Annotated in this window: 45 protein-coding genes and 1 pseudogene (2 of these 46 only partly in view); 29 read left to right on the top strand and 17 right to left on the bottom strand. The window is 60.8% G+C overall.

Annotation, left to right across the window (positions count from 1 at the left end):
• The 4 genes and pseudogenes from AC0QTX_RS10050 to AC0QTX_RS10035 all read left to right on the top strand — a co-directional run.
• Window positions 1-798 carry the 3' portion of an amino acid ABC transporter substrate-binding protein gene (locus AC0QTX_RS10050; RefSeq protein WP_474603689.1) on the top strand. It extends 237 nt beyond the left edge of the window, so only the last 798 of its 1,035 coding nucleotides appear in the window; its start codon lies beyond the left edge, outside the window; the stop codon is at window positions 796-798.
• Between the two features lie 15 nt (window positions 799-813).
• Entirely contained in the window at window positions 814-1,965 is a 1,152-nt protein-coding gene (locus AC0QTX_RS10045; protein WP_474603688.1) for an amino acid ABC transporter permease, read from the top strand.
• On the top strand, window positions 1,962-3,071 hold the full coding sequence (locus AC0QTX_RS10040) for an amino acid ABC transporter permease (protein ID WP_474603687.1): 1,110 nt from the start codon (window positions 1,962-1,964) through the stop codon (window positions 3,069-3,071). Before AC0QTX_RS10045 ends, AC0QTX_RS10040 begins: the two co-directional genes overlap by 4 nt.
• Window positions 3,072-3,164: 93 nt before the next feature.
• Window positions 3,165-3,872: pseudogene (locus AC0QTX_RS10035) on the top strand (amino acid ABC transporter ATP-binding protein); the annotation flags it as partial.
• A gap of 119 nt (window positions 3,873-3,991) precedes the next feature.
• Here the strand turns inward: AC0QTX_RS10035 and AC0QTX_RS10030 are convergent.
• Window positions 3,992-4,870, bottom strand: a complete 879-nt coding sequence (locus AC0QTX_RS10030; protein WP_474603686.1) for a GNAT family N-acetyltransferase — start codon at window positions 4,868-4,870, stop codon at window positions 3,992-3,994.
• Between the two features lie 271 nt (window positions 4,871-5,141).
• Between AC0QTX_RS10030 and argE the strand changes: the two genes are divergently transcribed.
• From argE to AC0QTX_RS10000, 6 genes are all read left to right on the top strand, one after another.
• Window positions 5,142-6,266: an acetylornithine deacetylase gene (gene argE, locus AC0QTX_RS10025; protein WP_474603685.1), complete on the top strand. Its 1,125-nt coding sequence runs from the start codon at window positions 5,142-5,144 to the stop codon at window positions 6,264-6,266.
• A gap of 23 nt (window positions 6,267-6,289) precedes the next feature.
• Window positions 6,290-7,213, top strand: coding sequence for a 2-hydroxyacid dehydrogenase (locus AC0QTX_RS10020; RefSeq protein ID WP_474603684.1), 924 nt, complete (start codon window positions 6,290-6,292; stop codon window positions 7,211-7,213).
• Window positions 7,214-7,229: 16 nt separating this feature from the next.
• On the top strand, window positions 7,230-7,586 hold the full coding sequence (locus AC0QTX_RS10015; protein WP_474603683.1) for a cupin domain-containing protein: 357 nt from the start codon (window positions 7,230-7,232) through the stop codon (window positions 7,584-7,586).
• 169 nt (window positions 7,587-7,755) lie between these two features.
• Window positions 7,756-9,225 (top strand): aldehyde dehydrogenase family protein, encoded by a 1,470-nt coding sequence (locus tag AC0QTX_RS10010; protein ID WP_474603682.1) that lies wholly within the window; start codon window positions 7,756-7,758, stop codon window positions 9,223-9,225.
• Window positions 9,226-9,236: 11 nt separating this feature from the next.
• Entirely contained in the window at window positions 9,237-10,280 is a 1,044-nt protein-coding gene (locus AC0QTX_RS10005; RefSeq protein ID WP_474603681.1) for a tartrate dehydrogenase, read from the top strand.
• Window positions 10,281-10,298: 18 nt separating this feature from the next.
• A complete protein-coding gene (locus tag AC0QTX_RS10000; protein WP_474603680.1) occupies window positions 10,299-11,753 on the top strand; it encodes an NAD-dependent succinate-semialdehyde dehydrogenase in 1,455 nt (484 codons plus the stop codon).
• Window positions 11,754-11,874: 121 nt separating this feature from the next.
• On the opposite strand, the gene AC0QTX_RS09995 is transcribed toward AC0QTX_RS10000, so the two are convergent.
• Both AC0QTX_RS09995 and AC0QTX_RS09990 read right to left on the bottom strand, forming a co-directional pair.
• A complete protein-coding gene (locus tag AC0QTX_RS09995; protein WP_474603679.1) occupies window positions 11,875-13,152 on the bottom strand; it encodes an NAD(P)/FAD-dependent oxidoreductase in 1,278 nt (425 codons plus the stop codon).
• Window positions 13,153-13,165: 13 nt separating this feature from the next.
• Window positions 13,166-13,834, bottom strand: coding sequence for a haloacid dehalogenase type II (locus AC0QTX_RS09990; protein ID WP_474603678.1), 669 nt, complete (start codon window positions 13,832-13,834; stop codon window positions 13,166-13,168).
• Between the two features lie 330 nt (window positions 13,835-14,164).
• Here AC0QTX_RS09990 and AC0QTX_RS09985 point away from each other — a divergent pair, with 330 nt between their 5' ends.
• The 7 genes from AC0QTX_RS09985 to AC0QTX_RS09955 all read left to right on the top strand — a co-directional run bounded on the left by AC0QTX_RS09985 (window position 14,165) and on the right by AC0QTX_RS09955 (window position 22,571).
• Entirely contained in the window at window positions 14,165-15,001 is an 837-nt protein-coding gene (locus AC0QTX_RS09985) for a GNAT family N-acetyltransferase (RefSeq protein WP_474603677.1), read from the top strand.
• 13 nt (window positions 15,002-15,014) lie between these two features.
• Window positions 15,015-16,391, top strand: a complete 1,377-nt coding sequence (locus AC0QTX_RS09980; RefSeq protein WP_474603676.1) for an aminotransferase class III-fold pyridoxal phosphate-dependent enzyme — start codon at window positions 15,015-15,017, stop codon at window positions 16,389-16,391.
• A 229-nt stretch (window positions 16,392-16,620) separates the two neighbouring features.
• The gene (locus AC0QTX_RS09975) at window positions 16,621-17,337 is read left to right on the top strand and encodes an HAD-IA family hydrolase (protein ID WP_474603675.1); all 717 of its coding nucleotides are present in this window, start codon (window positions 16,621-16,623) and stop codon (window positions 17,335-17,337) included.
• A gap of 65 nt (window positions 17,338-17,402) precedes the next feature.
• A complete protein-coding gene (locus AC0QTX_RS09970; RefSeq protein WP_474603674.1) occupies window positions 17,403-19,016 on the top strand; it encodes an ABC transporter substrate-binding protein in 1,614 nt (537 codons plus the stop codon).
• A gap of 83 nt (window positions 19,017-19,099) precedes the next feature.
• On the top strand, window positions 19,100-20,050 hold the full coding sequence (locus AC0QTX_RS09965; protein ID WP_474603673.1) for an ABC transporter permease: 951 nt from the start codon (window positions 19,100-19,102) through the stop codon (window positions 20,048-20,050).
• Window positions 20,047-20,913, top strand: coding sequence for an ABC transporter permease (locus AC0QTX_RS09960; protein ID WP_474603672.1), 867 nt, complete (start codon window positions 20,047-20,049; stop codon window positions 20,911-20,913). Before AC0QTX_RS09965 ends, AC0QTX_RS09960 begins: the two co-directional genes overlap by 4 nt.
• On the top strand, window positions 20,910-22,571 hold the full coding sequence (locus AC0QTX_RS09955; protein WP_474603671.1) for an ABC transporter ATP-binding protein: 1,662 nt from the start codon (window positions 20,910-20,912) through the stop codon (window positions 22,569-22,571). Before AC0QTX_RS09960 ends, AC0QTX_RS09955 begins: the two co-directional genes overlap by 4 nt.
• Before the next feature lie 24 nt (window positions 22,572-22,595).
• On the opposite strand, the gene AC0QTX_RS09950 is transcribed toward AC0QTX_RS09955, so the two are convergent.
• Window positions 22,596-23,072 (bottom strand): Lrp/AsnC family transcriptional regulator, encoded by a 477-nt coding sequence (locus AC0QTX_RS09950; RefSeq protein WP_474603670.1) that lies wholly within the window; start codon window positions 23,070-23,072, stop codon window positions 22,596-22,598.
• 312 nt (window positions 23,073-23,384) lie between these two features.
• Between AC0QTX_RS09950 and AC0QTX_RS09945 the strand changes: the two genes are divergently transcribed.
• The 7 genes from AC0QTX_RS09945 (at window position 23,385) to AC0QTX_RS09915 (ending at window position 31,118) form a co-directional block, all read left to right on the top strand.
• Window positions 23,385-24,710: an NAD(P)/FAD-dependent oxidoreductase gene (locus AC0QTX_RS09945; protein ID WP_474603669.1), complete on the top strand. Its 1,326-nt coding sequence runs from the start codon at window positions 23,385-23,387 to the stop codon at window positions 24,708-24,710.
• A complete protein-coding gene (locus tag AC0QTX_RS09940; RefSeq protein WP_474603668.1) occupies window positions 24,697-26,118 on the top strand; it encodes a D-amino acid dehydrogenase in 1,422 nt (473 codons plus the stop codon). The genes AC0QTX_RS09945 and AC0QTX_RS09940 overlap by 14 nt, the downstream gene beginning before the upstream one ends.
• A gap of 468 nt (window positions 26,119-26,586) precedes the next feature.
• Entirely contained in the window at window positions 26,587-27,336 is a 750-nt protein-coding gene (locus tag AC0QTX_RS09935) for an SGNH/GDSL hydrolase family protein (protein WP_474603667.1), read from the top strand.
• A 251-nt stretch (window positions 27,337-27,587) separates the two neighbouring features.
• Window positions 27,588-28,340, top strand: a complete 753-nt coding sequence (locus AC0QTX_RS09930) for an ABC transporter substrate-binding protein (protein ID WP_474603666.1) — start codon at window positions 27,588-27,590, stop codon at window positions 28,338-28,340.
• Between the two features lie 70 nt (window positions 28,341-28,410).
• Complete coding sequence (locus tag AC0QTX_RS09925; RefSeq protein ID WP_474603665.1) at window positions 28,411-29,064, top strand: amino acid ABC transporter permease; 654 nt, start codon at window positions 28,411-28,413, stop codon at window positions 29,062-29,064.
• A gap of 10 nt (window positions 29,065-29,074) precedes the next feature.
• Window positions 29,075-29,806 carry an amino acid ABC transporter ATP-binding protein gene (locus AC0QTX_RS09920; RefSeq protein WP_474603704.1) on the top strand — a complete coding sequence of 244 codons (732 nt, stop codon included), beginning with the start codon at window positions 29,075-29,077 and terminating at the stop codon, window positions 29,804-29,806.
• A gap of 13 nt (window positions 29,807-29,819) precedes the next feature.
• A complete protein-coding gene (locus AC0QTX_RS09915; protein ID WP_474603664.1) occupies window positions 29,820-31,118 on the top strand; it encodes an NAD(P)/FAD-dependent oxidoreductase in 1,299 nt (432 codons plus the stop codon).
• A gap of 430 nt (window positions 31,119-31,548) precedes the next feature.
• Here the strand turns inward: AC0QTX_RS09915 and AC0QTX_RS09910 are convergent, their stop codons facing one another.
• Both AC0QTX_RS09910 and repC read right to left on the bottom strand, forming a co-directional pair.
• Window positions 31,549-32,169, bottom strand: a complete 621-nt coding sequence (locus AC0QTX_RS09910; RefSeq protein ID WP_474603663.1) for an HNH endonuclease — start codon at window positions 32,167-32,169, stop codon at window positions 31,549-31,551.
• Between the two features lie 472 nt (window positions 32,170-32,641).
• Window positions 32,642-33,787, bottom strand: a complete 1,146-nt coding sequence (repC, locus tag AC0QTX_RS09905) for a plasmid replication protein RepC (protein WP_474603662.1) — start codon at window positions 33,785-33,787, stop codon at window positions 32,642-32,644.
• Between the two features lie 878 nt (window positions 33,788-34,665).
• Between repC and AC0QTX_RS09900 the strand changes: the two genes are divergently transcribed.
• Together AC0QTX_RS09900 and AC0QTX_RS09895 are read left to right on the top strand one after the other, a co-directional pair.
• A complete protein-coding gene (locus AC0QTX_RS09900) occupies window positions 34,666-39,618 on the top strand; it encodes an AAA domain-containing protein (RefSeq protein WP_474603661.1) in 4,953 nt (1,650 codons plus the stop codon).
• A gap of 60 nt (window positions 39,619-39,678) precedes the next feature.
• Complete coding sequence (locus AC0QTX_RS09895; RefSeq protein WP_474603660.1) at window positions 39,679-40,485, top strand: hypothetical protein; 807 nt, start codon at window positions 39,679-39,681, stop codon at window positions 40,483-40,485.
• A 454-nt stretch (window positions 40,486-40,939) separates the two neighbouring features.
• On the opposite strand, the gene AC0QTX_RS09890 is transcribed toward AC0QTX_RS09895, so the two are convergent.
• Both AC0QTX_RS09890 and AC0QTX_RS09885 read right to left on the bottom strand, forming a co-directional pair.
• Window positions 40,940-41,569: a hypothetical protein gene (locus AC0QTX_RS09890; RefSeq protein ID WP_474603659.1), complete on the bottom strand. Its 630-nt coding sequence runs from the start codon at window positions 41,567-41,569 to the stop codon at window positions 40,940-40,942.
• 146 nt (window positions 41,570-41,715) lie between these two features.
• Window positions 41,716-42,783, bottom strand: coding sequence for a ComEC/Rec2 family competence protein (locus AC0QTX_RS09885; protein ID WP_474603658.1), 1,068 nt, complete (start codon window positions 42,781-42,783; stop codon window positions 41,716-41,718).
• A gap of 265 nt (window positions 42,784-43,048) precedes the next feature.
• On the opposite strand from AC0QTX_RS09885, the gene AC0QTX_RS09880 reads away from it, so the two are divergent.
• On the top strand, window positions 43,049-43,267 hold the full coding sequence (locus AC0QTX_RS09880; protein ID WP_474603657.1) for a hypothetical protein: 219 nt from the start codon (window positions 43,049-43,051) through the stop codon (window positions 43,265-43,267).
• A 641-nt stretch (window positions 43,268-43,908) separates the two neighbouring features.
• Here AC0QTX_RS09880 and gyrB read toward each other — a convergent pair.
• From gyrB to mutM, 9 genes are all read right to left on the bottom strand, one after another.
• Window positions 43,909-46,335 carry a DNA topoisomerase (ATP-hydrolyzing) subunit B gene (gyrB, locus tag AC0QTX_RS09875; RefSeq protein ID WP_474603656.1) on the bottom strand — a complete coding sequence of 809 codons (2,427 nt, stop codon included), beginning with the start codon at window positions 46,333-46,335 and terminating at the stop codon, window positions 43,909-43,911.
• 189 nt (window positions 46,336-46,524) lie between these two features.
• Window positions 46,525-47,139: a LysE family translocator gene (locus AC0QTX_RS09870; RefSeq protein ID WP_474603655.1), complete on the bottom strand. Its 615-nt coding sequence runs from the start codon at window positions 47,137-47,139 to the stop codon at window positions 46,525-46,527.
• A gap of 65 nt (window positions 47,140-47,204) precedes the next feature.
• Window positions 47,205-48,386, bottom strand: coding sequence for a DNA replication/repair protein RecF (gene recF / locus AC0QTX_RS09865; protein ID WP_474603654.1), 1,182 nt, complete (start codon window positions 48,384-48,386; stop codon window positions 47,205-47,207).
• 227 nt (window positions 48,387-48,613) lie between these two features.
• Window positions 48,614-49,732 (bottom strand): DNA polymerase III subunit beta, encoded by a 1,119-nt coding sequence (dnaN, locus tag AC0QTX_RS09860; protein WP_474603653.1) that lies wholly within the window; start codon window positions 49,730-49,732, stop codon window positions 48,614-48,616.
• A 162-nt stretch (window positions 49,733-49,894) separates the two neighbouring features.
• Window positions 49,895-51,346, bottom strand: coding sequence for a chromosomal replication initiator protein DnaA (gene dnaA / locus AC0QTX_RS09855; protein WP_474603703.1), 1,452 nt, complete (start codon window positions 51,344-51,346; stop codon window positions 49,895-49,897).
• Window positions 51,347-52,176: 830 nt separating this feature from the next.
• Window positions 52,177-52,443, bottom strand: a complete 267-nt coding sequence (gene rpsT / locus AC0QTX_RS09850) for a 30S ribosomal protein S20 (protein WP_474603652.1) — start codon at window positions 52,441-52,443, stop codon at window positions 52,177-52,179.
• Window positions 52,444-52,617: 174 nt separating this feature from the next.
• Window positions 52,618-53,388, bottom strand: a complete 771-nt coding sequence (locus tag AC0QTX_RS09845; RefSeq protein WP_474603702.1) for a TSUP family transporter — start codon at window positions 53,386-53,388, stop codon at window positions 52,618-52,620.
• A gap of 23 nt (window positions 53,389-53,411) precedes the next feature.
• The gene (locus tag AC0QTX_RS09840) at window positions 53,412-54,185 is read right to left on the bottom strand and encodes an enoyl-CoA hydratase (RefSeq protein ID WP_474603651.1); all 774 of its coding nucleotides are present in this window, start codon (window positions 54,183-54,185) and stop codon (window positions 53,412-53,414) included.
• An 84-nt stretch (window positions 54,186-54,269) separates the two neighbouring features.
• The gene (gene mutM / locus AC0QTX_RS09835) at window positions 54,270-55,163 is read right to left on the bottom strand and encodes a bifunctional DNA-formamidopyrimidine glycosylase/DNA-(apurinic or apyrimidinic site) lyase (protein ID WP_474603650.1); all 894 of its coding nucleotides are present in this window, start codon (window positions 55,161-55,163) and stop codon (window positions 54,270-54,272) included.
• Window positions 55,164-55,374: 211 nt separating this feature from the next.
• Here mutM and ubiE point away from each other — a divergent pair, with 211 nt between their 5' ends.
• A complete protein-coding gene (ubiE, locus tag AC0QTX_RS09830) occupies window positions 55,375-56,124 on the top strand; it encodes a bifunctional demethylmenaquinone methyltransferase/2-methoxy-6-polyprenyl-1,4-benzoquinol methylase UbiE (protein ID WP_474603649.1) in 750 nt (249 codons plus the stop codon).
• 4 nt (window positions 56,125-56,128) lie between these two features.
• A protein-coding gene (gene ubiB, locus AC0QTX_RS09825; RefSeq protein ID WP_474603648.1) for a 2-polyprenylphenol 6-hydroxylase crosses the window boundary here: on the top strand, window positions 56,129-57,671 show its 5' portion. 32 nt of this gene lie beyond the right edge of the window; 1,543 of the gene's 1,575 nt are visible here — the first part of the coding sequence; it begins with the start codon at window positions 56,129-56,131; its stop codon lies off the right edge, out of view.

Below are 57,671 nucleotides of genomic sequence, written 5' to 3'. Positions count from 1 at the left end.
AAGGATAAAGCACGCTTCGTGCCGCTCACGGGCCAGCAGCGCCTGACGGCCCTTCAGACTGGGGAAGTGGACGTGCTGCCCCGCACGACAACCTGGACCCTCCAGCGGGACGCAAACGGGGTGAACTTCACAGTCCCGAACTACTACGAGTATCCCGGCGTGATGCTCCGCAAGGACCTCGGGGTGACGAGCGCCAAGGAGATGAAGGGTGCGACCGTCTGCGTGCAGACCGGCTCGACGACGGAGGTGACGGTCGCAGACATGTCCAAGACCCATTCGCTCGATCTCAAACCGGTGGTCTTCGACACGGTCTCGTCTACCCGCCAGGCCTTCTTCTCTGGGCGTTGCGATGCCCTGATCACAGATGCGTCAGCCCTCGCCTCGGTCCGTGCGACCCAATCCAAGAACCCTGACGAGTACGTGATCATTCCGGCCAATGACAAAATGGAGGCCCTCACGCCTGCGGTGCGCCACGGAGACGACCGCTGGTTCGACATCGTCAAGTGGTCGTTTCAGGCCCTGATCATGGCCGAGCAGCTCGGGATCACACAGGCGAACGTCGATGACAGGCTTGAGTCGGGGGACCCGACCGTGCGGCGCTTCCTGGGCGTCGAGGCCGGCAACGGCAAGGCACTGGGGCTCGACGAACGCTGGACCTACAACATCGTCAAGCAGCTTGGGAATTATGCTGAGATCTTCGACCGGAACGTCGGCAAGGACAGCCCGCTCAAGCTCGAGCGCGGTCCCAACCGCCTGTACCGGGACGGCGGGTTGATGTTCCCCCTGGTGTTCAACTGATCCAGGGCACCCGTCATGGTACGCCTCTGGTATGATCCCAGGCTCCGGGCCGCGACCATACAGTTCGCGGTCCTCGGGCTTGCCGGGCTGCTCGCCGTGTGGCTTGCAGCCAACACGGCGGAGAACCTTGCCCGGCGCGGTATCGCCGTCGGGTTCGACTTTCTCGGTCGCGTTGCCCGCTTCCCGATCTCGGAGAGCCTGATCGCCTACGCGCCGAGCGACACGTTCGCTCGCGCCTTCGCGGTTGGACTCGTGAACACGTTTTTTATTGCAAGCCTCATCATCGTCGGCTCGACGGTGCTAGGACTGTTCGTCGGCTTGGCCCGGCGCTCACAGCATCCCTTGGCCTTCGGCATCGCGACGGTCTTCGTCGAAACCATGAGGAACACGCCCCTCGTCGTGCAACTCCTGTTCTGGTACGCCCTCGTGACGGTGGGATTGCCCAACGTGCGCCAGGCCCTCAACCCGCTGCCCGGCACCTTTCTGTCCGTGCGCGGCCTGTTCGTGCCATCCCTCCAGGTGGGAGGGAGCACGGCGGTGCTGTGGGTCCTCCTCCTGGGTGGCATTGCCGCCATCGTCGTCGCGACCTTGGTCGGCCGCAGGCAACGGGTCCTGACGGGTCGCAGGTTCCGGTACGGATCGATCACGACGGCGGTCGTTGTCGCCGTCCTTGGAGGGACGTGGGGTGCCGGCATCTGGTCGGTGACCATCGACACGCCCCGGCTGCAAGGGTTCGGCTTCGTCGGCGGAACGACCCTAACGCCGGAATTCGCCAGCCTCGTCTTTGGCCTGATCCTCTACTCGGCGTGCTTCATCGGCGAGATCATCCGGGGTGGCATCGACGCTGTCGGCAAGGGTCAGTGGGAGGCTGGACGCTCGCTCGGTCTGAATGAGCGCCAATCCCTGCGCCTGGTGGTCATCCCGCAAGCGTTGCGGGTGATCATCCCTCCCATGACCAGCCAGTATTTCAACATCGTGAAGAACACGACGCTGGCCCTCGTGGTGGGCTATCCGGACATCTCCTATGTGGTGGCGACCACAATCAACCAGACGGGCCAGGCGATCGAGGGTGTCCTGATCCTCATGGCCGTGTTCCTTACGATCAGCGCCGCGATCTCCCTCTTCATGAATTGGTACAACCGCAAGGTTGCCTTGGTGCAGCGATGACCTCGATTGCCTCCTCGACCGATGCCTTCGTTCGCCTGGACGCCACGGCATCCCAACCGTCGCCACCCCGGAGACGGCGCTCACTCGTTCACGTCTTCCTCGGCGACATGCTCAGCGCCTGCGTGACGATCGCAACCGGGGCGATGCTGATTGCGCTCGTGCCGAAGCTCGTGTCCTGGGCTGTCGTCAACGGCGTGTGGCAGGGCGACGGTTCCGCATGCCAGGAGGCTGGGGCCTGCTGGGCGTTCCTTCGGGAGAAGTACCGCTTCATCCTGTTTGGGATCTACCCCCCGGGCGAGCAGTGGCGCCCCGCTGGCGTAATCCTGATCTTCTTCGGGCTGACGCTCTGGTCCATGCCGCCGGCCCATTGGACCCGAAAGACGCTGATTTTCTGGCTCCTTGGTGTGATGGTGGCCATCATCCTTATGGCCGGCGGCATCCTCGGCCTCTCTGAGGTTCCAACGTCCTCCTGGGGCGGCCTGCCCATCACGATCCTCCTGACGGTCATCTCGCTGGGCGCGGCCTTCCCGCTCGCCGTCGCCCTGGCTCTCGGTCGCCAATCCAGCCTGAAGGGCATTCACCTCATGAGCGTCGGCATCATCGAGGTGATCCGCGGGCTGCCGCTCCTGAGCCTTTTGTTTATCGCGTCCATCGTTCTGCCCATCATGCTTCCCGATGGGATGACGATCGACAAATTCGTACGAGCCCTCGTGGCACTGACAATCTTCTCGGCGGCCTACATTGCTGAGGTGCTCCGGGGCGGTCTCCAGGCCCTTCCTCCGGGTCAGCGCGAGGCGGCCCAGTCGCTTGGACTGGGTTGGCTTGCCACGACGCGCCTCATCGTGCTGCCCCAGGCCATCCGCAAGGTGATCCCACCGCTGACCAACACCGTCATTGTCATGGTCAAGAACACGAGCCTTGTGCTGGTCGTGGGCCTGTTCGACCTGCTGAGTTCGGGCCGGGCAGCGGCCACCGATCCAGCGTGGCCGGCTCCCTACAAAGAAACCTACCTGTTCGTCGCCGTAATCTACTTCCTGATCTGCTTTGCCATCTCGCGGTACTCGCGCTGGCTCGAACAGCGGGTGGCGATCGAGACCAGATCATAGCATCAAGGAGACGTGTCGATGACGGCGGTACAGAAGATCCAAATCGCAGCGACGGTCGATCCGCGAGCCGAATCCGCCGTCCAGATGATCGACGTGCACAAGTGGTACGGCGAGTTCCACGTGCTGAGGGACATCAACCTCAATGTGCGCCGCGGCGAGCGCATCGTGATCTGCGGCCCCTCGGGCTCCGGCAAATCCACGATGATCCGCTGCATCAATAGGCTGGAAGAACATCAGAAGGGCCGCATCATCGTCGACGGCATCGAATTGCTGGACGATCTCAAGCGCATCGACGAGGTGCGCCGCGATGTCGGCATGGTGTTCCAGCACTTCAACCTCTTCCCGCATCTCACCATCCTCGAGAACTGCACGCTGGCGCCGATCTGGGTGAAGAAGATGCCTCGGAAGGAGGCCGAAGAGATCGCGATGCACTACCTGACTCGGGTCAAGATCCCGGAGCAGGCCAACAAGTATCCGGGCCAGCTCTCCGGCGGCCAGCAGCAGCGCGTGGCGATCGCCCGCTCCCTGTGCATGAGCCCCAAGATCATGCTGTTCGATGAGCCGACCTCGGCGCTGGACCCCGAGATGGTGAAGGAAGTGCTCGACACCATGGTGGGGCTCGCGGACGAGGGCATGACCATGCTGTGCGTGACCCACGAAATGGGCTTCGCCCGTCAGGTGGCGGACCGGGTGATCTTCATGGATTACGGGCAGATCGTGGAGATGAACACGCCGGACGAGTTCTTCAAGAACCCGCAGCACGAGCGAACTAGGCTCTTCCTCTCCCAGATCCTGCACTGAGTTCCTTGAGCGCATTTGGGATGACAGGGGGAATCCACCCCATCAGTACAGGGTTGGGGCTGCCAAAAAGCAGATGGCAGCAATCTTCGCCATTATATCTTCGAGGTATCGCGACAGAACTAGCCTAGCGCCTGGGTCGCTAAACCGAAAACTGTCGGTTCGCCCGGCACTGCTTTTAGGAATGGCCGACCTCTCGACATCGTCGTTACCGTGTCGAAAATACGGAGTCCGCTTTCCTGAAGGAAGGTCATGAAAGCACCTCCCGATTGTCGGGTGTCCACCCGTGCAAATTGCCCCGGCAACTCCGTCAGATGCGCCGAGACGAGTGCGCTGGCGTCATCGTCGCTGGTAGCGACGATTGGACCAATGACCTGTCCCCGTCCGAACCTGCGGCGGAAGGCATAGGCCACTAGGGCTCCGTCACGCCAGATACCATAGGCGCTGGAGTTGCGAGCGAGAAGTCGGAGCAGCTTCGTCCGATCCGTGCCAAAGGCGCGCGCATCAAGCCCTGCGACGGCTTCGAAGTCGGCCTCCAGAATTTTCTTCAATTCACCGTTCATGAGGCTCACGCTGGGCAGTCTGGACGCAGCTGCTCCCTGACATTGATAAACGGTCGCCTCTGGCAGGAAACCCATGGAAACATAAAGATTGTAGGCTGCCCGTGTGGCATTGAGGCTCAAATTACGGGCTCCGCAACGCTCTAGAACCTGATCCATCAGCCAACGTCCATTGCCCTGCGCCTGCACGCGATGTGAGGTGATAACCATCCCGACCGTCGCGAAATCAGACCCATGGGCAAACCACATGGCCGAACCAAAAACGCGACCGATCCCATCGATCGCGGCAAACCCCTGTCCTACTTGGCGAAGCATCTCCCAGTCCTCGGGGCGATGTGGCCAACCGACACCGAGAGATAGGGCGTGCAGCATCTTTACATCAACAGAAGCAATATCAACTGAGACGAGTTCGAAGGAGTCGAGGTGTAACTGGTTTTGCATGGGTATTTCACTGCCTCCCGGACGCCCAGCCACACCGCCGATCCTCTGTATCGCCAACATCTTCGCGATCGAGACGCTTCCGGCACTGTGTCACCCGGCTATTGAGATTTTGTCACAGCATTGCACATGGGCAGCAGTAGTTTCGACTTGATGCGACCCGGCATTCGAAATCTTTATCTGCAACCGGCAACAATCCGGCAGGAAAAGTTCCGGCCCGAAAACTACCGTTGTTCAAACAGCGCAGTTCGTGCGCAAACCCATTTGGTGTCCAATGATGGTAGAAGAGCTTCTGGCAAGACTGGTTGCCTTTCCGTCAGTTGTGGGCACGTCCAATGGTGAAATTGTCACCTGGATTGCCGAGTATTGCCGGTCGCACGGCGCGACGGTCGCGATTCTGCCCGGCCCTGAAGGCGATCGATGCAACCTGCTCGCCACCGTAGGCCCTCGCGACAAGGCCGGATATATTCTGTCCGGCCACATGGACGTCGTGCCGGCGACGGAGTTGGATTGGAGCTCCGACCCATTCTCCCTGCGGGCAGACGGTGATAGGCGCTACGGCCGCGGTACGACGGACATGAAGGGCTTTCTCGCTTGTGCGCTTGCGGCCCTGCCCAAACTCGCAGCCAGCAACCTAAGCCAGCCTGTTCATTTCGCCTTTTCGTATGACGAAGAGGCCGGGTGCCGTGGTGCTCCGCATCTTATCTCGGCGCTTCCCCATCTGTGCAAGACGCCTATCGGCGCCATTATTGGGGAGCCAAGCCGGATGCAGCCCGTGCGGGCACACAAGGGCAAGGCCGCCGTGCGCCTCGAGGTGATCGGTCGATCCGGGCACTCGTCCCAACCCCATCTCGGCTTGAACGCCGTGCACGCCATGGCACGCGTCATCACCCAGGCTGCAGCCTATGGCGAGTCGCTTGCCAAAGGACCAATCGATCAGAACTTCGAGCCCCCGTACTCGTCGCTGCAAGTCGGTGTCATCACCGGTGGACAGGCGGTCAACATCATCCCGGATCGTTGCACCGCCGATATCGAGGTACGCGCCGTCTCCGGCACATCGCCAATATCGCTGCTGGAGCCCGTGAAGGCGCATCTCGAAGCACTGCAGGCCGAGAACTTCAGGACAACATGGCACGAGCTCTCGGCCTATCCAGCCCTTTCGCTTGCCGCCGACAACCCTCTTGCGGTGCTGATGACGGAGTTGACTGGCAAGGAGGCCTTGGCAGCAGTCAGCTACGGCACCGAAGCCGGCCTTTACCAGCAGGCGGGTATCGAGGCGATCATATGCGGTCCCGGCGACATCGGCCGCGCCCATCGCCCCAACGAGTACATCACAGTAGGTGAACTGCACGCTTGTCAGCAGATGATCGAAGCGTTGGGTGCGCAGCTCTCAGGATAAACTCCAAACAAAAGGCTGGCGAGATGGTGTTTCTTTTTAACTCAGATCCTGGGCGCGGCGCCGTTTTCCGCGAGGCTTTCGCACGCGAGTTGCCCGATATTGAGTTCATGCAGGGGGGCGATCATATCCCGCCGGAGCAGGTTCGGTATCTTCTGACCTGGACAGCGCCGGAGGATATAGACCGCTACCGCAATCTTGAGGTTCTGTTTTCCATCGGCGCGGGGGTCGATCAGTTCCGGCCTGGCAGCGTACCCGAGCATGTGAAGCTCGTACGGATGGTGGAAGAGGGCATTGTCCGCATGATGCAGGAGTATGTGGCGCTCAGTGTTCTCTCCCTGCATCGGGACATGCCCGCATACCGCGAACAGCAAAAGGCGCAGGAATGGCGCGCCCGCCCTACACTCCAGGCGCCCGAACGGCGGGTCGGCTTTCTCGGTCTCGGCATGCTCGCGCAAGCCGCGATCGAGCGCCTTGCGCCGTTCCAGTTTCCTCTGACTGGCTGGAGCCGGAGCGAGCGCGATCTAACTGGGGTTCGGTGCTTTAATGGCGCCGGGCAGTTACCGGAGTTCCTGGCACAGACGGACATTCTTGTTTGCCTGCTCCCTTTGACCGACGAGACACGTGGGATATTGGGTGCTCGCCTATTCGAGCAACTGCCGCAGGGTGCTGGACTTGTGCATGTCGGTCGTGGTCCGCAGCTCGACCAGCAGGCACTCCTCGCAGCGCTCGAGGCCGGAAAGCTCTCCGGGGCGGTTCTCGACGTGACCGATCCCGAACCTCTACCGCAAGGTCACCCGCTTTGGAGCCATCCAAAGGTGATGCTGACCCCACACATCGCCAGCGTGACCCAGCCTCACACGGCGGCCCGCTCGGTCATCGATAATGTCCGGCGCCATCGTGCCGGTCAGGAACTGATCGGCCTTGTCGATCGGACACGCGGCTACTGAAGCCAAGGAGAAAAATATGACCCTTCTCGTCACCATCGATACCAATCCGAACTTCGCGCCGAAGGAAGCGCTGCCGACGCCGGAGCGGCTGATATCCGGTAGTCCATCGTTCAAGACATGGGCGCAGGACGCCTCGCGTCAGGATAAGGTGCTGACCGGCGTCTGGGAGGCAACCCCCGGCGAAACGCACTCCATCAAGGGCACGACATACGAGTTTTGTCACCTGATCACGGGTCTTGTCGAGATCGAGGAAAAGGATGGCGAGACCAAGACTTACCGCGCCGGCGACAGTTTCGTGATGAAGCCCGGTTTTGTCGGTGTCTGGCGGACTATCGAGACGGTCCGCAAAATCTACGTCTGCGTCTACGATTGATCCCGTAGAACCGGTGGGCGAACCATGGCGATCGCCCACCGATCTTCCAAACAATGCGCCGCAAGACGGCCTTCCGGCACGATTCTGCGCCTCCCGGGATGCCGACGTCGACGGAATATGCGGCTCATCTGGCGCTAACCTCTCATCGAACAGCAGCGCGAGGTGCTTTATGACGTTGAGTTTCAATCCCGATACGCTCGCGTTTCCCTTTTATCATTTCATCGATGGCGAGCCAGTGGCGCCGGTTGGTGGCGGGGGACCGGAAATGCGGCGGCCGTCGGATGGCCGCGCCTATGGCGAATGCCCTGTTGCGGACGCTGAGCTTGTCGATCGCGCAGTGCAGAGTGCTAAGAGGGCACTAAAGACCAGTGGCTGGGGTGATGCGCGCCCGCGCGATCGCGTCACAGTAATGCAACGTTGGGCGGATCTGATGGAAGAGGAGGCTACGACGCTTGCCCGTCTCGAGGCCACATCTTCAACACGACCAATCGCCCAGTTGATCGAGGGCGACATCGCCGTCACAGCCGAGCAGATCCGCTTCTTTGCCGAATTCGCGGACAAGGAGGGGAGCGACGTTGTCCCGACCTCCAGTTCCACTTTCGGTATGACGCTGACTGAGCCCTACGGCGTCATTGGTGCGATTACGCCATGGAACTTCCCGATTTCGATGGCCGGTTGGAAACTCGGCCCTGCACTTGCTGCTGGCAACGCCGTGGTCTTGAAGCCTTCTGAGATCACACCCTTTTCGACACTTTACATGGCGGAACTGGCAATCAGAGCGGGCATTCCGAGGGGGCTCATCAACGTTGTCCTCGGTGATGGCCAAACCACAGGGAGCGCCATAACCGGTCACCCTGACATCTCGAAGGTTAGCTTCACCGGATCGACAGCCGCCGGCGCCGCCATCATGCAGAACATCGCCCGTACGGGCATCAAGCCGATGACGCTAGAGCTAGGTGGCAAGAGCCCCCAGGTCGTGTTTGGCGATGCAGACCTGGATCTTGCCGCATCTGCCATAGCGCGTGGTATCCTCGCCAACGCAGGGCAGGCGTGCGTTGCTGGATCCCGTCTGATCGCCTCGGAAGAGATTGCCGAAGCGCTCAGCGCGGCTATCGCCCGCCACATGGGTCATATCAAGCCCGGTGTGACGTGGGACGCGCAGACGCAGTACTCGCCGATTATCTCCCGGCGGCAGATCGATCGGATTGATGCAATCGTGCGCAAGAGCGTCACGCAAGGAGCCGAGTGCGTCGTCGGCGGACGGATTATGGAGCGGTCCGGTTACTTTTATGAGCCGACGCTGCTGGTCGGTGTCGACTCGTCTTCACCTGCAGTGACTGAGGAGATCTTTGGTCCAGTGCTGACAATGCAGACCTTCCGCAGCGAGGAGGAGGCGCTCGCGCTTGCCGATCACCCGACGTACGGGCTCGCCGCCGGCCTGTTCACACGCGATCTCTCCCGCGCTCTGCGCGTCACCAAGGCACTGCAAGCAGGAACCGTCTGGGTTAATCGCTACGGTCGTTCGCGCGACCACATCCTGCCGACCGGGGGATACAAGAGCTCCGGTATTGGCAAGGACCTTGGGCGGGAGGCCTACCACGCCAATCGTAAATCCAAGAGCGTGCTGATCGACCTCTGAGAAGGCAAACCATGAAAACTTATTCCATAGCGCTCATTCCAGGCGACGGCATTGGCACGGATGTGACCGAAGCTGCCTGGTCTGTACTGCAGCTTGCTGCAAGCAAACGCGAATTCAAACTCGACAGGACAACTTTTCCGTGGTCATGCGCATACTACAAGCAAACCGGCGGAATGATGCCTGCAGACGGGATTGAGACGCTGCGTGCGTTCGACGCGATTTACCTCGGCGCTGTGGGCTGGCCGGCCGAGGTGCCGGACTCGGTTTCGCTACATGGTCTTCTCCTGCCGATCCGCAAGGCATTCGTTCAATACGCTAACATTCGGCCGCACCGGCTTCTTCCAGGTGTCACCGGTCCCTTGCGCGCACAAAGTTTCGACATCCTGTGCATTCGCGAGAACACCGAAGGAGAATATTCCGGGGCTGGCGGGCGGGTGCACACGGGGACGACGAACGAGGTGGCAGTCGAAACGGCAATCTTCACCCGCAAGGGTGTGGAGCGCATCATCCGCTTTGGGTTTGAGCAGGCAAGGGTCCGGCGCGGCAAACTGGCTTCGGTGACGAAATCAAACGCGCAAAAATACTCGATGGTGTTCTGGGATGAGGTGACACGCGACGTTGCACGCGAGTATCCCGATGTCGAGGTTTCCCACTATCACATCGACGCCATGGCTGCCCGCATGGTGATGGCTCCCGATTCGCTCGACGTCGTGGTTGCATCCAACCTTTTCGGGGACATCCTGACGGATCTCGGCGCCGCGATCCAAGGCGGACTTGGCTTTGCCGCATCCGCCAACATCAACCCGGACCGCACTGCGCCTTCGATGTTTGAGCCCGTGCACGGCTCCGCCCCCGATATCGCGCATCTCAACATCGCTAACCCGATCGCTGCCATCTGGTCGGGAGCAATGATGCTGGAGCATCTGGGAGAAGCCGGAGCGGCAAAGGACGTGATGAATGCGGTCGAAGCATGCACCGCCAAGGGAACCGGCACCGTGCCAGGTGCGGACAGGACAGACGTGATCACAGAGGCTGTTCTGGCAGCACTGGCTTGAACGAAGAGGAAACCCGATATGCAGTTGAAGGATACGGATCTGTTTCGCCAGCGCGGCTTGGTGAACGGATCGTGGCAGGGCGCAAGGTCCGGCAAAACCGTCGATGTTATTAGCCCCGCAACACAGTTAGTGCTCGGGACGGTTCCTGACATGGGCGCGGCGGAAACGCGTGACGCAATCGAGGCTGCATCACGTGCGTTCAAGATCTGGAAAAAGAAGACGCACGCGGAACGGGCGATACTGCTTGAACACTGGTATAACCTCATGCTTGAGCACGAGGAGGATCTCGCCCACATCCTGACATTCGAGCAGGGTAAGCCGCTAGCCGAGGCACGCGGCGAGATCCGGTACGGCGCGAGCTTCGTCAAATGGTTCGCCGAGGAGGCGCGTCGTATCGGCGGGAGCACTATCCCATCACCGACGCCGGACCGGCGGATCCTGGTTCTGAAAGAGGCGGTTGGTGTCTGTGGCATCATCACACCCTGGAACTTTCCGAACGCGATGATCACGCGCAAGGTCGCGCCTGCTCTGGCGGCGGGATGCACGGTCGTCATTAAGCCCTCTGAATTCACGCCGTATTCGGCACTAGCTCTCGGCGTCCTGGCGGAGCGGGCCGGAATACCGCCAGGTGTCGTCAACATCGTTACGGGCCTGCCCACCGAGATCGGCAGTGAGCTGATTAGGAACGAAACTGTACGGAAGATCTCGTTCACCGGGTCAACACGCGTCGGAGCGCTTCTGATGCGTGGCGCGGCCGACGGCATCAAGCGGCTGAGCCTTGAGTTGGGTGGAAATGCACCCTTCATTGTGTTCGACGACGCTGATGTTAATCTGGCGGTCGAAGGTGCCATAGCGTCGAAATTCCGTAACGGCGGCCAGACCTGCGTGTGCTCCAACCGTATCCTCGTGCAGTCCGGCATCTACGATGCATTCGCGGACAAGCTGGCTGCGCGTGTGGCACAGATGAAGGTGGGTGCTGGCACCGAGGATGGGGTGGTGATCGGCCCAATGATCAACGCGGCCGCCATCGATAAGATCGAACGGCACGTCCAAGATGCTTTGTCCAAGGGGGCGCACATCCTCTCGCAGAGCAACTTTGTTCCAGACGGTCGCCAATATGCAAGGCCGATCTTGCTGGGTGGGGCAACCACCGAAATGCTGCTTGCCTCGGAAGAAACCTTTGGACCTGTGGCACCACTCTTTCGCTTTGAGTCCGAAGAAGAGGCAATCGGGATCGCCAACGGCACGCCATTCGGACTCGCTGCGTACTTCTACACGCAGAACCTCAGCCGTTCATGGCGCGTGGCCGAGGCGCTGGAGTTCGGAATGGTTGGCTTGAACACCGGGGCAATCTCGACAGAAGTGGCTCCGTTTGGGGGGGTCAAGCAGTCGGGCATCGGACGTGAGGGCTCCCAACTCGGCATCGACGAGTATCTGGAGGTAAAAACCCTGCATGTCGGAGGATTAAACTAGATCGCGGCAAGGTGCGCCTGCGATTGCGTCTTCGGGACAGCATGAATACTATCGCATTCGGAAGAGTGGGAGGAAGGCGGCATAGGCCGCCTTCCTCACCTTTTTCATCGCAAAAGCAGTCCTACTGGATTCTGTCGAGCATCTTATAGTAAAGGCCAACCATCGGCAGGAACCATGGTTTGCCTGAGTAACCGGCAATTGTGGGCCATTGGAGGCCCTCGATCGGGTTACGATCTCCTTTGCCCATGATGGCGTCCGCGAGCAGAATTCCCATTTGCGTGGACATCTGTGCGCCATGGCCCGAATACCCCATAGCGAACCACACCCCATCGGCGAAACCCGCGCGCGGGAACCGATCCTGTGTCATGTCGACAAGACCACCCCAGCAGTAATCGATCTCCACCCGGGCCAAATGCGGGAAGAGCTTTGCCAAACTGGCGCGCAGGATCTCGCCACTCTTGGCGTCGGATCGTTGGTCCGAGGTGGCGGAAAAGCGCGCTCGGCCGCCGAAGATCATGCGACGGTCGGGCGCCAATCGGAAATAGTTGCCGATGTTCATCGACGTTACGTAGGTGCGGTTGCCCGGCATGGTCGCGGCGATTTCGCTCTCGCTCAGCGGTCTGGTCGCGATAATGAAACTGCCGACGGGGATGATCCGACGGCGGAAATACCCGAAACTCTCCGTCGTGTAGGCCCCGGTTGCCAACAATACCGTATCGGCCGTAACCGTGCCGCGGGAGGTCACGAGGGCGGTTCGATCGTCGCTCTGACGGCGCTGTGTGACAAGCGCGTTCTCAAAAATGATGGCGCCATGGCGGGCGGCAGCGGTGGCCAAGCCAGTGACATACCGGCCCATATGCATCATGGCGCTCTTGCGGGAGAGCATCGCACCATGGAACGCGTCCGACCCGACCTCATCGACGAGGTCGTCCCGGCGCAACAGTGCTGTGTCTGGATCCACCTCCCGGTGAAGCGCCTCGAAGTTGCGAGCCAGCGCATCCATATGTGCCGGCTTTGACGCCAATTTGAGCTTGCCCGAGCGCCGAAAGGCACAATCAATCTTCTCTTCCCGGACGATGCGCTCGATCGAGTCGATCGAATCGTCGAAGGCGCGATAGAGCGCCTTCGCGCGATCCGCTCCAAGATGTGCCTTGGCGGCCAGGTAGCTGTGGGCGATCCCGTTGTTGAGATGCCCCCCGTTTCGCCCGGACGCGCCGGAGCCAACCGTCCCCCCCTCCAGCACGACGACACTCCCGCCCGCCTTGGCGAGATGCAGGGCCGCGGAGAGACCCGTGAACCCCCCGCCGATGACGGCGACATCATAGTGTCCCTCCACCGGACCGTCCAACGCCATGGTGAAGGGTGGTGTGGTGTCGTGCCAATAGGGCTTGAACTGCATTTCTACCTCCCGATCAGAGGCCGACGACGCCGGGGAGGCCCGATATGTCCCTGATCTCGGTATAGCCATAATAGGGGTTTGCAGGCTCATGGCCGCGGTTCACCCAGACCTTGTTCTTGATGCCGAGGTCGTGGGCGGACATTAGATCGTAGCGGAAGGAAGAGGAGACATGGAGAATGTCTTCCGGATTGGCGTTCAGCTGATCGAACATGTACTCGAAAGCCTCAAAGCGGGGCTTGTAGGCCTGGGCCTGCTGCGCAGTGTAGACAGCGTGGAACGGCGCGCCAAGCTTCTCGACATTCGACATGATCTGCTCGTTCATCGCGTTTGACAGAATGACGAGGGGGATTTCCTTGGCCACTTTGGCAAGCCCGGTCGGGACATCGGGATGAGGCCCCCAAGTCGGCACCTGGTCATAGATCCAGCGTGCGTCTTCGTCCCGGAACGCAACCCCATTCTTCTTGCAGGTGCGCTCAACTGCATTGTGAATGACCTCATTGTACGGCTTCCAGGCCCCCAGGATCTCGTTGAGTCGGTACGCGGCAAAGTTCTTGATGAACTGTTGCATGCGATCTTCGGTCAACCGCTCGCCATAAATCTCCCGTGCGGCTTCGGCCATCTGGAAGTTTGTCAGTGTGCCGTAGCAATCGAAGGTAATGTATTTCGGCCGAAACTGGCTCATGAGGTCCATCCTTACAATTCTATCGGCAGCGCCTGCCGACCTGCCAGGCATCATAACGAGCGTCCTCATGGACTAATCACCGCATTCGCTGCAACAGAAAGCAGATTGTTCCGTATCAGATGATGGGTGCGGCAGAGAGTTTTCCCGCTACGGCGGCGGATGCCAGTAAAGTCTCATGATGTCCGCCTGTACTGCCGGACTGACGGCATAAGATGCGGAACTGGGGGCCACAGAAAGCGCAAACGCGTTGGCCAAGCCACGGAGTCGGGAGGTGCTGCTTCCGGGACTGCTCTATCCATAAGAGCACGCACACCGCATGCGGAAAATGAAATGACTGCAGAACAGATCTCGCTGGAAGCAATGGGAGCCGAACATCTGGATGGAGCCGTCCGCCTGTCACAGGAGGCCGGCTGGCCTCATCGCCGCGAGGACTGGGAATTGGTGTTGTCGGTCAGCGAGGGCATCGTAGCGCTCCAAGGCAGCCGCGTCGTCGCGACCACCATCATGACGCCTTTCGGCTCCGATACAGCTACCATCAACATGGTGATTGTAGACGCATCCATGCGCGGGCGCGGGCTCGGCCGGCGGTTGATGGATACCGCACTGGACAAGGCGGGTGCACGCAACTGTCGACTCGTGGCTACGACAGAAGGTCTGCCGCTCTATGAAAAACTTGGTTTCGTCGCGGTGGGTGAAATCATCCAGCACCAGGGGAAAGCCCTTAAGATTGACGCTCCGGCTAACGTGTTCTGGGCGCGGGACGATGAGCATGAGAGAATTTCCGCACTTGATCGCGCCGCCTCTGGCGTTGATCGCAGCAAGCTCATGAGCGTTCTTCATCGGTCGGCCCAGTTTGCGGTTATCCGGGAACGGGGAGAGGCCGTGGCATTTGCGGGGGTACGGGCTTTCGGTCGCGGACTGGTCATCGGACCCGTCGTCGCAACGAGCGACGAGCAGGCCAAGGACCTCATTCAGTTCATGCTCGCGCACCATGAAGGCGCGTTTGTGCGTGTCGACACTGAGCTGTCCACCGGACTGGGCCCTTGGCTTGCCGAGCGTGGCCTTATTCATGTCGGTGGTGGCATACCGATGCGACGCGGTCCCAAGGCGGACGGAGCGGAAGCACCTTACCGTTCATTTGCGCTGGTTAACCAGGCACTAGGTTGAGTTGGAGAATACCATGCTGAGCAATTCGCTGATCGAGCTTGATCGCGCCCATCTGGTTCACCCCGTTGCCTCCTATCGCGGGCATGAGAAAAGAGGGGTGCGCGTGCTGAAATCCGCCAAAGGGGCCCTGGTTACGGACTCAACAGGGCACACCATGGTGGATGGCTTCGCCGGCCTCTGGTGCGTCAATGTAGGATACGGCCAAGACAGTATCGTGGAGGCCGCAACCCGTCAGATGCGTGAGCTGCCCTATGCGACCGGGTACTTCGGGCTAGGGTCAGAACCACCGATCCGCCTAGCGGCAGAACTTGCCGAACGCGCACCAGGCGACCTCAATCACATCTATTTCACCCTCGGCGGGTCCGATGCCGTCGACAGCACGATCCGCTTCATCCGCTATTACTACCACGCCAAGGGCACGCCCGAGAAAGACCAGTTCATCTCGGTCGAGCACGGCTACCACGGGTCTTCGACGGCAGGTTCCGGCCTGACGGCACTGCCTGCATTCCACGCCGGCTTCGGCGTACCGTACGATTGGCAGCATAAAATTCCGTCGCACTACGCCTATCGTAATCCGGCGGGCTCGGAGCCACAGGCCATCATCGATGCATCCGTGGCGGCCTTGCGGGCCAAGGTAGGCGAACTCGGCGCCGAGCGCGTCGCCGCCTTCTATGTCGAGCCGATCCAAGGGTCCGGCGGCGTCCTGGTGCCGCCGAAGGGGTGGATGAAGGCGATGCGCGACGTTTGCCGCGAGCTCGAGATCCTGTTTGTGGCGGACGAGGTTATCACCGGCTTCGGACGCACCGGACCGCTATTCGCCTGCCTCGAAGATGAGGTCGTGCCTGATTTCATGACCACCGCCAAGGGGCTGACCTCAGGCTATGTGCCGCTAGGCGCCGTTTTTATGTCCGACAGAGTCTACAACACCATTGCGGACGGGGCTGGGATGGCTGCGATTGGCCACGGTTACACCTACTCGGCGCACCCTGTCAGTGCTGCCGTTGGGCTGGAATGCCTGCGCCTCTATGAGAATGGGTTGCTGGAAAACGGTGTTCGGGCTGGCCAGCGGCTTATGGCCGGGCTACGCTCCCTCGACGACCACCCGTTGGTCGGCGATGTTCGGGGGCGCGGCATGTTGGCGGCGATCGAACTTGTTACCGACAAAGAGCGCAAGACACCGCTGCCGGCAACGGCAGACCCCGCGCGCCGGATATTCGACCGAGCGTGGGAGAATGGGCTCGTCATCCGCGCCTTCGCCAATGGCGTGCTCGGCTATGCCCCGCCGCTTTGTTGCACAGATGATGATATCGACAGAATTATCGATTGCACGCGCATGACGCTCAACCAAACGCTGGAAGACGCAGATGTCCGTGCAGCAATGGCCGGGTGAGCGGGTTGCGGGGGGGGCGATCTCGCCCCCCAAATGTCGCTCAGGCGTCATATTCGCAATTTTGTGCCGTGAGGCATCCACGATTCAGCGAAATCGATAAGCAATAGCCGCCAAACTAACCCTATCGGCACCAAGAGAAACTGAAGGCGAAGCGATCGAAGGCAGCGAACAAAAACTATCACGCCAGAGCATTCGCGCAAAGCAGACAGGTTTCAGAGGAGTATCGCGTATGGCGAAAAGCCTGAGTGATTTCAAATACCTGACCTTTGACGTGGTGGGTACATTAATCGACTTTGAGGGTGGTCTTAAGAAATCCCTCACTGAGATTGGCAAGTCCGCTGGCGTGGAAATCGACGGGGAGGAGGCGCTCGCGCTCTACCGGCAAGCACGCTATTCGGACGATGCCGGCCTCGTCCCGGACGACCTGGTGCGCGTTTATCTCGCTATAGCGCCGAAGCTTGGATTGCCTGCGGAACGGGCGAATGGCGAGAAACTCCGCGACGACGTCCGCCACTGGAAGGCCTTTCCTGACAGCGCTATGGCGCTAGCCCAGCTTGGCGAGCGCTACAGGCTTGTCGCCATGACGAATGCCCGCCGCTGGGCTTTCGACCACTTCGCCAGAGAACTCGGCGATCCGTTCTACGCAAGCTTCACCGCAGACGACACCGGCACCGAGAAGCCTGATCCGGTGTTTTTTCAGAAGGTTTTCGCCTTCGTGGAAAGCGAAGGCAACAGGATGGACGACATCCTGCATGTTGCGCAGAGTCAGTATCATGACATCGGCGTCTCGCGCCGGCTCGGCATGACTAACTGCTGGATCGAGCGGCGCCACGCCCAGCAAGGCTATGGCGGCACGATCGAGCCGAGTGAATTTACTCAGCCGGACTATCACTTCACCTCGATGGCCGCCTTGTCTGAGGCGGTGCGAGAGACTTTACCTGCTTGATTTTCCGATCCGCCCACAGAAGGCGGACGAACGCACCGTCAGCCACTCAATAAAAGGGAACTGCAATGAGCGACAAGATTGTGAACTGGACTTCTTCCGACGATATGATGGTTGAAAACGCCATCCGTCGCGGTGCAAATCGCCGGCAACTTCTGCAGATGATGCTGATGGGCGGCGTCGCTGCCACCGCTGGCGCCACTATACTCGGGCGCGCGACTGCGGCTATCGCGGCCGAGCCGGTGAGAGGCGGCTTCATCAAGGCAGCCGGTTTCTCAGCCTCGACCGCCGATACGCTCGATCCGGCGAAAGCGTCGAACGCGACCGACTATGTTCGCTGCGCGGCCCTTTACAATCGGCTGACCTTCATCAACGGTGCCGGTGAAACCACGATGGAGCTCGCTGAGAGTATCGAAAGCAATGATGCAAAGGTCTGGATCGTCAAACTACGTAAAGGTGTAACTTTCCATGACGGCAAGAGCCTGACTTCAGCGGATGTTGTCTTTTCGCTGAACCGTCATCTGGATCCTGCTGTCGGCTCGAAGGTAAATGCGCTCGCCAAGCAGATTGTCAGCGTGAAGGCTGTCAACGATCAGACAACCGAAATCACACTTCAAGCGCCGAACGCCGACCTTCCGACCATCCTCGCATTGCACCACTTTATGATCGTCGCCAACGGCACCACCGACTTCTCGAAGGGTAACGGCACCGGGCCGTTTGTCTTGAAGGAGTTTCAGCCTGGCGTGCGATCGATCGCAGCCCGCAATGAGAATTACTGGAAAGACCGGAAAGCCAACCTTGAAGGGTTCGAGTTCTTTGCAATTGGAGACGAGTCGGCGCGCATGAACGCCGTGCTCTCCGGCGATATTCAGCTTGCCGCCAATCTCAACCCGCGCTCGCTGCGCGTTCTCGAGAGCAACCCAGCGGCAGCTCGTCCCTTCATCTCAAAACTTGGCACTTATACCAACCTCAATGTCCGTCTGGACATGCCGCCCGGTGACAAGCAAGGGGTTGCTGAAGGCTTCAAATATCTTATCAATCGTGAAGTGATCCAGAAGTCGGTGTTGCGCGGACTGGGCGACATCGCCAACGATCATCCGATCCCGAGCACGAACAAGTATCACAATGCCGAATTGAAGCAGCGTGCGTTTGATCCCGAAAGGGCCAAATCCCTCTTCCAGAAGGCCGGCGTACTCGGGCAAGAAATCCGGATCACCGCGGCTGAGGCAGCATCTTCCTCCCTTGACTACGCAATGGTCGTCCAGCAGGCCGCGTCCAAGATCGGTCTTAACGTCGCGATCAACCGTGTCCCATCCGACGGCTACTGGTCCAATCACTGGATCAAGGATGCTGTCCACTTCGGCAACATCAACGCGCGTCCCACGCCTGACATTCTCTTCTCTCTGCTCTACAAGTCCGACGCGGCCTGGAACGAAAGCGGCTACAAGTCGGAAAAGTTCGACTCCATGCTGCTCGAAGCACGTGGACTCCTGGACGAGGCCAAGCGCAAGGAAATCTATGGCGAAATGCAGGCCATGATTTCCAATGAGGCTGGCACGGCAATTCCCGTCTTCATGTCGAATGTCGATGCCGTTTCGCCCAAGCTGAAGGGACTCGTCGCGAACCCGCTCGGTGGCATGATGGGCTACACCTTCGCGGAACATGCCTGGCTTGAGGCCTAAACCCGCCTAATTCGGCCCGGATCTGGAGGGTCCTCCTGTGATTCGGGCCGATCCACTTCCATGCATCAGTGGGTAGTCGCGCTATGAACTCCCTCATACTCAGTCTCGCCGCAAAGCGCGTACTTGTCGCTCTCATGACACTACTCTTTGTCGCGTTCACCATCTTCTTCGCGACCGAGATGCTCCCGGGGGACGTTGCGGAAATCCTCCTGGGTCAAGCTGCTACGCCCGAAGCTGTGGCCGGACTGCGAACAGCCATGAACCTTGATCAGCCGGCTTTCCTGCGCTTCATCTACTGGCTCGGGGAACTACTCACCGGCGACCTCGGCGTTTCCTACGTGAATAAAATGCCAATCAGCGACCTCATCGGCGGACGGCTCGTTAATTCGCTGAAACTGGCCGGTGTGACGGCCATGATCACGGTTCCCATCGCGCTAACTCTTGGTATCACGGCCGCGATCATGCGGGGGACACTTTACGATCGGCTTGTGTCGATCTTCACGATCTCGGTGATTTCTGTGCCCGAGTTCATGGTTGCAACCATCGCCGTTATCGTTTTTGCGGTCTATCTCGGCTGGCTGCCTGCCCTTTCGATGGCCAATGACGTGACGTCGATCGGAGGCTTACTGAAGGCCTTTGCTATGCCGGTGATCACGCTGAGCTTCGTCGTTTCCGCACAGATGATCCGCATGACTCGTGCTGCCGTGCTCGAGACGCTCAACACGCCCTACGTGGAGATGGCTCTTCTCAAGGGTGCGTCGCGCCGGCGTATGGTTCTGCGCCACGCGCTGCCGAACGCGCTTGGTCCCATCGTCAATGCAGTGGCCCTGTCTCTCTCTTATCTGCTGGGTGGGGTGATCATCGTCGAAACGATCTTCAACTACCCTGGTATTGCGAAGCTTATGCTTGACGCGGTTTCAACGCGCGACCTTCCGCTGATACAAAGTTGCGCGATGATCTTTTGCCTTGCCTACTTGCTTCTCATCACCATTGCCGACCTCGTTGCCATTGTCTCCAATCCGAGGCTTCAATGACCATGTCCATTTCGCTGTCGACCACACAAAAGACTAGGCTACCACGCTTTGGATACCGGGTTCCCCTGGTGGGAACGGTATCGTTCCTCATTATCGTCGCCTGGATGCTTGTTGCTGTTTTTGCCCCATACATAGCCCCGCATCCAGTCGGAGACATCGTCGACTTTGACTTCTTCGGCCCGATGACCGCGCAATTCCCCATGGGAACGGACTACCTCGGTCGTGATATGCTCTCGCGCATTCTGCTCGGCGCCCGCTATACGGTCGGCATCTCCCTTGCTGCCGTTAGTCTTGCCTGTTTCTGTGGTGTCACCTTAGGCATGACCGCCGCGGTTATCGGTGGGTGGTTCGATAGTGCCCTGAGCCGGCTGCTTGATGCCCTGACATCCATTCCGAGCAAGATCCTGGCGTTGGTGATCGTCGCGGCCGTTGGCTCGTCGATCCCGATTCTTATCGGGACCCTGGCCTTCATCTACACACCAGGCTGTTACCGCTTTGCGCGTGCTCTAGCCGTGAATATCAACACGATGGACTATGTAACGGTCGCCCGAGCGCGCGGTGAGGGTCTCGGCTACCTGATCCGCTCCGAAATCCTACCTGGCATCATCGGGCCGGTTTTAGCCGATTTTGGACTGAGGTTCGTGTTCATCGTGCTTTTGCTGTCAAGCCTGTCCTTTCTTGGTCTTGGCGTGCAGCCGCCATTCGCCGACTGGGGCGCTCTGGTTAAAGAGAATATCGGCGGGCTGTCCTTTGCGGCGCCGGCGGTGATCTTTCCGTCGATCGCGATCGCAAGCCTGACCATCAGCGTCAATTTGCTGATCGACAACCTACCCCAGAAGATCCGAGACCGGAGCGAGTCATGAGAAATCTCGTCGAAGTTCGCAAATTGCGGGTTGATGCGAAGACAGACTCAGGCCGCACAGTCGAGATTATCCGGGGTGTGTCCTTCGATGTCGCGGAAGGGGAGATCGTCGCTCTCATCGGTGAAAGCGGTTCCGGTAAGACGACTATTGCCTTGACCCTGATGGGGTATACGCGCCCTGGATGTCGGATTGTCGGGGGGAGCGTTGAACTCGCTGGACAGGAGATTTCTGCCCTACCGGAACGCAAACGCGCCAACAAGCGCGGCACCGAAGTCTCGTACGTGCCGCAGAGCGCCGCCGCCTCCTTTAACCCGACGCACAAGATCATGGATCAGGTTATCGAGGTGACGAAGATCCACAGGTTGATGCCGGTTGACCAAGCACGCAAGAAGGCGATTGAGCTTTTCAGGGCCCTGGCCCTGCCTGATCCTGATACGATTGGTGACCGCTACCCGCACCAGGTATCCGGCGGCCAGCTGCAACGCCTTTCGGCAGCGATGGCTCTGATTGGTGATCCAAAGCTTGTGATTTTCGACGAGCCGACGACTGCACTGGACGTGACGACGCAGGTTGAGGTTCTTCGTGCCTTTAAGTCGGTGATGAAGAAAGGCGCGATCGCCGGGGTCTATGTTTCGCACGACCTTGCCGTCGTCGCGCAGATTGCCGACCGCATCGTCGTTTTGAAAAACGGCGAGATCCAGGAAGTTGGCCTGACCCAGGATATTTTGGAGCGTCCGCAGCATCCATATACACGGGAGTTGCTCAACGCTTTTGAGCCGGCCTCGCATGCCCGGGTGGCCGCTGAAAGCGTTGAGCCCGAAAAGCCGCTTCTCGTCGTCAAGGACATTGTGGCGGGATACGGTAAGCTGGATGAAAGCGGAACTCCTACCCTACGGGTGCTCAACAAGGTCAGCTTCGAGCTTCCTCGTGGGAAGAATCTCGGCATCATTGGCGAGTCCGGCTGCGGAAAATCAACCTTGGCGCGGGTCATCGCTGGCATTCTGCCTGCCACGCAGGGACAGATTCTTCTTGAAGGTAAGCCGCTTGATCGGGATTTGCGCAAACGCAGCCGCAATGAGCTACGCGAGGTGCAGATCGTCTTCCAATCTGCCGATACTGCACTCAATCCCGCCAAATCGATTTCCGATATCCTGGCCCGCCCTTTGACATTCTATCATGGGATGGCCGGCAAGCAGCGAGAGGCCAGGATCGATCAACTGCTCGATATGGTTCGCTTGCCGCGCTCTTTACGATATCGGCGACCAGGGGAGCTGTCAGGCGGACAGAAGCAGCGCGTTAATCTGGCACGTGCATTGGCGGCCGACGCCAAGCTCATACTTTGTGACGAGATCACCTCTGCGCTGGATACCGTCGTCGCGGCAGCAATCATTGAACTCCTCAAGGAACTTCAGCGCGAGCTTTCCCTGTCGTACCTTTTCATCAGTCACGATCTTTCGACGGTACGGGCGATCTGTGACGAGGTAGCGGTGATGTATGCTGGCGAGAAGATCGAGCAGTTGAGCCCCGACGTTATGGGCAGTGAGGCCGGACATCCCTATTCGCGGTTGTTGTTTTCCTCTGTACCGAAGCTCAACCCAGGTTGGCTCGACAGTCTGGAGCAGGATCCCGAACTCCTGCAGGCCTATTCGAAGCGTTAATGAGAACCCGCCGGATCTCTTCGTTCAAACGTCAAACATCTTATCGAGCGGAAGGTGTGTTTTGACGATCGGAGATTTCAGAACCACGTAGCTGAAGTATTTGTCGATGCCCACATCCATATCGATCAAGCGTTCCATGATCGTCTGGTATTCAGCGATGCCCGGTGTGACGAACTTCATCAGATAATCGTAGCCACCAGAAACGAGATGGCACTCCATAACCTCATCGATTTTATCGACGGTTGCAAGAAAGCGTGCAAAATCGATCTGTCTATGGTTCTTGAGCGTGATCTCGGTGAAAACCGTAAGTGTCTGACCAAGTTTAGAAACGTTTACCTGTGCTGAATAGCTGGTTATGTACCCTTCAGTTTGGAGTCTCTTCACCCGCATGAGGCAGGGACTTGGCGAGAGATTGACGAGTTCTGCGAGTTCGACGTTGGTGATGCGCCCGTTCTTCTGGAGTTCCGAGAGTATCTTCAGATCGATCCGGTCGAGCTTCATTGTCATCCGCACAGTCTTGGATTAGATCCCGCGATTATGCCGGTTTTGTTCGCTACTGCAATCGCATGAGCGCTTTTGCACTGGTCTGGCAGGTGTGCCTGATCATAGACCCTAGATGAGTCTATCTGGGTGCGAGCATAGGCGTTCTGATCACATTGTGGCTTCTTCCCAGCCTATGACCATAGGATCGACCGCAACAATCACCTGTCTTTCATTGTATGAACAGCATGAAATTCCGTTGCATCGCATCGTTGCAGGGAATGGGTCTGCTGCCAGTCATCTATGCTCCAGCCAAACTACGGGAGACCTGCCATGCCGGCGCCGCTCATTCAAATTAGGACCACGCCTGACCTACCGCAGGAAGCCGACGTGGTCGTCATCGGTGGTGGCGTGGTCGGCGTCTTCACGGCGTACTATCTGGCGAGGCGCGGCGTGAAGGTCGCGCTGGTCGAGAAGGGGCTGGTCGGTGCAGAACAATCCAGTCGCAACTGGGGCTGGTGCCGTCAGCAAAACCGTGACGCGCGCGAGTTGCCGATGGCAACGAAGAGCCTTGATCTGTGGGAGAAGTTGGCTGAAGAGACCGGCGAGGATACTGGCTTTCGCCGCTGTGGGCTTCTGTATCTCTCTCAGAACGAGAGCGAACTAGCTGGTTGGGCGAAATGGCGCGACTTTGCCAAAATGGCTGGCGTCACGACCCATATGCTGAGTCAGCAGGAAGCGACGGAACACGGCCGTGCCAGCGGTCGGGTTTGGAAGGGGGGCGTGTTCTCACCAAGCGATGGCACGGCCGACCCGTCCCGAGCCGTTCCCGTGACGGCGCGGGCGATTTTGGCAGCCGGGGGGACCGTACATCAGAATTGCGCAGCGCGTGGCATTGAAGTCAGCGGCGGCCGCGTAAGCGCGGTTGTGACGGAAAAGGGCACCATACGCACACGCGTTGCCGTCATGGCCGGTGGCGCTTGGGCATCGTCTTTCTGTCACCAACTCGGCATTCGTTTCCCGCAAGCGTCGATACGAGCCTCGATCTTGGCCGTCGCACCGGGCGCAAACGATTTGCCCGATGCACTGCATACGGCAGAAATCTCAATGACCCGGCGCGGTAATGGTGGTTACACTCTTGCAATCAGCGGCCGGGCGCGGGTCGATCCAACCCCGCAGCAACTCCGGTTCAGTCGCGAGTTCTTGCCAATGTTCGCTCGGCGGTGGCGTAGCCTTGCGCCCGGGGGACTTGAAGGCTGGCGTCAGGGGCACGAGACCCTGCGCAAATGGCGATTGGATGAAGTGACGCCGATGGAAAAAGTCCGGATCCTCGATCCCAAGCCTGATACGAAACAGATCCGCTTAACCCACTCAAGAGCGTGCGATCTCATGCCGGGCATGCGCCAGATGCCAATAACCGATGTATGGGCCGGATACATCGACAGCACACCCGATGGGGTGCCTGCCATTGGTGAGGTTGAGAATATACCAGGTTTTATTCTTGCCGCCGGCTTCAGTGGGCATGGGTTCGGGATTGGACCAGGGGCTGGCCACCTCATCGCGGACCTGATTACGGGTCGACCGCCGATCGTGGATCCACGCCCCTACAGGCCTGAACGCTTAAGCGCCTCTGTATGGGGTAAAGTTGCGGATTTCTGAGGTCGTTCACAGCTTCTGGAGAGTACTGCTTTCAGTTGATACGCCGACGCTGGATCATCGGCTCTACGGTGCTGGTGCACAGCGGTTCCGCTACCACCGCCATTACACCATTCTTGAGGGTCACACCATGCGCGTTCTCGTTCTCGGCAGCGGCGTCGTCGGCGTCACGTCCGCCTATTATCTCGCCAAGCTGGGTCATGAGGTGACGGTGGTGGATCGCCAGCCCACTGCCGGCATGGAGACGAGCTTCGCTAATGCGGGACAGGTCTCGCCCGGCTACTCGGCGCCATGGGCCGCTCCCGGCATTCCGATCAAGGCCATGAAGTGGCTGATGATGAAGCACCGTCCACTGGTTCTCTGGCCACGCACCGAGTTGCGCCTCTGGGGTTGGCTGGCCCACATGCTGGCCAATTGCACCGAGGAGGCGTATCGGCGCAACAAAAGCCGGATGGTCGCTCTCGCCGAGTACAGCCGGGACTGCCTGCGCGAGGTGCGGCAGGAGACCGGCATCACCTATGATCACCGGGAGCAGGGTCTGCTTCAGCTTTTCCGCACCCAAAAGCAGCTCGATGGGATCGGGGAGGACACGGCGGTTCTCGACGGCTACGGCGTGCCCTACGAGATCCTGGACCCCGCAGACTGCGTGGGCATCGAGCCGGCGCTCGGTCTCGTCCAGGGCAAGATTGTCGGCGGCCTGCGTCTCCTCGGCGACGAGACCGGGGACGCTCACCTGTTCACCCAGCGGCTCGCTGTGATTGCCGAGCAACTGGGCGTCCGGTTCCGGTACGGCACCTCCGTCCAGAGGCTGCTCACCGAAGGCAACCGGATCTCCGGCGTGCAGATTGATGGCGGCGAGGTGCTCACAGCGGAGACCTATGTGGCAGCCATGGGCAGCTATACGCCCCAATTGGTGAAGCCCCTCGGGATCCACTTGCCGGTATATCCGGTCAAGGGCTATTCCCTGACCATGCCCATCGTGAACCCGGACGCGGCGCCGGTCTCGACCGTGATGGACGAGACCTTCAAGGTCGGGATCACGCGCTTGGGCGACCGGATCCGGGTCGGAGGAACGGCGGAACTGGCCGGCTTCAGCCAGCGCCTGCGGGGGCCGCGGCGAGCAACGCTGGAACACTCGGTCACGGACCTGTTCCCGCAGGGCGGAGACGTCAGGCAGGCCAGCTTCTGGACGGGCTTGCGGCCGATGACGCCGGATGGCACGCCCGTGGTGGGGCCGACACGGTACAGGAACCTGTTCACGAACACTGGTCATGGCACCCTCGGCTGGACCATGGCCTGCGGCTCCGGGCGCGTCCTCGCCGACCTGATCTCCGGCCGGGCACCCGAGGTCTCGCACAAGGATCTCGCCGCCGATCGTTACAAGGGTGAATGGCGCTTCCAGGCCGCATAAGTCGCTGCTTGGGGAATTTGGAACTCCGCGTAGCAGGTAGGCAGACTAGGGCACATTCATTGAGGTCCGTTAATCCGACATAGGCCCGTCGCGACAGAAGCCCGGCTCCTATTCATGAAGCGTATCTGCGATGGGTTGGGCTACCGCCGCTCCACGTGAAAGTGCAACAATCATAATGAGCGCTCAAAGCGCACTGCATCCCGATTTGGCCTTCGGCCTAAGGGCGCTGTTAGCACCTCATCGTCAAGGGTGAGAAATGCGATACGACCAATTGCAGTCCCATCCGGCTCCACAAAGAGGCTTACGCGAGGTACGCGGCTGTCTTCCTGAGTGCATGAGCCAAAAGTACGATTGTATTATTCGCAACTCAGCCATGAGACGAAGCCTCTGTTCAGCGGCTGCTTCGGTAGGTTCCCCTGCTGATTGCCAGATCGAATCCATTATCGGCAAGCGAAGGAGGAAGCCCACATGTCTCTCACCCGACGCAGTCTCGTCGGCGCACTCACGGCAGTTGCGCTTCTTGCCGGAGGCATAGCGCACGCCGCCGATGGGGCTGCCAAGCGCATCATGGTCTACGGCGACTCCAACACCTGGGGCTACATCCCGGTCGAAAGCGGCTCGACCACTCGGTATTCCAAAGACGTGCGTTGGCCCGGTGTCCTTCAGGCAGCACTCGGATCAGGCTACGAAGTTATCGACGAAGGGCTGAGCGCCCGTACAACCGACATCCCTGATCCGACATTGCCCCACATCTCGGGTGCCGGGCTCGATGGATCTGCCTACCTGTCCTCGGCTCTAGCCACGCACCAGCCGCTTGACCTCGTTGTGATCATGCTAGGCACCAACGATGTGAAGAAGATGTTCGATCGCTCGCCATTCCGGATCGCGCTTGGCATGGGCAAGCTGATCGACACCGTGGCGCAAACCAAGGGCGGGGTGGGAACGTCGTATGCCGCTCCCAAGGTCTTAGTCCTCGCTCCACCCCCACTGGGGAAACTGTTCCCTGAAGGACGCGCCGAGAGGTTCGCCGGCGGTGTGGAGAAGACGAAGGCGCTTCCGGTTTACTTTGAAGCGATTGCAAAAGCAGCTGGAGCCGAGTTCCTTGATGCCGGCAAGCTGACGACCACGGATGGCATCGATGGTGTTCACCTAAGCCCAGAGGCTCACAAGGCCATCGGCACCGGTGTTGCCGAGAAGGTCAAGGCGATCCTGCAGTAAGATCTGTGCTGTGAAGGGCAGTTCATCACGGGGTGAACTGCCCTAGTCCCCGGGCTTCTAGTGACAGCGGCCTTGTTCCTTGATTGATTATTCGCTTCTAGACTGGGGTTATCCCGCATCCACCCCTCATCAGATCTCCAAGTCTTCGATCGTCGTAAAAAAACATTGCGGACAAGCTAAGGCTATGCAGAAATCTTCATACCAGTGAAGGTCGGGCAGCGGCCCGAACCAACAAAACTAGGGAGCCCTTAATGTCGTTGCGCTCGTTGATCGCCGCCGGCGCGATTCTCGTCTCGCTTGCGCTGCCCGCAGCCGCCCAGCAAACCCTCAAGGTCGGCTCGACCCCGACTGGTATCCCGTTCACCTTCCTGGATACCCAGACGAACACGATCCAGGGTGTCATGGTGGATCTGATCACCGAAATCGGCAAGGACGCCGGCTTCGGGGTTCAGGTGGAGCCGATGCAGTTCTCCGCGCTCATTGGCTCACTCACCTCGAACCGCATCGATATCATCGCAGCGGCGATGTACATCACCGAGCCTCGCAAGCAGCAGATCGATTTCTCGGCCCCGGTCTACACCTATGGGGACGGGCTGTTCGTGCCCAAGAGCGACGTCAAGGAATATGCATCGCTTCAAGACCTGAAGGGCCTCAACGTCGGGGTCCAGGTCGGCACAGCCTATGTGGAGCCGCTGCAGAAGAGCGGGCTCTTCCCGGAAGTGAAGATCTACGAAACGATCCCGGACATCATGCGCGATGTGAACGCCGGCCGCATCAAGGCCGGATTCGCTGACCTGCCCATCGTCGCCTACAACCTCCAGCAAGGCCGCTTTCCCGAGGTGCGGCTCGTGAAGGGTTATAAGCCCATGGTGGTGGGATCCGTGGGCATCGGGGTGCGTAAGAGCGACAGCGAGCTGCTGCGGAAGATCGACGCGTCACTAGCGAAGCTCAAGCAAAACGGCACGGTTGCCAAGATTCTCACTAAGTGGGGGCTCCAGGAGTAGCGCCCGCCGAGGGGCGGCGCCACCGCCGCGCCTCCCCTCCAAATACGCCTGTTCCTGCCGCTAGGTCCCCATGCAAGGCTTCTTAAAGGACTCCATCGAGTTCCTGCCCATCCTCCTTCAAGGCCTGCGCCTCACCCTTATCGTGACGGCTGGGTCTCTTGTGCTCTCGACCGCGCTTGGCCTTCTCTGGGCGCTCATGCGCGTGTCGGGCGTGCCGATCCTCGCGGGCATCGCCAAGACATTCGTGAACACGATCCGGGGCATTCCGATCATCGTGCAGCTCTTCTACATCTACTTCGTCCTGCCAGACCTCGGCATATCACTCACCGCGGTGCAGGCCGCAATCATCGGGCTCGGGATCGCTTACTCCGCCTATCAGTCGGAGAACTTCCGAGCCGGCATCGAGGCGATCGACCGTGGACAGGTGGAGGCGGCACAAACCATCGGCATGGGCTGGGGACTCACAATGCGGCGAGTGATCCTGCCGCAGGCGTTCAAGATCGTGCTCCCGCCCTACGGCAACATCATGATCATGATGCTGAAGGACTCGTCCCAGGCCTCCACGATTACGGTTGCGGAGCTTGCGCTTCAAGGCAAGCTCATCGCATCCTCAACCTTCCAAAATACGACCGTCTTCACCCTTGTGGCGCTGCTGTACCTGTGCATGAGCATCCCGTTGATCCTCCTCGTTGGCCACCTTGAGCGGCGTTTCGGACGGAGGTGACGCGATGGCGATGATCGAGCTCGATAACGTTCACAAGAGCTTCGGGGCAAACCACGTCATCCGGGGGATCACGACTCACGTGTCGAAGGGCGAGGTCGTGTGCATCATCGGTCCTTCAGGATCGGGCAAGAGCACAATCCTGCGGTGTATCAACGGTCTGGAGGGCTACGATTCCGGCTCGATCCGGTTTGAGGGCATCCCGGTGAACCGGACAGCGAAGTCCATAACCACCGTGCGCACCCAGGTCTCCATGGTATTCCAACGCTTCAACCTCTTCCCGCACCGCACTGCGCTAGAAAACGTTATTGAGGGTCCCGTCTTTGTGAAGCGCGAGCCACGGGCGGACGCACAGGCGCATGGGCGGCTCCTCTTAGAGCGCGTGGGGCTTGCGGACAAGGTTGGGGCTCATCCGCACGAGCTCTCCGGCGGACAGCAGCAGCGGGTCGCTATCGCCCGTGCGCTGGCGATGCGACCGAAGGCAATTCTCTTCGATGAACCCACCTCCGCCCTAGACCCAGAACTCGTAGGCGACGTGCTCACCGTCATGCGGTCGCTCGCCGATGAGGGCATGACCATGGTGGTGGTCACGCACGAAATCGGCTTCGCCCGCGAGGTCGCTGACCGTGTGCTCTTCCTCGACGGCGGCGTTATCGCCGAGGAGGGTCCCGCCGCCGAATTGTTAACGAACCCGCGCAATCCCCGGACTCAGGATTTCTTGCGGCGAGTACTGAAGCCTCTCTGAAAGGTCTTTGCCGATGACCGAGCCGTTTCCCTTGAGCCCCTCTCTCTGGGCTGCAACAGCGCCGCCAGCACCTGAGACACCACCGCTCGAGGCAGACGCTCGGGCCGACATATGCGTGATCGGGGCCGGCTATGCCGGACTTTCGACCGCGCTCCACCTCGCCGAGCAAGGCGTCGACGTGACGGTATTGGAGGCGCACGAGCCGGGCTGGGGCGGATCCGGCCGAAACGGCGGCCAAGTGATCCCAGGGCTGAAATACGACCCTCGTGAGCTTCGCTCGATGCTCGGCGAGGAGGCCGGGGATCGCCTAGCGAACTTCGCCGGAAGGACAGCCGATGCGGTGTTCGACCTCATCGCCAAACACCGGATGGAGGTGCCGCATCTGCGTCGTGGGTGGATCCAGGGTGCACATACCCCCGAGAGCGTCGAGACCGTCCGCCGACGTGCCGCGGACTGGGCAGAACGGGGTGCGCCGGTCGAGTTCCTGGACCGGACCGCCACCGAGGCTCATCTCGGCACAGACCAGTATGAGGCGAGTTGGCTCGACCAGCGAGGCGGGGCAATCCAGCCGCTTGCCTATGCCCGCGGCCTCGCTCGCGCCGCGTTGGAGGCGGGCGCGCGCATCTATGGGCGCAGCCCAGCAACACGCCTCGTCCGGAGAGGCGGACGCTGGCACGTGACCGCGGCTAATGGGAGGACTGTTGAGGCCGAGCGGGTGGTGCTGTGCACGAACGGCTACACGGGTGACCTCGTGCCGGGGCTCAGGCAGACGATCATCGCCCCGAACTCCTTCCAAGTCGCCACTGCTCCCCTGTCCGACAACCTGCGCCGGTCCATCCTCCCTCACGGCCAGGTCTGTTCGGACACTCGAAAGCTCCTTCTCTACTTCCGGCTTGATCACGCGGGGCGTTTGATCATGGGCGGGCGTGGTCCCTTCCGGGAACCCACCTCCGCCGCTGACTGGGCGCACCTGGAGCGGGTGGTAGTCAAGATGTTCCCGCGCCTCGCTGGGGTGCCGTTCCAACATCGCTGGTGTGGGCGCGTAGCGCTCACACGAGACTTCCTGCCCCATCTCCACGAGCCCGAACCCGGGCTCCTCGTCGACATCGGCTGCATGGGGCGTGGCGTGGGTCTTCAAACCGCCATGGGAATCCGGATGGCGGAATATATTTCGACGGGTCGGCCGGATACTCTGCCCTTCCCAGTGGTGCCGATGAAGCCACTTCCCTTCCACGCTCTTCACCGGGCCTACGTGTCCGCCATCATTACTTGGTACAGGATGACGGATGGTGGCGTGCGGCAGAGCGCATGATCCTACGCGAGAGCGCGGGCGGATTGATATGCGGACCGCCGCGCTTGCGCGACAGGACTGAGGTTTCGAATTTGGCTGTAGGCGAAACTTGAGGCGGTCACATGCCGGTCAACAAGGGGCATGCCTCATCTAAGGACTCTGATGTCATTGACTGTTCAAAGAGATTCTGACGGCGCAAAGCGGGAGCTTCGTGTATCGCGGTAAGGTCAGCTTCTGGTCCGCCGCTCAATACTCGCTCCGGGCACTCCTAGGACATAGGCGCTTGGTCCGCTTTGGCGCTTCAGAGCAGACATTGTTGTGGGGATAGAAGGGGAATGTTTGCTCTAGAGCTCTTTCGGGAGGTCAGGCCACTTCGGAGTCGGCCCCTCGACAAGCAATCCGAAAAGGGTATTCATCAGTGATCTGAGACCCTGTCTACCCTCTGTCGCACCTAATTCCGTCCGATCGACGGGCCGTCATAGCGTAATCCGAACAAGCGCGACAGTCGCCTAGTAGCCCGATGTGTGGCAAGCCAAGTCCTCCGTCGTGACCAGGCGAGCAAGAGCGGCAGAGGGGCGCCCGCCGGCGGAACCTTGATCAACCGCTTGAATTCGACCTCACTCGTGGCGCCTTTCAGGCCGTTGCAGTCTGCGCACGCGGCCGCAAGATTGTCTCGGCTGTGCTTTCCGCCCTTTGCCTGCGCGATCCTGTGATCGGCTGTCGCCATGCGTACCGTGAGCGGGCAATAGCAGTAGAAACAGGTGTGCTTTTGAGCTCTCAAGGCGTCGCCACGATGCATCACGTAGAACGCGCGGTTGACCCCCGTCGGCTTCTTCGGCGGAGAAGAGGCGTGTGCCGGTGTTTCCTTGGACTGCCTTGGCGCCACAGACGGGGCAGACATCTTTGCCTCTTTCGGTCGCTTAGGTAGTCGCTTGACAATAAAACTATCGCCGGCCTCAGCCATCACGAGATCAAACTCGTACGAAAGCTTATGCCGCTTGACGATATGGGCGCAGAGCGATCGGAAGCCGCCGGCGTCGACTGCGCAATATGGGCAGCGGTAGATTGTCATGCGGTCATGCTTCTCGCGTTACCCGGACTCCTAGAGGAGTTCTATGTCCACTGCCTCTTCCTTAGCCTGATCGTATCTGCGGGGCTTCCCTTGGCAAAGGTATGCTCCTGTTTTTCCGGCCAACCTGTGAGCGTTCATTGCGGTAGCCGGAAACGTGTCGAGACCGATTCCGGCAGGATGCAACCCTCGTAGCACGGGGTCCGACGAGCTGGCAGCATCGAAACACCACTGCCCCGGATCGCCGCCCTTGAGCTTGCTCCTCAGGGTTGCTCGGAGAAACAACCCCAATGCACGAAGCGAATCCTCTACTCACCTAGAACCCAGTTCCATGCCTTTCATGAGGACATCAGATGCCATGCTCGTCACGCCCAAGCTGATCTCCTCAAGCAGAATCTTTCCATACAAGCCATATGTCCACCTGACGGCTTCGGGCATGTTGTGACGGGGCCGACGCTGATAGAAGATCTTTCTCTCACAAGAGCTTTCGTCGCCTCAGAGCCAAGAGCTCAGCCTGAAGATTGATGCTTCCTCTGCCGATCATGCGCACAATGGATCGGTAATAGCCGCCGGCATTCCGGATGCGGTTTCGTCCGCTAGCAACGTCGTCGTCATAGAGCTGCAGTACGTAAATGACCGCGGCTGCTGCAGAGAAATCACCTATGGTCCGGACAGCCTCATCCCACGTGCTGGGATGAGCCCCTAAGGAGGCACGCAGGTAACGGCCAGCTGAAACCACATCAGCAGCGTTTCGGATCACCTGCCCATAGTAAGAGATCACAGGGCAAGCCTCGACCACCAGCGCTGGCAAGATCTGCGTAGAACTCGATCGAGCAATCGTGCGCGGTTGAGACAGATTAGTGCTGTTGTCACAAGTCTCACTAGGAGATCCGTTCTCTGCTTCAATGTGCCGGCATTCGGTGCCGTCACAGCCTGCCTTGTAGAAGGCGTCCTCAGCAAGGCTCCGAACCTCCTTCCACGCTTCGGCTAGGCCCTCGGGGAGGGATGATCCGGACCTCCTGGGGGTTCTGGTTTTCAAGACCTCCAGGCGGTGCTCCAGATTAGATCGTTCAACCTCGGGAAAGTGCTGGGAAAGAGCGCTCAGCGCCTCCTCTGTTGCCCGACGGCAGATCGTGATTTCATCGAACATCCGCTTGTGGGCGTCCTTGAGCCGCTTCTGTTGGGCGACTGTTTCAGCCCACTCACGCCGCCTGGCATAGATCGGGGTCAGGTCAAATCCGAAGGCGTCAACAACCGCGCCAGCATCATCCCGGATGGCGTAGCGCTTGCCGTTAGGCGAGTCTTTCGGAACCACGAGCCTGAGGTCGATCAGGGCACGGATTACGTTACGGATAGAGCGCTCGGACAGACCTGTGGTCGCCACCAATCGGGCGTTAGACGGCCACACCAAAAGCCGGTCGGCTTTCTGCTCACCCCAGCATGCCACGAGCTGACCCAAAACCATGCGCTGGGTTGCACTCAGCCCAAGCGCCTTCTCGGCCGCATGGGCGGCGGCTGAGAGTTCTTTGCGCGTTACAGCGCGCCCGACCTCGAGCACGAGTTTTCTCGCTGCCAGAGCGGCATGTCTCAGCCGCCGGCATCCTGACGATGCGAGTTGCATCGCGTCCCTCCAATGTGAGGGCAAAGCGGGAGCGTTCACCGACACCGATGTTGTTGACAGTCAGCTTGTCGGGATGGCATAAGGAACGTGTTCAAGATTCCATTACGCCCACCCCTCGGTGGGTCTCCAAAGGCCCTCGAAGTTTCCAGCTTCGTGGGCCTTTTGCTTTGCCTGGCCTTAGTTCACGGGTTGCATCTCCTGATCGAAGAGGGCTGCGAGAGTTTCGGAGGCAGACTGCCTAGGCGGACGGAGCCTCCAGTGAGGACGCTAGTCCCGCCGTCGACGTTCGTGAGCGCCAACACGTCAGGCTCCCACCAACCTACCGGGACGATAGGCCTGTGGGAGCGCTGCTCTTGTGGCGCAAAGAACTGGAGCCTGCGCACCCGCTCTTCTCGCAACCGTTCAAGTGATGGCTGATTCGATGTTACGTGTGGAGTCGATCTGAAATGATTGAGCGATTGTTAACGCAGTTTGCATTGGAAAAACTGAAACCGCAGGACTCTTGAGGCCTAAAGCGGCGAGTCGAAAGAAAGATAAAAGTTCTGCCTTGACTCTGCGAGAATCGCTTTTGACTCTGCGGCTGCTGGACGCACTAAGATCATTGTCACTGCGGCTGTGCCACACAGACTCGAAATCATAGTTCATCATCTTGAATACTGTCAGTGTCGATGGAAGCCGATTGGGTTTACCAGGGATCAGGCTGACAGCCACTACTGGGGAGTGTAGGCGAGGACCTCTGTCTGTCCGCTCGTCTTGCTGTGGTCACTGTGACGCTAATGGACCAACACTTTAGGCTTGACCAATACCGGACGCTCAGATGAGTCTCTTTAGCAACAAAGCTTCGTTCGAGGGGCTAGGAACGAAGCAAGCCAAAGAACATGATGTCTGCACCTGATACCGTCGCACCTGCCGCTGAGCGCCTTCACAATCTCCTGGGATACGTCGAGCAGGTGGTCCGGCTGGATGAGCGTCCAGCCCTGCGGCTGTCTGAGCATCGGCTTCCAACAGGACAGACCTTTGTGCTGCACCAGCATGAATTGCATGCCATGCCTGGGGTTCGTCACGATCTGGTGGACGAGGATGGCCCGGTGTGGCTCGCCGTGGAGCGGCTCCGGCGCAGTGATCCTCCCACACCGCCAGAACTCGCGGTAGACTGGCTGGAAATCTCCCCTGATCCCGAGCGCGAGCCTAAACTCCGGGACTACCTGCTTCGGACGGTAACGGAAACGGAACGGGATGAACTTCTGGCCTCCGGAGCCGTGCGCCCGGAGGATGTGGCGGAAGCCATCAAGAAGGACGAGACCATTCTCCGCTGGGATGTGCGCCTGCGCTTGGAGGATCGCTCCGACGTCAAGATCGCCGCCGAGACGTGGATTACTGAACAATGGTTGCCCTGGTCGATCGCAGAACGTCCAGTTCGGCGGTCCCTGGCGCTGTATCAGAGGTTGTTTGAGGTCACCCAATTCGCTGAACTCGGAGGGGGCGACAAATCCTTCGAACTCGTTTGGGGTATCGGGCTCTCCCGCTGGCTTAGGGATGGCAATGAGGTCGACCTGCCTCTGGTCGAGCGTCTCGTAGAGATCGAGATCAATGATCTTAGCGGCGGTGAGATCAAGGTCCGCCCCCGCGCGGCCACAGCCAGCATCAACATGCGTCCGTTCGAGGATCTCGGCGTCGAAGGGGCTCCTTTGGCATTGGACGCGTCTCGTCGGGCGATCGCGCTCGTCGACGCGGACGAGGGTGTCTCGCCTTATCGGCGTGACGGGTTCGAGCCTATCCTCCGGGCCTGTCAGGCCCGTCTGGATGCCGAAGGCGTATATTTGCCCGATCGCCAGGCACTGGCACCCGACCAGCCGGTGCTGCCGGCCAGCGAGCACCTGACCGTCTCGGACCGTTGGGTTCTGTTTGCCCGGAGACGATCCGACAGCTTCATCCTGGCTGATCTCGAGAACCTGAAGAAGTCGGTCGAGAAGGCTGCCGAGGAGGGTTCGTTGCCGGGCCCGGCCCAGACCCTCGTGATGGGGCCCTCCACAGCACAGCCGAACGATATCTGGGCTCCACTAGGCAATCGCGTCGGTGAGACCACCGGCGGGACAGCGGAGGCGGCGCCTCAACCCGAGGCTATGGACCTCTTCTTCCCAAAGCCCTTCAACGATGACCAGATCGAGATCGTCCGGCGTCTGGAAGGCACCGATGGCATCGTTGTCCAGGGACCGCCCGGCACGGGCAAGACGCACACGATCTCCAACATCATCTGCCACTACATGGCCACGGGTCGGCGGGTCCTGGTCGTGTCCCATGGCGAGCCTGCCCTTGCGGTCCTGCGGAACCAGCTGCCCGAAGGGGTCCGGGATCTCGCGATCAGCATCACGGCCACGGAGCGAGAAGGATTCAAGCAACTCGAGACGGCCGTGCGCCTCCTGCAGTCCGTCGTCGAGAGCATCAGGCCCAGCGAGCAATCGCCTCTGATCCGTGACCTGGAAGCCTCTGTTGTTGGCCTCCGGACCCGACTCGAGGAGGTCGATAGGGAGATCGAGCGCTTCGCCCTGTTGCAGCTCGCCCCGACCGGGGCTGGCGAGCGGCCCGCGGAGCTTGCAAAACGGATCGTCTCCTCGGCAGAGCAATACAGGTGGTTCGAAGATCGCCCGGAGCAGTCCGCGCAGAATGCTGGTCTGTCAGACGACGAGATTTCCGCCCTTCGGGCTGCACGTGTGACCCTCGGCTCCCGGCTTGAGCACCTGGATGCGGTGCTCCCGTCGGTTGAGGATCTGCCCGACGGGGACGTCATTGCCCGGCTGCATGAGGACCTCGTCCGGTCCGAGCGCTTCGCAGAGGCTGCCGCACGGGATGGCTCGCTGTCGATCCGCATCGGTTCGGCTGGTGCCATCGGGCAGGCGCTCCGAGGAGCCGAAGCCCTTGAGACCCTGCAGCGTGTTCAGATGCTCACCAAGGCTAATCCGTGGCTTGAGCCGGTAGCTCAGCATGCGATTTCTGGCGAGCGAGGAGCCGGCGCACTCGATCCGCTCCTGCGGTTTGCCGAAGACGCAAAGCCGATTGTCGAGGAGCGCAAGCGCTACTTGGCCCAGCCGGTGGAACTGCCTGATACCTTCGAGCCAGCAGCCGGTGAGGCGACCCAATTGATCGGCCGCCTCGCCAACGGTGAGGACGTCTTTGGCTTCTTTGCCTTTCGCGAGAAGGCACTCCGGCCGGTTGTGCAGGCCATCAAGGTGCAAGGACGCACGCCAACTGCTCGTGAGGACTGGGATCACATTCGCCAGTATCTCATCTGGCGGGAGCAAGTCACTTCATTGAGAGTCCGGTGGCGGGCGCTGGCCGAGGAGATTGGTGCTCCGTCTGCAGGGTCGGCGCGGGAGATCGAACAACTCGTTAGCCTCCTTAGTGCCATCCTCGTGGAGGGGACCGGCGCTATGCGCGCGCTCGAGGAGGTCTTCGGCCAAGTGATACCTGGGGCGAGCTCGCCTCGGGATCTCTGGCGCGATCCTGCTCGGATGAAACATGCCGAGGAGGCGCTTCGGAATGCGGCGGCCTCCGCACAACTCGCCGCCGCGCGCGTTGAAGTCTCCCGTCTTGAGGGGCTCTTCTCGGATGCATCAGGCAAGATCGGGAAACTGGCTCGTGACCTGCTGGGCGAGGCGATCGGCCGATCTGATATCGAGACGGAGAACATCGCCCGGCTCTGGGGTGCCTTGAGGCGCCAAATCGATGACCTGAATCAGCACAAGAACCATCTGGCGCTTGTCCGCACCATGACAGTTCGGATCCACGAAGCGGGGGCTCCTCTCTGGAGCCGGCGTCTGGCCACAGAGCCAGTTGAAGGCGAAACGGATGCTTTGATTCCCGCCGACTGGCGTGAGGCATGGGATTGGGCGGCCGCCTCCGCTTATCTGGCGCGGATCGATGACCGGAACCGGCTGCGTAGCCTGACCGAGGAACGGGTCCGCCTTGATGCTGACATCAGAAAGACCTTCGAGCGGGTGGTGCGCGAGCGGACCTTCTATGAGCTCGGCCGATCCATGTCTGGGCCGGTGCGCTCTGCGCTGATGATGTTCGCCACAGCCCTGCGCAAGACCGGCAAGGGCACTGGGAAGGGCGCTGTCCGGCATCGCCGTGATGCCCGCAGTGCCATGGCGCAGTGCTACGACGCCATTCCGTGCTGGATCATGCCAACATGGCGCGTTGCGGAGCAGTTGCCTGGCGAGGTCGGATCGTTCGACCTCGTCATCATGGACGAGGCCTCCCAATCCGACATCCGTGAGGTGCCGGCACTCCTTCGCGGCAAGAAGATCCTCGTGGTCGGCGACGACAAGCAGGTGAGCCCGACAGCGGCCTTTATCGAGAACGCGAAGATTGATCGCCTTGAGAACGGTTTCCTCAAAGGGCAGCCCTTTAAGACGCTTCTGCTTCCGGGAGCCTCACTCTACGACCTCGCCAAGGTCATGTTCCCAGACAAGCTGGTCATGCTCAAGGAGCACTTCAGGTGCGTTGAGCCGATTATCCGGTTCTCCATGCAGTTCTACCCTGAGCCGCTGGTGCCGCTGCGCGTGCCAACGGCGCATGAGCGGCTCGATCCGCCACTCGTCGACATCTACGTCGCGGACGGGCGTCGGCAGGGCGACAAGCAGAATCCACGGGAGGCCGAGGTCATCGTCAGCGAGATCCGCAAGATCGTTGAGGATTCCAGCCTTGCTCGTATCGAGGCCCAGGACCGCTGGCGCACGATCGGCGTGGTATCGCTGATCGGAGCGAAGCAGGCTGCACTGATCAACCGCATGCTTCTCGATGAACTCGGAGAAGAAATGATGATGCGCCACCGCATCGCCTGCGGTGACAGCGCCACCTTCCAGGGCAACGAGCGCGACATCGTCTTCCTGTCCATGATCGCTGATCCCAACAGCAAGCAGGCGCAGACGGCAGCCCAATTCGAACAGCGCTTCAACGTGGCGCTCTCTCGCGCCCGCGATCGTCTCGTGCTTGTTCGTTCGGTTCGTGAGGAGGAACTCAAGCCCGACGACCTGAAGGCGCGGGTGATACGCCACTTCCGTGAGCCGATGGCCGGTGCTGCTACGCCGACGGGTGACCTTGAGGCGATGTGCGAATCGGACTTCGAGCGGGAGGTGCTGCGCCGCCTTCTGGAGCGCGGGTACCGGGTCACTCCACAGGTCGGCGCCATGGGATACCGCATCGATCTTGTCGTCGAGGGAGCAAACGGACGGCGCCTGGCCGTCGAGTGTGATGGGGATCAGTACCACGGTCCGGAGCGCTGGGCGGACGATATGCGCCGTCAACGCATCCTGGAGCGGGTTGGCTGGCGCTTCTGGCGCTGCTGGGCGTCGAGTTTCACGCTCGACGCCGATGGCTGCATGGACGATCTGTTCGCGACCCTGGAACGCCATGGAATTGGGCCAAGCGACGGTGCTGCCAATGGTGGGGTTTTCACAACCCACATCACGGTACCGTCGGCACAGGCTGAAGGTGGGGCGCTTGTCTCGGACGAGATCGAGCGACAATCCCTAGCTCAGGTCCATGAGCAGAACGGGGCAGCTCTCGAAGAGGGAGGAGGGCTCACCTCTCTTAGTGGGATCCGTGTCGGCGATCGGGTCGTCATCAAGTATCTCGACGATAGCAAAACGGCGACATTCACCCTGAGCTCAACCCGTGACGATCTGACCAACGGCTTCCTTGCTGAGCGCTCTCCATTAGGGAAAGAATTGCTTGGTCGAACAGAGGAAGACGAGGTTGAATTCGAGGTGAATGGTCGTATGAGGCGTGTCCTCGTCGTGAGGACCGAGAGATCATTCGCAGCTCACTAAATAGCCCAACGTGCTACTTTTCTGAGTTCGTGTAGGATCATACCTAGGGGTAAGTCCACCGTGTTTCACGAAACTCCTCTCTATGAATTCAATCGTTTCGCGCCTTGGGAATTATTCTGCTCTACGTACCGCTCATATAAAGAGGCTGAGGGAGCCAAGTCTCCTATCGAACGCCTCCACCACAACCGCAGCCTCCTGCTCTTCTCATTCGCTTACCTTGAGGCGTTGCTTAACTATGCCGTTCAACGGGAGGCCAATGGCGACGATGTGGAGAAACTCGTCCGATGGGAGAAGTTGAGCAAAAAAATAGATTATCTTGAAGGGAAAATCAGCTCACCGATCGACCGAACTGAACTTGATGAGATAAGTAAGGAATACGGATATCTTCGCAATGAGGTCGTTCACTTCAAGAGAACGGATCAACAGCCTCAATTTCACGTGCAGCATATTCAGCCCGCCAAATTTATGATCTTAATCGAAAGGTTCAGTCTACGTGTTTTTTTGCCTACACATGGAGAATTTACTTATTGGCTGTTAGGATGGAATTACACAGGTTTCAACGGCAACTGGCGAGATCTTTATCTTTCCAACAACGGGAATGGGTTCGGGCACTCCCTTGATCGTATGGGCTTTCGCTTCCAGCCGTTGCAGGGCGCTGGAACACTAGAATTTGCTCAAGCCCATATGTCGACCTTCGAGCACTACGACGAGATTCGTAGGTTCCTTGATACATTCCCAGCCGACGCAGAGCCGATCTCGGCAACATTTCCAATGAGGCCCCGGTTATTACGGAAGTGGTGGTGCGAGACATCACTGCTTGCTGCCGAGCGCGATGTAATGCGTGCGGCAGGATGGCGTAAGGACTAAGAATGAGAGCCGTCTTCACATAGCGCTTGGATATGGTACCTACGATTGCACCAACGATAGAAGCAACAAATCCAGTACTACTCCAGCACATCCAGGACGCATTTTTTCACTCATTTTACGGGCAACTTGACCTTACGAAGCTGGCCCATGATCAAAAACAAACCCAGCCAGCAGATGCTGGCCAGTGAATTCCAGTAGATAGCGTCGCGGGCGTAGACTTAATGATCGCACCAAGCTCCACCTTCTGAGTCCACCAAGCGCCTCATTGCACGCACTTCAGCCAGGAAAAGGCCAAGTTACGCTTCTCATACAGTGTTCCCTGACGGACACGATCCTGCAAACATACCAATATGAGCGGTCGGATCTAACCATTGAGCTAAGGCCCCGGCGCAGCCTGTTATGTTGATCTTCAGCGAATTGGCTGTGCCTTCGAAGGCACGCTGTTAGGTACCATCTACTCTGCCTTTTTCCCCCTTGGCGTCTGAGGACCTGGTGCTGCGTTCATGAGCGCCTCACAGCTAAGGAAAAGCTGTCTGGAATATTGTTTTGAGGCCTCAATGACACTGGCTTCCGTCACGGCGAAGATCACATAGACCGCGTGGAGCAAAGCTATGATTAGAACGGGCAGGAGCTTGGTTTGACTGAGGCTCACCAATGTCACGGGCCACTCGGTGGCGGCGATGATGGCAGCACACGCAATTACAGTCAAAATGTTTAGGAACACAGCAACAGGCTTCATGCCTAGCAAGTTTCGCCTGAAGCCATAGGTGATGTTTTCACCAAAGAGAATGTGGAATTTCTTTGTGTCGCGAGTGTGTTCCCTAAGCCAAGCTCCACAGCGCGCATAGAACGCGTCCGCCGCTTGTGGGTTGGCTTTCTCCTGCGCCTTTGTCGGAGCTTTTTCGTTCAGTTTTCCCGCCAAGAAGGTTACATAACGATCCCTCGTTCTAGGATCCATTTGGTCGGTATCGTGGCGGAGCATTGTGATGCTCGGTCGTCCTCCAATTTTCTGCTCTATTTCAGGCTCTATGCTCTTGCCTCGACGGCGCGCGAGATCCGACAATACAAACAACATGACGGCCATTGCGAGACCGACTAGCGCCGTTGATAGCCCCAAGCTGCCCCAGGTGACCGACGTAGCTCCCAAGGCAAGCGCGGGGACCGCTGAGATTACAGCAGGAAAGATCCGAGCGCGGATGGAATATGGGTCAATTAGGCTTAGGAGTGACATCAGTCTTCAACATCTTCAGAGAAAGGTTCAGGGGTCGATGCCGACCAGCCACTTCTGAGCAGGAACTCATGACGGTAGTACTTCGTCATTCCTCTAGTCGCATGGACAGGATAGCCACGACGTATAAAAGCGTTCTTGACCCTCTTCCGAGGATATATGTCTGCATCCTTGCCAACGGATACATAGGCGTACCCTCGTACGGTTTCCTGACTATCCACAGGCTTGCCAAGCCACCAGTCCAGAACTTGCGGCGTGACATTCCGGCGACTTCCATGATGAGGGATCTGCACTAACGTGGGAGGGCTCAGCCAACCTCGTGCATGGGCATATGCAGCGGCCTCCTCTAAGCCTGCAGGCCCTACATCCGCGGTCAGCAAGACGGTCCTTCCGTCGATATGACCTAGTTGCACAACACTGGTTTCGTTGGATGCTGATGTAGCCGGAGGATTCTCATCAAGGGTTTCAACACCCCATGATTCTTTTATCTTGTCGATTGCGGACCTGGCTGCCTCAGTCACGTATCCAAGAAGGCCAGACGCTTCCCTATAGGAGGGCGGTGTTTTGTCGAGGTCGTGTATCAGATTGACATAGCGCGCCCGGCTAGGAGCTAAGACTGTGAAAGGCCCGATCGTGGCCCCTTGGAAGACCTCAAAGATTGGGATGTTCCTAGACGCGGCGATCTCTTCTATTTCTACGAGATAGGGGTGCATTTCCCGCATCTTTGCGATGAGGCCGCTGAGAGTGTAGTTCCCATGGAAGTCGTCGAGCACCTCAGCTGCATAGAGCCATGGTCGGTTCATCCAGATGGTGCCCACGTGGAAATACTTCAGGACCTCGATCAGTCCAGTTGCATGGTCGTTGTCTGCATGGGACAGGACCATGTTGGCGATTTTCGTCTGCGGGCCATGATAATACCGCTCGATGTGGTCAATTACGGTCTGTCCGGTATCACTGAAACCGCCATCGACTACGTGCACGTAGTAGCCGGTCTGATCATTGCCGTAGCGAATGCAGATTGCATCCCCGTTGCTGTTACCAACAGGCAAGAAGTCTATCTCGAAAGCCATCGTCGTTCCCAACCCTATTAGGGCAGTTTGGGGGGCTCAAGGTTATAGTGTCAACATCCTGCCAATATAGTCCCACCGCGTAAGCGCGCTGCCACGTGTGGAGTGGAACTGCTTGGCCAAGTGGGGCCAGGCCGGAGGGCACATGCTGATCTAGCAAGCTCCGGCTGAGGATCATCCCTCGTTTTGATGTGCCCTGCCGCACACCCCTTGGGTCGCAAAACTGCCACGGTACGCTTTCCTACTGCGATCAAAGCAGGAGATGATCATGAACGCCATCCTCGCAGTCCTGTGTCTGTTCTTTGGCTCACCGGATGACGTGAGAGTGGAGGGCTTTGACTCCGCACAGGAGCCAAAGTTGGAACGATATCGGACACTCCTCTCGGAGCTGGCACCCTCAATAACCGCTCCAGAGGTGATGGCACCCATCGATTTACCTGACGATCTGAAGGAAGCCATTGAGTGCTGGACAAGCAACGAAGGTTGATCAGCGTCTCTCGGGACAGCCGCCGTATTTGATCAACGCTCCACAGGTGAATGAAAGACCGCTGGCACAGATAAACCCATGACCTGGCTCAACCACGTAGCCAATTTCACCTGTTCTTGATGAACGCAGCTGTTAACTGAAGAAGGCACCACAGGTGTGAGCTGTGTGGCCGAAACTGCAAAAAGTTAGTCTAATTGCCTGTTGAAAGCAGTCTATATGCTTGTAGGGACATTTGCCTTCGGAGGGCAACGCTCTCTCCCGCTGGGTTACCGGCATACGAATTGTGTTCCAAAAAGGGACGCAGTTTGATTAACTGCGTCGCCCCATTTGGTTTTCATTTCGCCGTATTTGCTTAACGGTCCAGGACAACAGGACACCAGCCCTGCAACAAACTTAACCTCGTTCGTTGGCCGGGATGAACTCGTGCTGTGGCCCAACTACGTCGCCCGTGAGCTTGATCCGTAAAGGATCGTCCCGATAAGGGAAAAGGCGCCGCAGCATCAGCTACGAGGCCTTAAAATGGCCGCCTCGCTCCAGAGGAGCGAGCTAAGTTCATATACAATTCCCGCAGTATCTGCTTTCAGCGACGTGCCTAATCGCTTTTAATCCGCGGATAATCGCTTTTATCCAGAGAGTGGGGGTCAGACGTCCAGGTTCGCCACCGAGAGCGCGTTTTCCTGAATGAACTCGCGGCGCGGCTCCACTACGTCGCCCATGAGCTTGACGAACAGATCGTCGGCGTCGGTGGTGTCCTTGACCTTCACCTGCAGCAGCGAGCGCACGTCGGCATCGAGAGTCGTTTCCCAGAGCTGCTGGGCGGTCATCTCGCCGAGGCCCTTGTAGCGCTGGAGCTGCAGTCCCTTGCGCCCGGCGGCCAGCACGGCATTGAACAGCGAGAGCGGACCGTCGATCTGCATCTCGTCGTTCTTGCGCACCAGCTTTGCCGGCTTGGCATAAACGTCCTGCAGGGAGGTGGCGCGCTCGTCGAGCTTTTTGGCTTCCTGGCTGGCGATCAGAGCCTGATCGAGAACGGCGGTCTGCGTCACGCCGCGTACGGTGCGCGAGAAGATATAGCCGCCATCGCGAACCTCGCCGGTCCACCCGCGCTCGAGTTCTTCCGAGATCGCATCGAGACGCTGGGCGATATAGGCCGCTGCCGCAGGGCCGCGATCCGGGTCTTCGACCACGTCAGGACGCAATGCACCGGCAATTGCCGCCTGCTCCACCGCCTTGCGATTGTAGCGCGTATGCAGGCTGTTCAGGACTTGGCGCACGAGCCGGGCCTCGTCGATCAGGCCTTTCAGCTGATCGCCCTGGAACTCCACGCCGGTTTCAAGACGCAGCGCGGCATTCTCGATGCCCTCGCCGATGAGGTAATCTTCCAGCGCGCGCTCGTCCTTGAGATAGATCGAGGACTTGCCGCGGGTCGCCTTATAGAGCGGCGGCTGCGCGATGTAGAGATAGCCACGGTCGATCAGCTCCGGCATCTGCCGGAAGAAGAACGTGAGCAGCAGGGTGCGGATGTGCGAGCCGTCCACGTCCGCGTCCGTCATGATGATGATGCGGTGGTAGCGCAGCTTGTCGAGGTTGAACTCCTCGCGGCCGATGCCGGTGCCGAGGGCGGTGATCAGAGTACCGATCTCCTGGCTGCCCAGCATCTTGTCGAAGCGCGCGCGTTCCACGTTCAGAATCTTGCCGCGCAGCGGCAGCACGGCCTGGAAGGCGCGGTTGCGGCCCTGCTTGGCGGAGCCGCCGGCCGAGTCGCCCTCGACGAGCAGCAACTCGCACTTCGACGGGTCACGCTCCTGGCAGTCGGCGAGCTTGCCGGGCAGCGAGGCGATGTCGAGGGCTCCCTTGCGCCGGGTCAGCTCGCGCGCCTTGCGGGCGGCCTCGCGGGCGGCGGCGGCTTCCACCACCTTGCCGACGAGGGTGCGGGCCTCCTGCGGATGCTCTTCGAGCCAGTTGTTGAGGGCCTCGTTGACCACGTTCTCGACGGCCGGGCGAACCTCGGACGAGACGAGCTTGTCCTTCGTCTGCGACGAGAACTTCGGATCGGGCACCTTCACGGACACCACGGCGGTCAGGCCCTCGCGGCAATCGTCGCCGGTGAGCGAAACCTTTTCCTTCTTCGCCAGCCCTGAGGATTCCGCATAGCCGTTCACCTGGCGGGTCAACGCTGCGCGGAAGCCCGCGAGATGGGTGCCGCCGTCCCGCTGCGGGATGTTGTTGGTGAAGCAGAGCACGTTCTCGTGGTACGAGTCGTTCCACCACAGGGCCACTTCCACGCCGATGTTGTCCTTCTCGGCGCGGATCATCACCGGCTGCTGGATCAGCGGGGTCTTGGCGCGGTCGAGATAGCGCACGAAGGCCTCGACGCCGCCCTCGTACATGAGCTCTTCGCGCTTGTGCTCCGCATGGCGCTTGTCGGTGAGGATGATGCGCACGCCGGAGTTCAGGAAGGCGAGTTCGCGCAGGCGGTGCTCCAGGGTGTCGTAATCGTACTCCACCATGGTGAAGGTTTCCGTGGAAGCCAGGAAGGTGACTTCCGTGCCGCGCTTGCCCTCGGCATCGCCGACGACCGCGAGAGGCGCTACCGCATTGCCGTGCTTGAACTCGATCTCGTGAGCCTTGCCGTTGCGGTAGATGCGCAGCTTGAGCCAGCTCGAGAGCGCGTTCACCACCGAGACGCCCACGCCGTGCAGACCGCCGGAAACCTTGTAGGAGTTCTGGTCGAACTTACCGCCCGCGTGCAGCTGGGTCATGATGACCTCGGCCGCCGAGATGCCTTCGCCCTTGTGGATGTCGGTGGGGATGCCGCGGCCGTTGTCGGTGACGGTCACCGAGCCGTCGGCATTGAGCGTGACCGTGACTTCCGTGGCATGTCCGGCCAGAGCCTCGTCGATGGCGTTGTCCACCACCTCGTAGACCATGTGGTGCAGGCCCGAGCCGTCATCGGTATCGCCGATATACATGCCGGGCCGCTTGCGCACCGCATCAAGGCCCTTGAGCACCTTGATCGACTCCGCGCCATAGGCATCGGCATTCACGTTGATAGCAGGTTCGGCCATTTGGGATCCTTCGGAGCGCAGCAAAGGGTGTGAGGCGTACGCTCGAGTTTTGATTCGTCAGATCAGTTATTTAGGGATGAATGGTTGAAATTTCACCCCCACGCGCATACGCGCGCGTGAAAAGGGGCGGAAAATCCACCAAAAACTGCCAAATCAGGGTGGTTCCTTGCCTCAGCCCTCAGGAACCCCTCAACGCGCCGCAACGGCAGCCGCGGCCCCTGCCATGACCGTGCCGGTGGTCCGGTTCAGGATGCGGATGGCCCTGGGGCTGGTGAAGAGCCGGCGGGCGCGGGCCGCAAGGGCGATGTAGCCCGCAAAGACAACGCCGAGCACCGTCAGGGTCGCGACCGCGAGTTCGGCAAAGCCCAGCAGCGTGATCCGGGTGAGGTCCAGGAAGGTGGGCAGGAGGGCCAGGTAGAACACCATGACCTTCGGGTTGCCCAGGGTGAGGGCAATCCCGCCGAGAAGAAGCTTGGCCGGATGCTCCACACTGCCCTCGGCCTTGATGTCCTGAGGTACGGCAGGAGCGGTCCAGATCTTGTAGGCGATGTAGAGGAGATAGGCCGCGCCCAGGTATTTCACGACCAGGAACACCCCGTGGAAGGCCTGGGCCAGGGCGGCAAGGCCCAGGATCGCAAAGCTGAGCCAGACCACGTCGCCCAACGCCACGCCGACGCTGAACGCCACCGCCTCCTTCGGCCCGCGGCCCAGCACCCGCGCCACGATGGCGGCGATGCCCGGCCCCGGTGAGGCCGCGGCGATGAAGAGGGCGGAGGAGAAGAGCAGAAGGCCTGCGAGATCCATGGGTTTCACCCGAAGACAGGAGCGGCGTTGCCGCTCAGCATAGAACGATCGGGCCTGCGGTACTACTAAGCTCTTGTGATGGGTTCGATCACGCCGGGCAGGACCTGCAGCACATCGGCCCGCCCCTCGAGTTCGGCGAACAGGCTCGGGTCGGCACCGGTCATCCAGACCTGTCCGCCAAGGGATTCCAGCGCCGCGAAGAGGCCGGCCCGGCGACGCGGGTCGAGATGGGCCGCGACCTCGTCCAGCAGCACGAAGGGCGCGATGCCGCTCATGCTGGCCACGAGCTGCGCATGGGCGAGCACGAGACCGATGAGCAGCGCCTTCTGCTCGCCGGTGGAGGCCGTGTTGGCCGGAATGTCCTTCGGCCCATGCCGCACGAGCAGGTCCGAGGCCTGAGGCCCGACGAGGGTGCGTCCGGCGGCCCGGTCGCGGGGCCGGGACTCGCGCAGGATCGCCCGGTAGCGGTCCTCGGCGTCGACCGCCGGCAGGGTGGCCACCAGGGTGTCGAGATCGCCCTCCAGGCCCATCGTGGCGAAGGGGAAGGGGGAATCCTCCTGCCGGGTTTCCAGGATCAGAGCCGCGAGGCGCTCGACCGTTTCGCGCCGGGCGGCCGCCACCGCAATGGCGAGTTCCGCCACCTCGCGCTCCAGCGCATCGAGCCAGAGACGGTCGTCGGGGTTTTCCTCCAGCACGCGGTTGCGCGAGCGCAGCGCCCGTTCGAGCGCATTCACCCGCGTGCCATGCTCCGCATCGACGGCCAGCACGAGCCGGTCGAGAAAGCGGCGGCGGTCGCCGGCAGGGCCGCGGAACAGGGCATCCAGATCGGGGGTCAGCCAGACGATGCGCAGGTACTCGGCAAAGGCGGTGGGCGAGGAGGCCGGCATCCCGTCGATGCGGCAGACCCGTGAGGCACGGGACCCTTCCCGCAAGGCGCGGGAGCCTTCATTCTGGTGCTCGATGCCGGTGCCAAGCCGGTGCTCGCCATAAGGCGCATCGAGGGTGACGGACACGGCGAAGGAGCCCGGCCCTTCGTTGCGCGCCATCTCGGCGAGCTCCGCGCGTCTGAGGCCCCGACCCGGCATGAACAGCGAGATCGCCTCCAGCACGTTGGTCTTGCCCGCGCCGTTCTCGCCCACCAGCGCGACCAGTGGGCGCGAGACGGAAAGATCCAGGCTCGCATAGGTGCGGAAATCCTGGAGGATCAGACGGGCGATTCGGGAAGCGGCGACGGGCGCGGAGGACATGCGCCCCCTTCATTCAGGAGCGGGCGCGAAAGATCAAGCGTCGGCATGGCCGAACCGTCACCTGGATCGTCGCGGCCTGTCTCATCGCCAAAATCTTTCGCGGCATGGCCGGGCTTGTCCCGGGCATCCCGATGAGGAGAGTGCTGCGTCTTCTTGAAACGAGATCACCGGCACGAGGCCGGTGATGACGTGGAGTTCGATTCTGAAGCTGACTCCGAAGGCGCGGCTTACACCCGCATCGGCATCAGGACGTAGAGGGCGGCGGCGCCTTCGCGGTCCTGGATGATCGTGGGGGAGCCGGGATCGGCGAGCCTGAACAGGGCGGTGTCGCCGTCGAGCTGGCTTGCGATGTCGAGGAGATAGCGGGCGTTGAAGCCGATATCGATCGGCGCCGCGTCGTAATCGACCTCGAGCTCTTCCGTTGCGCTGCCGGAATCCGGGTTGTTGACGGTGAGCGTCAGGCGTCCGTCGCCGAGCGCCAGCTTCACCGCGCGTCCCCGCTCCGACGAGATCGTCGAGACGCGGTCCACGGCCTTCGAGAAATCGCCGCGCTCGACCACGAGAACCTTGTCGTTCCCGGCCGGGATGACCCGCTGATAATCCGGGAAGGTGCCGTCGATGAGCTTGGAGGTCAGCACCACGCCGTCGAAGGTCAGCCGCACCTTGGCGGAGGACAGTTCGACGGTGATGTTTTCCGAGCCGTCCTCCACGAGCTTGACGATCTCGGCCACGGCCTTGCGCGGGATGATGATGCCCGGCATGCCCTCCGAGCCGGCGGGAGCCGGGATCTCGACGCGGGCGAGACGGTGGCCGTCGGTGGCGACCGCACGCATGACAATGGCGCCGCCCGCATCGATCGTGTGGAGATAGATGCCGTTGAGGTAGTAGCGCGTCTCCTCCGTCGAGATCGCGAACTGCGTCTTCTCGATCAGGCGCTTGAGGTCGGAGGCCGGCAGGGTGAAGCGGTGCGGCAGGTCGCCGGCGGCGAGATCCGGGAAGTCGCTCTCGGGCAGAGCCTGCAGCATGAAGCGCGAGCGGCCGGAGCGGATCTGCATCTGGCCCATGTCGGGGGTCATCTCGAGGGAGACCTGCGCGCCATCCGGCAGTTTGCGCACGATGTCGTAGATCATGTAGGCCGGGACGGTTGTGGAGCCGGCCTCCGTGATGTCGGCCGGAATCGTCTCGGTCACCTCGATGTCGAGGTCCGTGGCCTTCAGGCGCAAGGAGCCCTCTCCGGCCCGCAGCAGGACGTTGGAGAGGATCGGAATGGTGTTGCGGCGCTCGACGACGCGGTGCACATGCCCCAGCGCCTTCAGCAGAGCGGCGCGCTCAACGGTAACTCTCATAACCTTCGACACCCGGTTTCGGTGAAATTCTTGGCTCATGCCCGCGGCAGGGTTGCCCTGGAGCGGGACAAGCAGGGCGGCAAGATTGGCTTTTGTCGGCGGAGAAAGCAAGGCCGGGGCCTTTTTGGCCCCGAGGCCAAGGCTTTTCCGGCCTCGACCGTCCTATTCCTGCAGCATTCGCTTGAGGAGTTCCACCTCGTCGGAGAGCGCGTGGTCCTCGCCCAGAGCCTTCTCGATCTTGCGCACGGCGTGGAGTACCGTGGTGTGGTCGCGCCCGCCGAAGCGGCGGCCGATCTCGGGCAGGGAGCGCAGCGTCAGCACCTTGGACAGGTACATGGCGATCTGGCGCGGCTTCACCACGGCGGCGGTGCGGCGCTCCGAGAGGATGTCGGAGCGGGAGACGTTGTAGCGCGAGGCCACCAGCTTCTGAATGTCCTCGATCTTGACCCGCTTGGGCTCCCGGTTGCGCACAAGATCGCGGATCGCGGTCTCGGCCGTGTCCAGAGTAATGGCGGAGTTCGTGAGCGTCGCATGGGCGAGCAGGCGGTTCACGGCGCCTTCGAGATCGCGTCCATTGGCCGTGATGGCGCGGGCCACGTAAGCGATAACGCTCGGACCCACCTCGAAGGACGGGTGGATCGTCTTCAGGGCGTCAATGCGGGTGGTGAGGATCGAGGTGCGCAGGGCCTCGTCGAGGGCGCTGACCTCGACCACGAGGCCGCCCGCAAGGCGCGAGCGCACCCGCTCGTCGAGGTTCTCCAGATCCGCCGGCGGACGGTCGGCGGCAATCACGATCTGGCGGCCCGCATCGATGAGAGCGTTCAGGGTGTGGCCGAATTCCTGCTGGATCTGCTTGCCCTGGATGAACTGCACGTCGTCGATGATGAGCAGGTCGATGCCGCGCAGACGCTCCTTGAAGGCCAGCGACGTCTGCGCCTTCAGGGACGCGACGAAGCCATACATGAAGCGGTCGGCGGTCAGATAAATCACGCGGCGGCCCTGTGAGCGCACCGCATGGCCGACGGCATGGAGAAGATGCGTCTTGCCCAAGCCCACGCCCGCATGGAAGTAGAGCGGGTTGTAGATGGCCTGCCCGTTCTGCGCATGGGCGACACGGTCGGCGGCCGCATGGGCGAGGGCGTTGGAGCGGCCGACGATGAAGCTCTCGAAGGTCAGGCGCGGATCGAGCGGTGCGCCGCCGAGATCGCTGGCCTCGCCGCGCTCATCCTGGGGAGCCGCTGCAGAGGAAGCCTTGATCTCGCCGGCCATGCTCGGCATCGCCATGGAGGGCGCTGGAGCGGGACGCGGCGCTTCGCTCGCCCGGCGCTGGGCGGCGGGATCGCGCCCGAGGGTGTTGCGCACGCCGATCGAAACGCGCTCCACGTCACCGGCTTCGGAGCGATAGACCGCCAGCACCCGATCGGCGTAGTGGGACTCGATCCAGCTCTTCAGGAAGCGGGTGGGGACGGTCAGATAGGCGCAGCCCTCCACCACCGAATCCAGCTCCAGGCGCCCGAACCAGCTGGCGAAGATATCCTCGCCCAGTTCCGCCCGGAGGCGACGCTTGACCCGCGCCCAAACTTCAGACGCCGATTGTTCGCCCGGAATCTCCATGCCGTTCTCGCTGGGAGCGGCAAAGGTACGGTGATCTTCGCTGCGATACATCAATGTTCCTCCACGAGGTCCCTCCCTGTTCAAGGTCGGAAACCCCCACGCATGACCCATCCTGAACACCAAGGCACAGATGCCTCACAGGTTATTCAAGACGTGGCGCCCCCAATTGTACTAAGATTAACTGTTTATGTTTAAGTGGAGATGGTCGTCAGCTGCCGTCTCCTTTGTCTTCACTCAAGGTCTATCAAGTCCACTCCTTGGGAAAGGATGAGCCTTCACTTGCTTCTGGAGAGATTGAAACAAAGACTGATCCCCGCACATGGTAGCTTTAATGCGATCTTTGAGTGATTGACTTAACGGCGAGCCGTTGAAGCAAGTTGACCTTACACAGGGTGCGGCAGGACGTGCAATATGGTGGAAGCGAGTCGCAAGCGCCTGAAAGCGTCCGGTTGAGTTCACAGCCCCGTCCACAGGTTTTGAATCTGGGCTGTAAAGCGCTGACTCTTCAACTGATTCACTGTGTCATCACAGCCGGTGCGCAACCCGAAAAAAGAGTTTTTACGCAACCTTGATTCAGAACCGATTCGCCTCGACTCAGGAGGTGATTCTGATGCTTTGCGATGCTTTGCCTGCTAAGATGTTGAAGCCGCTCGTTCTTTTATGTGCGGTTTGAATCTGGGCTGTGGAGCTTTCACCCTGTCATGCGGGGATAAAGTCAAGCTCCCGTGTGGATAAAATTTAGGCGTAGATTCCGGCTCCGGACATGAAAAAACCCGGCCTCTCGGCCGGGTCTGATCCGTGGTGAAAAGACAGCTTTGGAGGCTGGCTTTTTAGGCGCTCAGCGTCTTGATGCGGGACGCAAGACGCGAGACCTTCCGCGATGCGGTGTTCTTGTGCACGATGCCCTTCTGGGCCGCGCGCATCATCTCCGGCTCGGCAGCGCGCAGAGCGGCCGCGGCTTCGGTCTGGTTGCCGGAAGCGATGGCCTCTTCAACCTTGCGGACGTAGGTCCGCATGCGGCTGCGACGCGACTTGTTGATCGCGGTGCGCTTCGCGATCTTGCGGGTCATCTTCTTGGCGGACACGGTGTTGGCCATGGCCCATCCTCGTTCTTTTAAAATCCCGATGGCCAAGCTCAAGCCCGTGGGAGAGCTCCGGCAGCGATCGGTTGATTGCATGGAAACCGAAGAGCCCGCGGGACGCGCGGGCTCATGTGAGGCGGCTTATAGACGCGAAGCCCGCGAACGTCAACGTCCATGGGCCTTTGCGCGTCAAAAAAGCGCCCAAAGGGCCCGGCGCCAGGGATTGGTGGGATCGAGCAGGAGCCTCAGGGCCATCAGGCTCGACACCAGAACGAGGAGCGGACGGATGAGCCTGGAGCCCAGCCGCATGGCGAGCCGCGATCCGACCTGAGCCCCGAGCAGCGAAGCTCCTGCCATGACCAGACCCAGAGGCCACACCACCGCTCCCGTCGCCGCGTAAAGAAGGAGGCTGCCGAAATTGCTCGCGAAATTGACGAGCTTCGTATGGGCCGTCGCCTTGACCACCCCGTAGCCCAGCAGCGTCACGAAGGCGAGCATATAGAAGGAGCCGGCGCCCGGGCCGAAGATGCCGTCATAAAACCCGATGGCGACGGGCGCGGTGAGGCCGAAGGCGAGCGCCGTCATCCGGGCATGCGCATCCTCGTCCTTCATCTTGCGCGAGAGGGCGAAGTAGACAGCCATCGCAATCAGCATGACCGGGATCAGCACCTCGAGCACGGCGTGTGGCAGGAACTGCACGCACAATGCCCCGGCCACGCTGCTCAGGAAAGCCACCAGGGTAAAGCCCCAGGCCTTCTGCCACTCGATCAGCCCCTTGCGGCCGAAGGTATAGGTGGCGGAGGCCGCAGCGACCGAACCCTGCACCTTGTTGGTGGCGATGGCCTGCGCCGGATCGAGGCCGGCCAGCAGAAGGGCCGGCACGGTGAGAAGCCCGCCGCCTCCGGCGATGGAGTCCACAAAGCCCGCCAGAAAAGAGATCGCGGCGCTCGCCGCGATCATGTCGAAGCCGAGGTCGAACACGATCAGCCGTTCTTGAACTCGGGAGCGCGCTTGCCCACAAAGGCCGCCATGCCCTCCTTCTGGTCGGCGGTGGCGAACATGGCGTGGAACAGGCGCCGCTCGAAGCGGATGCCCTCGGAGAGCGACACCTCGTCGGCGCGGTTGATGGTCTCCTTCGTCATCATGGCGATGGGCAGGGACATGGACGCGATGGTCTCGGCCGTCTTCATCGCTTCGTTGAGAAGATCGGCCGCCGGCACCACGCGGGCGACGAGCCCGGAGCGCTCGGCTTCCTCCGCGCCCATCATGCGGCCCGTCAGGCACATCTCCATGGCCTTGGCCCGGCCGATGAGCCGGGTCAGGCGCTGGGTGCCGCCCATGCCGGGCATCACCCCGAGCTTGATCTCCGGCTGGCCGAACCTGGCGTTGTCCGCCGCGATGATGAAGTCGCACATCATGGCGAACTCGCAGCCGCCGCCGAGGGCAAAGCCCGCGACTGCAGCGATCATCGGCTTGCGCCGTCCCGACACCTTCTCCCAGCCGGAGAAGAAGTCGGCCATGTAGGTGTGCGGATAGGCGAGTTCCGCCATCTCCTTGATGTCGGCGCCGGCGGCAAAAGCCTTCTCCGAGCCGGTGATGACGATGCAGCCGATATTCGGATCCGCCTCGAAGGCGTCGAGCGCCTGGTTCACTTCCCCTAAGAGCGTGGAGTTGAGGGCGTTCAGGGCCTGCGGCCGGTTGAGGGTGATCAGCCCCACCTTGTCGCGCGTCTCGGTGAGAATCGTCTCAAAAGCCATGTGACATCTCCTGCTCGATGATGAGACACCGGTAGGCGAGGGCGGAACACCCGGCAAGTGAAAATCGGATGCCCTGCCTTTGCCTCAAGGCGAGGAGCGCTTCTGGCATTCCGGGCAGTAGAAGGTGGAGCGGCCGGACTGCACGAGCCGGGTAACCGTGCCGGTGCAGTCGGGCGTGACGCAGGGCTCGTTCTCCCGGTCGTAGACCCGGAAGGAATGCTGGAAGTAGCCCAGGGACCCATCCACCTGCGCATGGTCGCGTAAGGTCGAGCCTCCGGCCTCCACGGCCTCGGAGAGAACGTCCCGGATGACGTCGGCGAGCTGGCGCGCCTTCTCCGTCGGCTCGCCCTTCTTGGTCACGAGCGAGCCTGCCGGAGCCTCCGGGTGGAGGCCGGTGCGGAACAGGGCCTCGCACACATAGATGTTGCCGAGGCCCGCGATCAGGCGCTGGTCGAGGAGGGCCGCCTTCAGGGGCGTGCGCTTAGCCATGAACAACCTGGCGATGGTCTCGCCCGAGAGTTCGTTGCCGAGGGGCTCGATCCCCATGCCGACAAAATGCTTCGATGTCTCGATCCCGGAGCGGGGCACCAGATCCATGAAGCCGAAGCGGCGGGCGTCATTATAGGTGACGGTCGCCCCGTTGGAGAGCTGGAAGACCACATGGTCGTGGGCGCTTAAGGATCCGTGCTCGTGATGGAACTCTCCCGGCATCCCGGTGGCGCCGTCCTTCGACACGAGGAAGCGGCCGGACATGCCCAGGTGCATGACCAGCACCTCGCCGGAGGAGAGATCGGCCAGGAGATACTTGGCCCGGCGGCCGAGCGCCGTGACCTCCTGCCCCTCCAGGCGCTCGGAAAACCGCTCGGGGAAGGGGAAGCGCAGGTCGGGCCGGCGCTGGATCACCTTGGTGAGGCGGGCTCCCACCATGGCGGGCTCCAGGCCGCGGCGCACGGTTTCGACTTCGGGCAGTTCAGGCATCAACCATCTCTCGGCTTCTTGAGGGCTCTTACATAGCCTTTGGGCCCCGCTTCCGCTATGGATCGCGACACTGGCGTATCGTGCGGAAAAGTGGACTCCGGTTTTCCGCGCCCAACGATGCGCATTTCAAAGGGTGGAGCATCGGATGGATCCCAAAAGTGCAAATCCACTTTTGGGTCCGATGCACCAGGTGACAAGAGGCTCAGACATCATGACCGACGAGAACACCCATTTCGGGTTCCAGTCCGTGCCCCTGGGTGAGAAGCAGGGCAAGGTCAACGAGGTCTTCCGCTCGGTGGCAGGCCGCTACGACCTGATGAACGACCTCATGTCCGCAGGCCTCCACCGCCTCTGGAAGGACGCCCTCATCTCCACCCTGCGTCCGCCCCGCGACCGGCCCTTCCGCCATCTCGACGTGGCCGGCGGCACCGGGGACGTCGCCTTCCGCATTCTCGATCAGAGTGGGCCGCAGACCCGCGTGACCGTCCTCGACATCAACGGCGAGATGCTGAAAGTGGGCGCCGAGCGGGCCGGGCACCGGTATGAGGGCCGCATCGATTTCGTCGAGGCCAATGCGGAAGAGCTGCCCCTCGAGCCCAAGACCTACGATGCCTACACCATCGCGTTCGGCATCCGGAACGTGCCGCGCATCGATGCGGCCTTGCGCGAGGCGCACCGGGTTCTCAAGCCCGGCGGACGCTTCCTGTGCCTGGAATTCTCCAAGGTCGACGTGCCGGTGCTGGACAGGATCTACGACGCCTATTCCTTCAACGTGATCCCGAGGCTCGGGCAGATGGTGACGGGGGACGCGGAATCCTACCAGTACCTCGTCGAGTCGATCCGCCGCTTCCCGCCGCCGGCCGCGTTCGCGCGAATGATCGAGGAGGCCGGCTTCAAGCGCGTCACCCACCGCACGCTGACGGCGGGTGTCGTGGCCATTCACTCGGGCTGGAAGATCTAAGCGCGTGATCGGCAGCCTCTTCCACCTCGCCCGTAACCTGCGCGCCGGCTTTGTCCTGGCGCGCGAAGGCGCATTGGCGCTCGTCGATCCGAGCGCCTTGCCGCCCGCTGCCCGCTTCGGGCTGAAGATGGCGCGGCTTGTCGAGCGCCCGCAAGCAGGGGATGGCGCTACCCGGCTCTCGAAGGCATTGACGCGGCTCGGGCCTTCTTACGTGAAATTCGGCCAGTTCCTGGCGACCCGCCCCGACATCGTCGGCGTGGCGGCGGCCCGCGACCTGGAGCGCCTGCAGGATCGCATGCCGCCCTTCCCGCGGGCGGAGGCCGTGCGTATGGTCGAGATCGCCCTCGGGCGTCCGATCGACGTGCTTTTCCTGGAGTTCAGCGAGCCGATCGCGGCAGCTTCCATCGCGCAGGTTCACAAGGCCCGTCTTCGTACCGCTGAGGGCGAGGAAACGGTGGCCGTGAAGGTTGTGAGGCCGGGAGTACGCGAGGGCTTCGCCCGCGACCTGCAGGCCATGCGCGCCGCCGCCCGCCTGTTCGAGCGCATGGTGCCCGATGCCAAGCGCCTCAAGCCGCTGGAGATCGTGGAGGCGCTGGCCCGGTCCGTCTCCGTCGAGATGGATCTGCGCCTGGAAGCCGCCGCCGTCTCGGAGCTTGCGGAGAACACGAAGGACGATCCCGATTTTCGGGTGCCGAAGCCGGAATGGGATCTCACCGCCCGGGACGTGCTCACCACCACCTGGATCGAGGGCATCCGCCTCAACGATCTCGCAGCCATCGAGGCGGCGGGCTTCGACCGGGTGGCGCTCGGGCGCACGGTGATCCAGTCCTTCCTGCGCCATGCCATCCGCGACGGCTACTTCCACGCCGACATGCATCCCGGCAATCTGTTCATCGATGCGGAAGGGCGCCTCGTGGCCGTCGATTTCGGCATCATGGGCCGGCTCGGCATGAAGGAGCGCCGCTTCCTGGCCGAGATCCTCTTGGGCTTCATCCGCCGCGACTACCTGCGTGTGGCGCAGGTGCATTTCGAGGCCGGCTACGTGCCGCCGCACCATTCGGTGGAGGATTTCGCCCAGGCCATTCGGGCCATCGGCGAGCCGATCCACGACCGGCGCGCCGACGAGATCTCCATGGCGAAGCTGCTGACGCTTCTCTTCGAGATCACGGCGCTCTTCGACATGGCGACCCGCATCGAACTCGTCATGCTGCAGAAGACCATGGTAGTGGTGGAGGGCGTGGCCCGCAATCTCGATCCGAAGCTCGACATGTGGACCACCTCGGAGCCGGTGGTGCGCGACTGGATCGAGCGAAACTTAGGCCCCCTCGGCCGCGCCGAGCAGGCAGGCCGTGGCCTGTGGACGCTGGCCGGCGTCATCGGCGACCTGCCGGAGCTGGCGCTGCGCGCCGAACGGGTGCTCAACCAGCTCGAGGATGTGACGGCACGGGGCGTGTCCCTCAACCAGGACAGCGTGGCGGCCATCGGCCGCGCGGAGGCCCGCGGCAACCGCTGGGGCGTGGCGGCCTTGTGGATTATCGCGGCCTCGC

It is taken from the genome of Microvirga sp. jy35, from assembly GCF_056148915.1.
Note: the sequence above shows the minus strand (reverse complement) of the source record. Positions and strands in the feature narration are given on the sequence as shown.

Excerpts from the sequence above, each read along its gene's own strand:
- AC0QTX_RS10020 (WP_474603684.1), top strand. The coding sequence starts at position 6,290 with ATGGTGTTTCTTTTTAACTCAGATCCTGGGCGCGGCGCCGTTTTCCGC.
- gyrB (WP_474603656.1), bottom strand. The coding sequence starts at position 46,335 with ATGGCCGAACCTGCTATCAACGTGAATGCCGATGCCTATGGCGCGGAG.
- dnaA (WP_474603703.1), bottom strand. The coding sequence starts at position 51,346 with ATGGAGATTCCGGGCGAACAATCGGCGTCTGAAGTTTGGGCGCGGGTC.
- AC0QTX_RS09845 (WP_474603702.1), bottom strand. The coding sequence starts at position 53,388 with ATGATCGCGGCGAGCGCCGCGATCTCTTTTCTGGCGGGCTTTGTGGAC.
- AC0QTX_RS09900 (WP_474603661.1), top strand. The coding sequence starts at position 34,666 with ATGATGTCTGCACCTGATACCGTCGCACCTGCCGCTGAGCGCCTTCAC.
- AC0QTX_RS09990 (WP_474603678.1), bottom strand. The coding sequence starts at position 13,834 with ATGAGCCAGTTTCGGCCGAAATACATTACCTTCGATTGCTACGGCACA.
- AC0QTX_RS09995 (WP_474603679.1), bottom strand. The coding sequence starts at position 13,152 with ATGCAGTTCAAGCCCTATTGGCACGACACCACACCACCCTTCACCATG.
- recF (WP_474603654.1), bottom strand. The coding sequence starts at position 48,386 with ATGTCCTCCGCGCCCGTCGCCGCTTCCCGAATCGCCCGTCTGATCCTC.
- mutM (WP_474603650.1), bottom strand. The coding sequence starts at position 55,163 with ATGCCTGAACTGCCCGAAGTCGAAACCGTGCGCCGCGGCCTGGAGCCC.
- AC0QTX_RS09960 (WP_474603672.1), top strand. The coding sequence starts at position 20,047 with ATGACCATGTCCATTTCGCTGTCGACCACACAAAAGACTAGGCTACCA.
- AC0QTX_RS09955 (WP_474603671.1), top strand. The coding sequence starts at position 20,910 with ATGAGAAATCTCGTCGAAGTTCGCAAATTGCGGGTTGATGCGAAGACA.
- AC0QTX_RS09970 (WP_474603674.1), top strand. The coding sequence starts at position 17,403 with ATGAGCGACAAGATTGTGAACTGGACTTCTTCCGACGATATGATGGTT.
- AC0QTX_RS09915 (WP_474603664.1), top strand. The coding sequence starts at position 29,820 with ATGACCGAGCCGTTTCCCTTGAGCCCCTCTCTCTGGGCTGCAACAGCG.
- AC0QTX_RS09985 (WP_474603677.1), top strand. The coding sequence starts at position 14,165 with ATGACTGCAGAACAGATCTCGCTGGAAGCAATGGGAGCCGAACATCTG.
- argE (WP_474603685.1), top strand. The coding sequence starts at position 5,142 with ATGATGGTAGAAGAGCTTCTGGCAAGACTGGTTGCCTTTCCGTCAGTT.
- AC0QTX_RS10045 (WP_474603688.1), top strand. The coding sequence starts at position 814 with ATGGTACGCCTCTGGTATGATCCCAGGCTCCGGGCCGCGACCATACAG.
- rpsT (WP_474603652.1), bottom strand. The coding sequence starts at position 52,443 with ATGGCCAACACCGTGTCCGCCAAGAAGATGACCCGCAAGATCGCGAAG.
- ubiE (WP_474603649.1), top strand. The coding sequence starts at position 55,375 with ATGACCGACGAGAACACCCATTTCGGGTTCCAGTCCGTGCCCCTGGGT.
- AC0QTX_RS09885 (WP_474603658.1), bottom strand. The coding sequence starts at position 42,783 with ATGGCTTTCGAGATAGACTTCTTGCCTGTTGGTAACAGCAACGGGGAT.
- AC0QTX_RS09920 (WP_474603704.1), top strand. The coding sequence starts at position 29,075 with ATGATCGAGCTCGATAACGTTCACAAGAGCTTCGGGGCAAACCACGTC.
- AC0QTX_RS09925 (WP_474603665.1), top strand. The coding sequence starts at position 28,411 with ATGCAAGGCTTCTTAAAGGACTCCATCGAGTTCCTGCCCATCCTCCTT.
- AC0QTX_RS10040 (WP_474603687.1), top strand. The coding sequence starts at position 1,962 with ATGACCTCGATTGCCTCCTCGACCGATGCCTTCGTTCGCCTGGACGCC.
- AC0QTX_RS09870 (WP_474603655.1), bottom strand. The coding sequence starts at position 47,139 with ATGGATCTCGCAGGCCTTCTGCTCTTCTCCTCCGCCCTCTTCATCGCC.
- dnaN (WP_474603653.1), bottom strand. The coding sequence starts at position 49,732 with ATGAGAGTTACCGTTGAGCGCGCCGCTCTGCTGAAGGCGCTGGGGCAT.
- AC0QTX_RS09910 (WP_474603663.1), bottom strand. The coding sequence starts at position 32,169 with ATGACAATCTACCGCTGCCCATATTGCGCAGTCGACGCCGGCGGCTTC.
- AC0QTX_RS09880 (WP_474603657.1), top strand. The coding sequence starts at position 43,049 with ATGAACGCCATCCTCGCAGTCCTGTGTCTGTTCTTTGGCTCACCGGAT.
- AC0QTX_RS09840 (WP_474603651.1), bottom strand. The coding sequence starts at position 54,185 with ATGGCTTTTGAGACGATTCTCACCGAGACGCGCGACAAGGTGGGGCTG.
- AC0QTX_RS10015 (WP_474603683.1), top strand. The coding sequence starts at position 7,230 with ATGACCCTTCTCGTCACCATCGATACCAATCCGAACTTCGCGCCGAAG.
- AC0QTX_RS09980 (WP_474603676.1), top strand. The coding sequence starts at position 15,015 with ATGCTGAGCAATTCGCTGATCGAGCTTGATCGCGCCCATCTGGTTCAC.
- AC0QTX_RS10010 (WP_474603682.1), top strand. The coding sequence starts at position 7,756 with ATGACGTTGAGTTTCAATCCCGATACGCTCGCGTTTCCCTTTTATCAT.
- AC0QTX_RS10005 (WP_474603681.1), top strand. The coding sequence starts at position 9,237 with ATGAAAACTTATTCCATAGCGCTCATTCCAGGCGACGGCATTGGCACG.
- AC0QTX_RS09935 (WP_474603667.1), top strand. The coding sequence starts at position 26,587 with ATGTCTCTCACCCGACGCAGTCTCGTCGGCGCACTCACGGCAGTTGCG.
- AC0QTX_RS09965 (WP_474603673.1), top strand. The coding sequence starts at position 19,100 with ATGAACTCCCTCATACTCAGTCTCGCCGCAAAGCGCGTACTTGTCGCT.
- repC (WP_474603662.1), bottom strand. The coding sequence starts at position 33,787 with ATGCAACTCGCATCGTCAGGATGCCGGCGGCTGAGACATGCCGCTCTG.
- AC0QTX_RS10000 (WP_474603680.1), top strand. The coding sequence starts at position 10,299 with ATGCAGTTGAAGGATACGGATCTGTTTCGCCAGCGCGGCTTGGTGAAC.
- AC0QTX_RS09930 (WP_474603666.1), top strand. The coding sequence starts at position 27,588 with ATGTCGTTGCGCTCGTTGATCGCCGCCGGCGCGATTCTCGTCTCGCTT.
- AC0QTX_RS09975 (WP_474603675.1), top strand. The coding sequence starts at position 16,621 with ATGGCGAAAAGCCTGAGTGATTTCAAATACCTGACCTTTGACGTGGTG.
- AC0QTX_RS09950 (WP_474603670.1), bottom strand. The coding sequence starts at position 23,072 with ATGAAGCTCGACCGGATCGATCTGAAGATACTCTCGGAACTCCAGAAG.
- AC0QTX_RS09945 (WP_474603669.1), top strand. The coding sequence starts at position 23,385 with ATGCCGGCGCCGCTCATTCAAATTAGGACCACGCCTGACCTACCGCAG.
- AC0QTX_RS10030 (WP_474603686.1), bottom strand. The coding sequence starts at position 4,870 with ATGCAAAACCAGTTACACCTCGACTCCTTCGAACTCGTCTCAGTTGAT.
- AC0QTX_RS09890 (WP_474603659.1), bottom strand. The coding sequence starts at position 41,569 with ATGGCCGTCATGTTGTTTGTATTGTCGGATCTCGCGCGCCGTCGAGGC.